At 36.4% G+C, this 57,671-nt stretch carries 52 protein-coding genes (1 of these 52 running past the window's edge); 34 read left to right on the top strand and 18 right to left on the bottom strand.

Annotation, left to right across the window (positions count from 1 at the left end; genetic code table 11):
- Together J0N78_RS06360 and J0N78_RS06355 are read left to right on the top strand one after the other, a co-directional pair.
- Nucleotides 1-769, top strand: the 3' end of a protein-coding gene (locus tag J0N78_RS06360) for an AMP-binding protein (protein WP_247747169.1). The gene continues 1,301 nt to the left of window position 1, outside the view; only the last 769 of its 2,070 coding nucleotides appear in the window; its start codon lies beyond the left edge, outside the window; it ends in the stop codon at nt 767-769.
- A 5-nt stretch (nt 770-774) separates the two neighbouring features.
- Nucleotides 775-1,179, top strand: coding sequence for a (deoxy)nucleoside triphosphate pyrophosphohydrolase (locus J0N78_RS06355; RefSeq protein WP_209122198.1), 405 nt, complete (start codon nt 775-777; stop codon nt 1,177-1,179).
- Between the two features lie 40 nt (nt 1,180-1,219).
- Here the strand turns inward: J0N78_RS06355 and J0N78_RS06350 are convergent, their stop codons facing one another.
- Nucleotides 1,220-1,744, bottom strand: coding sequence for an arsinothricin resistance N-acetyltransferase ArsN1 family A (locus J0N78_RS06350; protein ID WP_209122197.1), 525 nt, complete (start codon nt 1,742-1,744; stop codon nt 1,220-1,222).
- Between the two features lie 203 nt (nt 1,745-1,947).
- On the opposite strand from J0N78_RS06350, the gene J0N78_RS06345 reads away from it, so the two are divergent.
- A complete protein-coding gene (locus J0N78_RS06345; RefSeq protein ID WP_209122196.1) occupies nt 1,948-2,310 on the top strand; it encodes a hypothetical protein in 363 nt (120 codons plus the stop codon).
- Nucleotides 2,311-2,531: 221 nt separating this feature from the next.
- Here the strand turns inward: J0N78_RS06345 and J0N78_RS06340 are convergent, their stop codons facing one another.
- The gene (locus J0N78_RS06340; protein ID WP_209122195.1) at nt 2,532-3,392 is read right to left on the bottom strand and encodes a sulfite exporter TauE/SafE family protein; all 861 of its coding nucleotides are present in this window, start codon (nt 3,390-3,392) and stop codon (nt 2,532-2,534) included.
- A gap of 608 nt (nt 3,393-4,000) precedes the next feature.
- Nucleotides 4,001-4,384 (bottom strand): DUF2512 family protein, encoded by a 384-nt coding sequence (locus tag J0N78_RS06335; protein WP_209122194.1) that lies wholly within the window; start codon nt 4,382-4,384, stop codon nt 4,001-4,003.
- Between J0N78_RS06335 and J0N78_RS06330 the strand changes: the two genes are divergently transcribed.
- The 4 genes from J0N78_RS06330 (at nt 4,364) to J0N78_RS06315 (ending at nt 9,256) form a co-directional block, all read left to right on the top strand.
- Nucleotides 4,364-4,546 (top strand): hypothetical protein, encoded by a 183-nt coding sequence (locus tag J0N78_RS06330; protein ID WP_209122193.1) that lies wholly within the window; start codon nt 4,364-4,366, stop codon nt 4,544-4,546. The two genes, J0N78_RS06335 and J0N78_RS06330, sit on opposite strands and share 21 nt — an antisense overlap.
- A gap of 393 nt (nt 4,547-4,939) precedes the next feature.
- Nucleotides 4,940-7,426, top strand: coding sequence for a U32 family peptidase (locus J0N78_RS06325; protein ID WP_209122192.1), 2,487 nt, complete (start codon nt 4,940-4,942; stop codon nt 7,424-7,426).
- A 261-nt stretch (nt 7,427-7,687) separates the two neighbouring features.
- On the top strand, nt 7,688-8,488 hold the full coding sequence (locus tag J0N78_RS06320; RefSeq protein WP_209122191.1) for a S1C family serine protease: 801 nt from the start codon (nt 7,688-7,690) through the stop codon (nt 8,486-8,488).
- A gap of 27 nt (nt 8,489-8,515) precedes the next feature.
- Entirely contained in the window at nt 8,516-9,256 is a 741-nt protein-coding gene (locus tag J0N78_RS06315) for a metallophosphoesterase family protein (protein WP_209122190.1), read from the top strand.
- Between the two features lie 577 nt (nt 9,257-9,833).
- On the opposite strand, the gene J0N78_RS06310 is transcribed toward J0N78_RS06315, so the two are convergent.
- Nucleotides 9,834-11,429: an ABC-F family ATP-binding cassette domain-containing protein gene (locus J0N78_RS06310; RefSeq protein ID WP_209122189.1), complete on the bottom strand. Its 1,596-nt coding sequence runs from the start codon at nt 11,427-11,429 to the stop codon at nt 9,834-9,836.
- A 299-nt stretch (nt 11,430-11,728) separates the two neighbouring features.
- Between J0N78_RS06310 and J0N78_RS06305 the strand changes: the two genes are divergently transcribed.
- The gene (locus J0N78_RS06305) at nt 11,729-12,040 is read left to right on the top strand and encodes a hypothetical protein (RefSeq protein ID WP_209122188.1); all 312 of its coding nucleotides are present in this window, start codon (nt 11,729-11,731) and stop codon (nt 12,038-12,040) included.
- 25 nt (nt 12,041-12,065) lie between these two features.
- Here the strand turns inward: J0N78_RS06305 and J0N78_RS06300 are convergent, their stop codons facing one another.
- The 3 genes from J0N78_RS06300 to J0N78_RS06290 all read right to left on the bottom strand — a co-directional run bounded on the left by J0N78_RS06300 (nt 12,066) and on the right by J0N78_RS06290 (nt 16,212).
- Nucleotides 12,066-13,244, bottom strand: a complete 1,179-nt coding sequence (locus J0N78_RS06300) for an acyl-CoA dehydrogenase family protein (protein ID WP_374193881.1) — start codon at nt 13,242-13,244, stop codon at nt 12,066-12,068.
- A 183-nt stretch (nt 13,245-13,427) separates the two neighbouring features.
- Nucleotides 13,428-14,354 (bottom strand): ectoine hydroxylase, encoded by a 927-nt coding sequence (thpD, locus tag J0N78_RS06295; RefSeq protein WP_209122186.1) that lies wholly within the window; start codon nt 14,352-14,354, stop codon nt 13,428-13,430.
- A gap of 301 nt (nt 14,355-14,655) precedes the next feature.
- Nucleotides 14,656-16,212: an ABC-F family ATP-binding cassette domain-containing protein gene (locus J0N78_RS06290; protein WP_209122185.1), complete on the bottom strand. Its 1,557-nt coding sequence runs from the start codon at nt 16,210-16,212 to the stop codon at nt 14,656-14,658.
- A 191-nt stretch (nt 16,213-16,403) separates the two neighbouring features.
- Between J0N78_RS06290 and recQ the strand changes: the two genes are divergently transcribed.
- Nucleotides 16,404-18,512 carry a DNA helicase RecQ gene (gene recQ, locus J0N78_RS06285; protein ID WP_209122184.1) on the top strand — a complete coding sequence of 703 codons (2,109 nt, stop codon included), beginning with the start codon at nt 16,404-16,406 and terminating at the stop codon, nt 18,510-18,512.
- Nucleotides 18,513-18,776: 264 nt separating this feature from the next.
- Here recQ and J0N78_RS06280 read toward each other — a convergent pair whose 3' ends face one another.
- Complete coding sequence (locus J0N78_RS06280; protein ID WP_209122183.1) at nt 18,777-19,256, bottom strand: CarD family transcriptional regulator; 480 nt, start codon at nt 19,254-19,256, stop codon at nt 18,777-18,779.
- 145 nt (nt 19,257-19,401) lie between these two features.
- Here J0N78_RS06280 and J0N78_RS06275 point away from each other — a divergent pair, with 145 nt between their 5' ends.
- The 4 genes from J0N78_RS06275 to J0N78_RS06260 all read left to right on the top strand — a co-directional run bounded on the left by J0N78_RS06275 (nt 19,402) and on the right by J0N78_RS06260 (nt 23,851).
- The gene (locus tag J0N78_RS06275; RefSeq protein ID WP_209122182.1) at nt 19,402-21,585 is read left to right on the top strand and encodes a DNA topoisomerase III; all 2,184 of its coding nucleotides are present in this window, start codon (nt 19,402-19,404) and stop codon (nt 21,583-21,585) included.
- Between the two features lie 471 nt (nt 21,586-22,056).
- Nucleotides 22,057-22,824 (top strand): thiazole synthase, encoded by a 768-nt coding sequence (locus tag J0N78_RS06270; protein ID WP_209122181.1) that lies wholly within the window; start codon nt 22,057-22,059, stop codon nt 22,822-22,824.
- An 11-nt stretch (nt 22,825-22,835) separates the two neighbouring features.
- Nucleotides 22,836-23,204: a hypothetical protein gene (locus J0N78_RS06265; protein ID WP_209122180.1), complete on the top strand. Its 369-nt coding sequence runs from the start codon at nt 22,836-22,838 to the stop codon at nt 23,202-23,204.
- 176 nt (nt 23,205-23,380) lie between these two features.
- Nucleotides 23,381-23,851, top strand: a complete 471-nt coding sequence (locus J0N78_RS06260; protein WP_209122179.1) for a hypothetical protein — start codon at nt 23,381-23,383, stop codon at nt 23,849-23,851.
- Nucleotides 23,852-23,942: 91 nt separating this feature from the next.
- On the opposite strand, the gene J0N78_RS06255 is transcribed toward J0N78_RS06260, so the two are convergent.
- Nucleotides 23,943-24,203 (bottom strand): DUF2524 family protein, encoded by a 261-nt coding sequence (locus J0N78_RS06255; protein ID WP_209122178.1) that lies wholly within the window; start codon nt 24,201-24,203, stop codon nt 23,943-23,945.
- Between the two features lie 130 nt (nt 24,204-24,333).
- On the opposite strand from J0N78_RS06255, the gene J0N78_RS06250 reads away from it, so the two are divergent.
- From J0N78_RS06250 to J0N78_RS06240, 3 genes are all read left to right on the top strand, one after another.
- Nucleotides 24,334-25,632: a DHH family phosphoesterase gene (locus J0N78_RS06250; protein WP_280637181.1), complete on the top strand. Its 1,299-nt coding sequence runs from the start codon at nt 24,334-24,336 to the stop codon at nt 25,630-25,632.
- 153 nt (nt 25,633-25,785) lie between these two features.
- On the top strand, nt 25,786-26,715 hold the full coding sequence (locus tag J0N78_RS06245) for a DUF4349 domain-containing protein (protein ID WP_209122177.1): 930 nt from the start codon (nt 25,786-25,788) through the stop codon (nt 26,713-26,715).
- A 300-nt stretch (nt 26,716-27,015) separates the two neighbouring features.
- Nucleotides 27,016-27,879, top strand: a complete 864-nt coding sequence (locus tag J0N78_RS06240) for a CvfB family protein (protein ID WP_209122176.1) — start codon at nt 27,016-27,018, stop codon at nt 27,877-27,879.
- 157 nt (nt 27,880-28,036) lie between these two features.
- Here J0N78_RS06240 and J0N78_RS06235 read toward each other — a convergent pair whose 3' ends face one another.
- On the bottom strand, nt 28,037-29,269 hold the full coding sequence (locus tag J0N78_RS06235) for an MFS transporter (RefSeq protein WP_374193889.1): 1,233 nt from the start codon (nt 29,267-29,269) through the stop codon (nt 28,037-28,039).
- A gap of 237 nt (nt 29,270-29,506) precedes the next feature.
- On the opposite strand from J0N78_RS06235, the gene cobA reads away from it, so the two are divergent.
- From cobA to nirD, 3 genes are all read left to right on the top strand, one after another.
- Nucleotides 29,507-31,009, top strand: a complete 1,503-nt coding sequence (cobA, locus tag J0N78_RS06230) for a uroporphyrinogen-III C-methyltransferase (RefSeq protein ID WP_209122174.1) — start codon at nt 29,507-29,509, stop codon at nt 31,007-31,009.
- 116 nt (nt 31,010-31,125) lie between these two features.
- On the top strand, nt 31,126-33,558 hold the full coding sequence (gene nirB / locus J0N78_RS06225; RefSeq protein WP_209122173.1) for a nitrite reductase large subunit NirB: 2,433 nt from the start codon (nt 31,126-31,128) through the stop codon (nt 33,556-33,558).
- Between the two features lie 13 nt (nt 33,559-33,571).
- Nucleotides 33,572-33,895, top strand: coding sequence for a nitrite reductase small subunit NirD (gene nirD, locus J0N78_RS06220; protein WP_209122172.1), 324 nt, complete (start codon nt 33,572-33,574; stop codon nt 33,893-33,895).
- 433 nt (nt 33,896-34,328) lie between these two features.
- Here nirD and J0N78_RS06215 read toward each other — a convergent pair whose 3' ends face one another.
- Nucleotides 34,329-34,571: a hypothetical protein gene (locus J0N78_RS06215; RefSeq protein WP_209122171.1), complete on the bottom strand. Its 243-nt coding sequence runs from the start codon at nt 34,569-34,571 to the stop codon at nt 34,329-34,331.
- Nucleotides 34,572-34,778: 207 nt separating this feature from the next.
- Here J0N78_RS06215 and J0N78_RS06210 point away from each other — a divergent pair, with 207 nt between their 5' ends.
- Both J0N78_RS06210 and J0N78_RS06205 read left to right on the top strand, forming a co-directional pair.
- The gene (locus J0N78_RS06210) at nt 34,779-35,633 is read left to right on the top strand and encodes a 5'-3' exonuclease (protein WP_280637187.1); all 855 of its coding nucleotides are present in this window, start codon (nt 34,779-34,781) and stop codon (nt 35,631-35,633) included.
- A 97-nt stretch (nt 35,634-35,730) separates the two neighbouring features.
- Nucleotides 35,731-37,020, top strand: coding sequence for a glycoside hydrolase family 18 protein (locus tag J0N78_RS06205; protein ID WP_209122169.1), 1,290 nt, complete (start codon nt 35,731-35,733; stop codon nt 37,018-37,020).
- Between the two features lie 66 nt (nt 37,021-37,086).
- Here J0N78_RS06205 and J0N78_RS06200 read toward each other — a convergent pair whose 3' ends face one another.
- Nucleotides 37,087-37,614, bottom strand: a complete 528-nt coding sequence (locus J0N78_RS06200) for a hypothetical protein (RefSeq protein ID WP_209122168.1) — start codon at nt 37,612-37,614, stop codon at nt 37,087-37,089.
- A 73-nt stretch (nt 37,615-37,687) separates the two neighbouring features.
- On the opposite strand from J0N78_RS06200, the gene J0N78_RS06195 reads away from it, so the two are divergent.
- From J0N78_RS06195 to J0N78_RS06180, 4 genes are all read left to right on the top strand, one after another.
- Complete coding sequence (locus J0N78_RS06195; protein WP_209122167.1) at nt 37,688-38,536, top strand: patatin-like phospholipase family protein; 849 nt, start codon at nt 37,688-37,690, stop codon at nt 38,534-38,536.
- A 101-nt stretch (nt 38,537-38,637) separates the two neighbouring features.
- Entirely contained in the window at nt 38,638-39,315 is a 678-nt protein-coding gene (locus J0N78_RS06190) for a hypothetical protein (RefSeq protein WP_209122166.1), read from the top strand.
- A gap of 90 nt (nt 39,316-39,405) precedes the next feature.
- Nucleotides 39,406-39,585, top strand: coding sequence for a hypothetical protein (locus J0N78_RS06185; RefSeq protein WP_209122472.1), 180 nt, complete (start codon nt 39,406-39,408; stop codon nt 39,583-39,585).
- A 22-nt stretch (nt 39,586-39,607) separates the two neighbouring features.
- The gene (locus J0N78_RS06180; protein ID WP_209122165.1) at nt 39,608-40,258 is read left to right on the top strand and encodes an HD domain-containing protein; all 651 of its coding nucleotides are present in this window, start codon (nt 39,608-39,610) and stop codon (nt 40,256-40,258) included.
- Here the strand turns inward: J0N78_RS06180 and J0N78_RS06175 are convergent.
- The 6 genes from J0N78_RS06175 to J0N78_RS06150 all read right to left on the bottom strand — a co-directional run bounded on the left by J0N78_RS06175 (nt 40,255) and on the right by J0N78_RS06150 (nt 47,249).
- Nucleotides 40,255-41,256, bottom strand: a complete 1,002-nt coding sequence (locus J0N78_RS06175) for an FUSC family protein (RefSeq protein WP_209122164.1) — start codon at nt 41,254-41,256, stop codon at nt 40,255-40,257. The two genes, J0N78_RS06180 and J0N78_RS06175, sit on opposite strands and share 4 nt — an antisense overlap.
- A gap of 45 nt (nt 41,257-41,301) precedes the next feature.
- Nucleotides 41,302-42,144, bottom strand: a complete 843-nt coding sequence (locus J0N78_RS06170) for a deoxyribonuclease IV (RefSeq protein ID WP_209122163.1) — start codon at nt 42,142-42,144, stop codon at nt 41,302-41,304.
- Between the two features lie 146 nt (nt 42,145-42,290).
- Nucleotides 42,291-43,253: an ABC transporter permease gene (locus tag J0N78_RS06165; RefSeq protein WP_209122162.1), complete on the bottom strand. Its 963-nt coding sequence runs from the start codon at nt 43,251-43,253 to the stop codon at nt 42,291-42,293.
- A complete protein-coding gene (locus J0N78_RS06160) occupies nt 43,254-44,309 on the bottom strand; it encodes an ABC transporter permease (protein ID WP_307794908.1) in 1,056 nt (351 codons plus the stop codon).
- Nucleotides 44,306-45,835, bottom strand: a complete 1,530-nt coding sequence (locus J0N78_RS06155) for an ABC transporter ATP-binding protein (RefSeq protein WP_209122161.1) — start codon at nt 45,833-45,835, stop codon at nt 44,306-44,308. The genes J0N78_RS06160 and J0N78_RS06155 overlap by 4 nt, the downstream gene beginning before the upstream one ends.
- A 301-nt stretch (nt 45,836-46,136) precedes the next feature.
- Nucleotides 46,137-47,249 carry a BMP family lipoprotein gene (locus tag J0N78_RS06150; RefSeq protein WP_209122160.1) on the bottom strand — a complete coding sequence of 371 codons (1,113 nt, stop codon included), beginning with the start codon at nt 47,247-47,249 and terminating at the stop codon, nt 46,137-46,139.
- Nucleotides 47,250-48,034: 785 nt separating this feature from the next.
- Between J0N78_RS06150 and J0N78_RS06145 the strand changes: the two genes are divergently transcribed.
- From J0N78_RS06145 to J0N78_RS06105, 9 genes are all read left to right on the top strand, one after another.
- Nucleotides 48,035-48,442 (top strand): VWA-like domain-containing protein, encoded by a 408-nt coding sequence (locus J0N78_RS06145; RefSeq protein WP_209122159.1) that lies wholly within the window; start codon nt 48,035-48,037, stop codon nt 48,440-48,442.
- Nucleotides 48,443-48,614: 172 nt separating this feature from the next.
- Nucleotides 48,615-49,058 (top strand): MarR family winged helix-turn-helix transcriptional regulator, encoded by a 444-nt coding sequence (locus J0N78_RS06140; protein ID WP_209122158.1) that lies wholly within the window; start codon nt 48,615-48,617, stop codon nt 49,056-49,058.
- A gap of 263 nt (nt 49,059-49,321) precedes the next feature.
- Nucleotides 49,322-49,933 carry an NAD(P)H:quinone oxidoreductase gene (gene wrbA / locus J0N78_RS06135; protein WP_209122157.1) on the top strand — a complete coding sequence of 204 codons (612 nt, stop codon included), beginning with the start codon at nt 49,322-49,324 and terminating at the stop codon, nt 49,931-49,933.
- Between the two features lie 263 nt (nt 49,934-50,196).
- Nucleotides 50,197-50,523 (top strand): YckD family protein, encoded by a 327-nt coding sequence (locus J0N78_RS06130; RefSeq protein WP_209122156.1) that lies wholly within the window; start codon nt 50,197-50,199, stop codon nt 50,521-50,523.
- A gap of 219 nt (nt 50,524-50,742) precedes the next feature.
- Nucleotides 50,743-51,189 carry a MarR family winged helix-turn-helix transcriptional regulator gene (locus J0N78_RS06125; protein ID WP_209122155.1) on the top strand — a complete coding sequence of 149 codons (447 nt, stop codon included), beginning with the start codon at nt 50,743-50,745 and terminating at the stop codon, nt 51,187-51,189.
- Nucleotides 51,190-51,205: 16 nt separating this feature from the next.
- Nucleotides 51,206-52,774: an MDR family MFS transporter gene (locus tag J0N78_RS06120; RefSeq protein ID WP_209122154.1), complete on the top strand. Its 1,569-nt coding sequence runs from the start codon at nt 51,206-51,208 to the stop codon at nt 52,772-52,774.
- A gap of 58 nt (nt 52,775-52,832) precedes the next feature.
- Entirely contained in the window at nt 52,833-54,575 is a 1,743-nt protein-coding gene (locus J0N78_RS06115; RefSeq protein WP_209122153.1) for an ABC transporter ATP-binding protein, read from the top strand.
- On the top strand, nt 54,556-56,382 hold the full coding sequence (locus J0N78_RS06110) for an ABC transporter ATP-binding protein (RefSeq protein WP_209122152.1): 1,827 nt from the start codon (nt 54,556-54,558) through the stop codon (nt 56,380-56,382). The genes J0N78_RS06115 and J0N78_RS06110 overlap by 20 nt, the downstream gene beginning before the upstream one ends.
- A gap of 80 nt (nt 56,383-56,462) precedes the next feature.
- Nucleotides 56,463-57,293 carry an aldo/keto reductase gene (locus tag J0N78_RS06105; protein WP_209122151.1) on the top strand — a complete coding sequence of 277 codons (831 nt, stop codon included), beginning with the start codon at nt 56,463-56,465 and terminating at the stop codon, nt 57,291-57,293.
- Nucleotides 57,294-57,671: the final 378 nt, after the last annotated feature.

Here is a 57,671-nt window from a genome sequence, read left to right as displayed (position 1 = left end):
ACCAGAGATTATTTATAATGAAGATATTACGATTTTACTAAGTACACCAACGTTTTTAAATGGGTATGGGAAAAATGCCCACCCATTTGACTTTCAAACGGTTCGGTATGCAATTGCTGGTGCTGAAAGTGTTAAAGAGGAAATCAAGGAGTTATTCCAACAAAAGTTTGGAATCCGAATTTTAGAAGGCTACGGTGCCACAGAAGCAGCTCCACTTTTGTCAGTCAATACGCCAATGCATACTAAAGAGCATTCAGTTGGAAAAATGGTTCCAGGAGTTCAGTACAAAGTACAAAAGGTCGAAGGTATTGAAAAAGGTGGAAGCTTATTAATCAAAGGACCTAACTTAATGAAAGGATATTTAATTCACGGGAAAGGATTTGTACCATTTAACGATTGGTATGATACTGGGGATGTCGTTGAAATTGATGATTATGGGTACATCACAATTAAATCACGATTAAAACGGTTTGCGAAAATTGGTGGGGAGATGGTTTCCTTAAATTTAGTAGAAGAAATTGTAGCTCAGTGCTTTGATGATATTGGATTTGCTGCGGTCAGTATTGGTGATAAACGAAAAGGTGAAAAAATCGTTTTATTTACGAATCATGAAGAATTTAATATGCGTGAATTAAAGCGATTTGTCAAAGCTCAAAAACATTCGGCATTACTGATTCCACAAGAGGTAATGCAGATTGAGGAGATACCTCTATTAGGTAGTGGGAAAACAGATTATGTTAAACTCGAGCAATTAGCAAAAAGTGAGTGATATATTTGAAGACAATCGAAGTAGTTGGAGCAGTGATCATTAATGAAAGCAATCAAATTCTTTGTGCTTTAAGATCTAAGACGATGTCTATGCCAAATCACTGGGAGTTTCCTGGAGGGAAAATAGAAAAAGGAGAAAATAAAGAAGAAGCATTAATACGAGAAATTGATGAGGAGCTGGGTTGCTCGATACACGTGAAAGAAAAAATAGCAGATACACATTATCAAAATGAGTCTTTAGTCGTTCATTTACATACATATATCGCTAACATTATTGACAGGATACCAGTGGCCCGGGAGCATGCGCAGTTAAAGTGGGTAAGTGTTGCTGAGCTTAATAAATTGAACTGGGCACCTGCGGATCTTCCAACAGTTCAATGGCTCCAACAAAACGTGGGAATCAGGGATTAGCGGTCGGAATCATAGTAATGTATGAAGAAAACGGCATCTCTTATTGAGCTACCGTTTTACCTTGTAAATTGAAGCATTTTTCCATTGCCATAATATCTACAAAATGACCGTCTAATTTCCCTTGATTATAAAAAATACCGACTTCGCGGTAGCCATTTTTTCGATAGAGAGCTTGTGCTAGCGCGTTATGTGGAAAAGTAAATAAGATTATTTTATAAAAATGATTGGCCCTTGCAATTTGATCTAAGCTCTTCAATAGTTTGCTACCAACACCTTGGCCGCGATATTCACGATGAATGTAAATTGACAAATCGGCAACTCCATCATACGCAGAACGAGTTGAATACGGATTGAGAGAAGCCCACCCGACAACCTTACCATTTATTTCAGCGACGATAACAGAATATCTCCCTTGGTGTTTGGTAAACCATTCTTTCATATATGTAATGTCTTTAGTGTCTGTTTCTAATGTAGCAATTCGGTCTTCTATTCCTTGATTATAAATGATACGTATTACTTCTAAGTCTCCTTCGATAGCTAGTCGTGTCAAAATCTGCTTTTCCATAGCCTTTATGTCCTTTCAGTTTATTTTTAATCAATTATGTATGTTAACAATAACATAACTTAGGAAATAGTTTGAATATATGATTAGTAGTCGTTAAAATAGAGGTTGACTGTATAATCGTATCATAATATTTTTTTCCTTACGTTTATAGGCTAAAGTTATACATAATAGGAACCGCATATCAACCAGGGGAGGAACATTTATTGAGTGTAATGAGAACCATCGTCGGAATTTGGAAAAGCTCAGAAGAAACAAGTGAACAACCCAAAGTACCCGAATTAAAAACACGATATTATCGAAAAAGTCGAGAAGCGATGATTGAGCACGTTACAAGGTCAATCAACCAAAAGTTCACAGGATGGAAAATAAAAAAAGTAGATACTGAACGTGGAGAATTGATTATTGAAAAAGTACAAGGAACTCCATTCTTAATGGTCGTTTCTATTTTCAAGATTGATCCGGTCAATTGTGCGATCGATGTACATTGTTCAAAACAAGGTACTTTAGGTGATTTTGGACAAAGCTATAGATACATTCAACATTTTTTTAACACTTTATCTTTATAAAAAGCTGTTTTCGTAAACTTTGTTGCTATTGGACCGTTTTTTGAACATAAATCAGCCCTAATGGACAAATTCATTTGTCCATCTGGCTGATTTATGTTCAAAGGCTTCACGCCAAAGCGTGAAGAACCAAGCTTTCCTTTGGTTAACGGTCCAATAGCTAAAAGCAACAACCTTTTAGAAAAGAGCCTTATAAAATGAAGAAAACCCCTTTTAACATTCGTTTATTGTGTTAAAGGGGTTTTCCACTTATAAAAGAGAAAAATAATAAAACATAGGAAGTAAATCAATAATGTGACAATACCAAATTCAGAAGGAAGGAATAACCGAATTATCATACTTAAAGCTAACGCTAAGTAAAGAAAGCTAAGGAGCTTTTTCATTTCATCATTATTAAAGAAATTGGTTAATTTGGCTCCTAATGGACTGCCGAAAAAGGTTCCTGCAATTAACACAAGCCCTACCATGTATTCGATTGATGTTGTTAACGAGTACTTAACAAAACCGACAAGAACTATGAGTACAACTGATGCAAGACTTGTCCCGACCGCAACACTTACAGGAAATTTCAGTAATCCAATTAAAAGAGGTACAATAATAAACCCTCCGCTTACTCCTAGCATAACAGAAAACATACCTGCGATTAATCCAATTCCTATAAAATATATGTATGCTGGCAAAAATGGTTTACGTTGCTCTGATAAATTTTTTATTACAGGGCGTTTGATCCACAAAAAAGAAGCAAAGGTAAGTAAAAGTATAATAAAAACGAATGGAATAATGACTTCGGCCAGACGGTGCCTTTCTAGAAAAAGGACAAATGGTTGAGTGATTTGAACAGCAATGATCCCTGCTATAGAAATCATACTCGCTTCTTTCCAGCGAATATTTTTTAACCGTAAATGAGCAAAAGTCCCGAATAAAGATGTGGATAATGATAGCATTAAGCTCGTTCCGATGGCTACTGTCGGTGGGGTTCCTAAAATAAGTAATAAGGGTGCTAATATGACACCTCCGCCAATACCAAACAAACCGGAAAATGTTCCAATAATAAGACCTATAATAGCAAATATGACTAGCTCCATAAAACCCTCCTCTCCTATTTAAAAAAATAACTTCAAAACATGAACTGAATATTAAGCTAGCATGAAATTATGGCAAATTTTATTTAGCGAGACAAGCGAGAAGAAAATCACACATAAATTATCCCAGTAGTAATATCTTCATTGTACCTGTTTACTATTTTCTAATGCAAGAATCTTTCTAGTGCAAGAATCGGGAAGTGAAAAGTGGATCATACTCTTATTTGGGAATCTACTTTTCATAATATGTAGTATGGTCTGATTCAATCGAATTTTCAGATGAAGCAAGTAATAAAGCAGAAGAGGATGAAATTTGTCAGGTCATTAGAGACTCTCAAGTTAGTGCAGAATAGTATAGTGCAATTATATGTATTTTGCTGCACTCATAAAAAGAAAGAAAGCGATAGATAAAGACATCCCTAAAACTAAGGTTTTTTCTTGTCGGTCTAGGCCTTTCCATTTCGCAATCATGAGATTACCTCCTAAATGGTTTGTTCTAGCCTATGTAGAAATCTAGTAATTTATTACACACTTAAGATAAGAAAAAATATTAATAGAGTAGTGTCAGGCACCTTTCACAAAGTACTGTGCGATAGGTCCCTGACACCGTTTTAGTTTGGATACTTAGGGTTATGATGGATATTTTTTCTATAGTTCACCATGTATTTGTGGAAGAACCATTCTCCTCCCGTAATGAGCAAAGCAGAAATAAAGGCGACGAAAAACGGAATTCTCAGGCCTTGTAATAGTGGTCCGATGATCCAAATGAGCCAAGTAGCAATGAATAAATCAGCTAAAGTGGCAACTACATTGTTTGAAATTTTTAAAATATACAAATCCCCAACAGCATAGCTTACTGCTGCAACTAAAATTCCGATACCTATCGGTGTCCAAACGGGGTAGTTATAGGCGACGGACATAACAAGAAGTAGTACAATGAGTGTCATAGCCATTTTGATTAAAATAGGGTTTAAATGTTTAAAAATAATAACCACTCCTTAATTTTTTCATTATCGTTAGTATGTACAATGGTTAGCGAACTTATTGAAAAAATGATTGAAGTGTTTTTAAAGGAACAATATTCGACCATACTAGTAGCAGAAAAGGACGGACGGCTAATTGGACACATCTTAGCCAAAGGTGGAGTATGTGAATGAGTATTACATGTCAAAATTATTGGATAAAATAAAAAGCTCTTTTCTCAAAGATTGTTGCTTTTAAGCTTTTGGACCGTAAGCCAAGCGGATGCTTGGCTCTTCACGCATAGCGTGAAGGTTTTGAAAATAAAATAGCCGTTCAGACAAATGAATTTGTCTTGAAAAGGCTATTTTATTTTCAAAAAATGGTCCAAAAGCAACAAAGTTTACGAAAACAGCCAAATAAAAAGCTTACACATACGGTTATTATCGTATAAAATAGATAAGTCTTTGTTTATTCTTTATTAATGTTAAATTTTACAGAAGGATTAAAGACATTCAATTTTCACGGTACTTAAATCATGTTTTACAAAATTAAAAATACTGTTTTAAAAATGAAAGGATGGTTCACTCTTGAATCCTTTTTCACATAAGATCGTTGAATTATTAGCACCTGTTGGTAATTGGAATTGTTTACGTGCAGCAGTCGCTAACGGGGCAGATGCTGTTTTTTTTGGTATTGGTAAATATAATGCCAGAGTCCGAGCCGATAATTTTCAAATCGAAGAGCTTCCTCATATTATGGCGTATTTACACAAATATAATGTACGTGGTTATGTAACGTTTAACATTTTAGTATTTGAAAATGAGTTAGAAGATGCAAGACAATTAGTAACTGCATGTATGGAAGCGGGAGTAGATGCGTTGATCGTCCAAGATATGGGGCTCATGCATATGATCCGTGAAATGTCTCCTGACTTCCCGATTCATGGCTCGACACAAATGACAGTTACTTCAGCGGAGGCTGTTGAGTTTCTTGCTCCTTATAACATTGAAGTTGTTGTTTTAGGACGTGAAAATAACTTAAAACAAATTAAATCGATTTCGAATAAGACTGAAACACCGCTCGAAGTATTTGTTCACGGAGCCCTCTGTGTTTCCTACTCAGGACAATGTTTAACGTCAGAAATGTGGGGCGGACGTTCTGCAAACCGTGGGGAATGTGCACAAGCCTGTCGATTGCCGTATGACTTGATGGTTGATGGAGAAAGAAAAGAAATGGGCAACATCGCTTATGTTTTATCACCAAAGGATCTCGCAGCGATTGACTTAGTACCGGAGCTTATTGAAGCTGGGGTTTCTTCATTTAAAATTGAAGGTCGTCTCAAATCACCAGAATATGTGGCGAATGTCGTTAGTAAATATCGTAAAGCGATTGATGAATATATGGCTGGAAGTGATTACCGTCCATCCGTTGAAGAAATTCGTGAATTAGAGCAAAGCTTTAGCCGCGGATTTACACATGGATTTTTAGAAGGGACGAATCATAAAAAACTTCTTGATGGCACATTCCCGAAAAAACGTGGCGTTTATTTAGGTACGGTTAAAAAAGTATTAAAAGATGCCGTTCTTTGTAATCTTGAAGCACCGCTAAAACGTGGTGATGGGCTCGTATTTGATGCGGGGCGCCCAGAAGAAAAAGAAGAAGGCGGCCGAGTGTATGATCTTCGGAAACGTGGAGAAAAAATACCGGGAGAAGTGCCTTTTGGCTTAATCGAAATTGTTCCTGGACGTCACGATGTGAACTTAACAAAGGTTAAAGTTGGCGATAAAATTTGGAAAACGAGTGACCAAGAGCTTGAAAATCGTCTCCGCAAAACGTATGAAGGTGAAATGACATTTAAGCTTTTCCCTGTAAGCATTGAAGCTAGCGGCGAAATAGGCAAACCTTTAGTGACGAAATGGACAGATCTTGTTAACAGTAATTCTGTCATTGTCCGTTCAGAAGTTGAGCTTGATAAAGCAATGAAACGTCCACTAACAAAAGAGTATTTAGCAGACCAATGGGGTCGTTTAGGCGGAACAATCTATGAATTGAATCAATTAGTGCTTCAATTAGAAGGTGAATTAATTGTTCCCGTAAAAGAGCTTAATCGCATGCGTCGTGTGGCGGCTGAGCAATTACTACAACTTCGAGAACAGCCTCGCCAATATAAAATTAATGATAAAGACAATATTGTTTCAGCAAAAAGAAATCGATCACGAAAAGTTGCAAATAGTGAGCTAATCGCTTTATGTCGTACGATGGAACAAGTGGAAGCGGCTTGTCAGACAGATGTTCATTATGTATATGCCGACTTCGAGTTTACGACCGATTATCCTGATGCAGTTAAAGTAGCAAGAAAATATAATAAAGCAATTGCTTTAGCGACACCAAGGATCCACATGCCTGGAGAGAATGGGATCTTGAATGGAATTTTAAAAGCGAATCCAGATGCCATCCTTGTACGCAGCCTAGGAGCGGTGCAGTATTATACTTCTCAACAGTTAGACATCCCACTGTTTGGAGATTTTTCATTAAATATTGCGAACCACAAGGCAGCAGAGCTGTTTATACATCGTGGTTTGGATCGAGTAACTCCTTCGTACGACTTAAATGTACAACAAATGGTTGATATGCTTGAAGTATCCCCGACTGATCAAATGGAGCTTGTTATTCATCAGCATTTACCGATGTTCCATACTGAGCATTGTGTATATTGTACATTTTTAAGTGAAGGTACTGACTTTACAAACTGTGGACGTCCTTGTGAAGAACATCGAATTTCGCTTCAAGACCGAGTTGGCTTTTCTCATCCCGTCCGTGTTGATATCGGATGTCGTAATACCGTTTATAATGCGATTGAACAATCAGGAGCCGAGTATTTGCCACAATTTTTACAATTAGGCATCCAACATTATCGCGTCGAGTTTCTTGAGGAAACAGGTGAAAAAGTAAAAGAAGTTCTTTCACTATACCGTGAAGCATTAGACGGGAAACGTTCTGGAAGTAGTGTTTGGAGAGAGTTAAAAGCAACGAATCAATTAGGAGTAACCCGTGGACAACTGATTAAAAAGTAATATGTAGCCGATGAGTTTTCTCATCGGTTTTTTTCTTTGGCTGTTTTCGTAAACTTTGTTGCTTTTGGACCATTTTTTACGCTATGCGTGAAGAGCCAAGCATCCGCTTGGTTTACGGTCCAAAAGCTAAAACCAACAATCTTTGAGAAAAGAGCCTTTTTTTGACATATGGAGATATAAATTTGAGTTTCATCGATAAATCGTGTTTTTAAAATAAAAATGGTATGATATGAATAGTATTTATAGAGGGTGGAGGAACGAATGAAAGATAATGAAAATGGTAATATAGAAGAACATGAATATGAGGAACCACGACCAGAGGACTTCCTATTTGATGAAGAGGATGAAGATTCTGAAGGCGTTGAGAAACAAAAAAGACGCAAAGCATTTATGATAAAAACGGGTGCTATCGTTATATCTTTTTTTCTAGTGATCAATGTGTTAGGTGTTTGGTTCAATATGTTTAGTTTAGATGCACTTCAATTTTTGCGAAAGTCAAATGAACTATCAGAGCAAGAAGATATTCAATTGTATAAAGAAGCAGTAGTTACGATTCAAGCTGACCATGCAAAAGGGACAGGTTTTGCTGTCTCACCTGATGGATTGATTATTACGAACCACCATGTTATCGATGGAAAAGGAAAATTTATAGTTAGTTTTCCGAATGGTGATTTATATGAAGGAACTGTTATTGATTCAAATGAAGAACTAGACTTAGCGTTTGTGCATGTTTCAGCAAATGATGTTCCATATCTTACATTGGAAGATAAAAGTGGCAAGATTGGCGATGAAATTTATGTAATTGGCAACCCATTGATGCACTCACAAATCGTAACAAACGGACAAATTATTGAAAATGAAGATCGATTACAAGTATTAAAAATATCAGCACCGATCTATAGCGGTAATAGTGGTAGTCCTGTTATCAATGAAAATGGAAAGGTAATTGGGGTAGTTTATGCACGAACAGTTCCAAGTTTACTGGATGAAGAAAGCTCTGTCGGCCTAGCAGTACCTATTCAATATGTTAATGAAGAATTAGAACGACTTGTATTTGAATAGATAGATAAAAAGGAGAGAGGGGATTAGATGGATAAAATCGCAGTTATATCAGATATACATGGAAATACTCCTGCATTACATGCTGTGTTAAAGGATATTGAAAAACGGCATATCACACATATTATTTGTCTAGGGGATTTAGTTGGAAAAGGGCCGCATTCGAGTCTGTCCATTGATATAATTAAAGAAAATTGTGAGAAAGTTGTAATGGGGAACTGGGATGATATTATTACGAAGGAACCAAAGTTTGAAGCATTACGTTGGCATCAACAGCAATTACGTAATGATCAAGTGAATTATCTAAAAAAGCTACCTTTCTCGGTAGATTTTTATATGAGTGGAAGGCTCATTCGTTTATTTCATGCATCACCGAGAAGTGTTTTTGAACGAGTTCAGCCATGGGATTCTCTAGAAAAACGCTTATCGCTTTTCACAAATTCGGAATTAACTGAAAACCTTGCTGATGAAAAAGAACCAGACGTAGTCGGCTATGGCGATGTTCATAATGCATATGTGCAAAATCTCCAAGGTAAAACTTTATTCAATTGTGGTAGTGTCGGAAACCCGTTAGAAATTACGCAAGCTTCTTATGCGATTTTAGAGGGAGAATATCAGTCAGAACAATTAAGGAGCTTTTCGATTCAATTTGTACGAGTTCCCTACGATATTGATTTAGCTATACAGCAAGCAAAGGATGTAAATATGCCAGAACTAGAAGATTACATCAAAGAGTTAACGACTGCAAGATATCGCGGTCTAAAAGATTAATAAGGATTGAATTACGCTTATTGCTTTTATAACCGGTGTGGGTATACATTTTAAAGTGAACCGTGATTATGAAAGGAGGTGATTACTATGAAAGTAGATTCTAACGAATTTGAACGGTGCATGCAAATATTGATGGATGCAGAGGAGGAAGGAGAGTTTATTTTAAATAAAGAGATAATAAACACTAATACAGAACACTAGAATATATCCTTATTACAATGCTATAAGGATTCATTTTTATCTCATATATGTAAATTACATATATGAGTTGTATTCTAATTTGGTTTCCTTTAAAGGAAAAGGGAACTAAAGAAAAGCTAAAGAGGATAGAAAAAGCATTTTTAGCTTTATTCTATCCTCCTTTTTTAAGAAATTATAACTCTTCAAATGATGTCTAGCTTCAGCGTCCAGCGTCCAGCGTCTAGTGGACTTCGCTGCTCCTCCTTACGATAAGTCAACATCGCCTCGTTAGCACTCGCCGTGTTTCCTTTATCTCATACGGGGGAGCTCCAGTCCATACACCGCTAAACGGGCGCTTGTGCTTTTCATGTCTAGCTTCAGCGCCTGCGACAGGCGATTATGCACTTGCAGCTTCTAGATACTCATCATAAGTCATCAGTTTGTCAATAATTGTACCTTCTGGAGTAATATCAATAATACGATTTGCAATCGTTTGAATAAATTGATGGTCATGAGAAGTGAAAATCATGGAACCTTTATAGTTTATCAAGCCATTATTTACGGCTGTAATGGATTCTAGGTCTAAGTGGTTCGTTGGCTCGTCTAATAATAGAACGTTAGCGCCACTTAACATCATTTTCGAAAGCATACAACGAACTTTTTCACCCCCAGATAATACGCTCGCTTTTTTCATAACTTCTTCACCAGAGAAGAGCATTCTTCCAAGGAACCCTCTTAAGAAGCTTTCACTTTGGTCATTCGGTGAAAATTGCCGTAACCAATCGACTAGGTTCAAGTCGCAGCCTTCAAAGTATTTAGAGTTATCTTTAGGGAAGTACGCTTGAGATGTCGTTAACCCCCATTTATACGTTCCACTATCAGCTTCCATTTCACCCATTAAAATTTTAAATAAAGTCGTTTTCGCAATTTCGTTCGTTCCTACTAATGCAACTTTATCGTCTTTATTCATTGTAAAGCTTACATTATCTAATACCTTTACGCCGTCAATCGTTTTTGTTAAACCTTCAACACGGAGTAAGTCATTTCCGATTTCACGTTCTGGTGTAAAGTGAACGTATGGGTAGCGACGGGATGACGGCTTGATGTCATCTAAGGATATCTTTTCTAATGACTTTTTACGAGAAGTTGCTTGTTTTGATTTGGACGCATTTGCTGAGAATCGAGCAATAAAGTTTTGTAGCTCTTTAATTTTTTCTTCTTTTTTCTTATTTTGATCTTGTGCCATTTTCAGTGCTAGTTGGCTTGACTCGTACCAAAAGTCATAGTTTCCAACGTAGATTTGAATTTTTCCAAAGTCTAAGTCAGCAATATGCGTACATACTTTATTTAAGAAGTGTCGATCATGGGATACAACAATAACAGTGTTTTCAAAATTGATTAAAAACTCTTCTAGCCATTGAATCGCTTGAATGTCTAAATGGTTCGTCGGCTCGTCAAGTAATAGAACATCAGGCTTACCGAATAAAGTTTGAGCTAATAATACCTTTACTTTATCGCCACCTGTTAACTCTGCCATTTTTTTATAGTGAAGATCTTCACCGATTCCTAACCCTTTTAAAAGGATAGCAGCTTCAGATTCGGCTTCCCACCCATTCATTTCAGCGAATTCACCTTCAAGTTCAGCGGCTTTAATACCATCTTCATCACTGAAATCTTCTTTCATGTAAATGGCATCTTTTTCTTGCATGACTTCGTAAAGTCGAGCATGTCCCATAATAACCACTTTTAAAACTTCAAAATCTTCATACTCAAAGTGATTCTGTTTAAGTACCGCTAGCCGTTCACCTGGGTTCATATGAACTTCACCTTGCTGTGGTTCAATTTCACCTGACAGTATTTTTATAAACGTTGATTTACCAGCGCCATTTGCACCAATTAAACCGTAACAGTTGCCAGGCGTAAATTTAATATTTACTTCTTCAAATAGTTTTCTATCTCCATAACGTAAACCTACATTTTGTACTGTAATCATTTATATAAAACCCTCCAAAAACAATATCTATGAAATTATACCATTAATTAAAGTGATAAAAAACTAAAGAACATTATGACCGTCAATTAAATACACTATAAGAAATAAGAGTAACAGTAAAAATAATTATTTTTTTTCAAAAAAACAAATACAAGTTGACAGGTAGGAATTGTTTGAATAATATATAATTAAGTAAAAAAAGATTAATAGTCTTCAATATATATCTGATTTAAAGAGATTAGAAATACAGCTATAATAAAACGAATAAGAATAGTATGATTTAAAAGGGGATGAGTGGTATGTTAAAAGCAGTATTTACAAATTTTAAGAAAATGTTTGTTGAACACTATACTTCAACAATTGCACCATATCACCTCTTATTTAATGAACGATTTATGGAACGCTATACGTCTTTTTATTCTTGGCATCAATTTATTCGGAATAGTTACTTAGATACTACAAACTTCCAAGATATGATTGAAGCTCATAAAGAAGAATGGGATCAATTTATTGCAAGAACGACACATTTTAACTCATGGAGTGAAATGTTAAATAAAGCTGAGGAACAATACGTTCTAGAACGACCTCATGGACCTTATCTATTTATGTAATGACGAACAAGGCTGACATTTTAAGTCAGCCTTGTTTCTTTTCAACCTTATCAGTAAAGGATGTTATAGCACTTTGAGCTAATAGGTGGAGTGTGGCATCGTCCATAGGTGGATTATGAAGACCCGCTCGGACGTCTCGGTAATAGCGCTGCAATGGACTGTTTTCGGATAGACTTCTCGCTCCTACAATGCGCATGGCCTTATCGACTATTTTTATGGTCGTGTTGGTAACGACGTGCTTCACTGCTGCAAGATCAGGTATCGTTATCGTTTTGTCTTCAAGCTGATCCCATTTGTCTGCGACTGATAACAAAAAGTGTCGCGCGTGCTTTAACTCTAGTTCCATTTCACCGATTTGTCTTTGCACATTCGGTAATTCGATAATCGTATGGTTGAGACTATTTGGTTGATAAGAGCTTGCAAACTTAATCGCATAATGGCTTGCTGCTTGTGCAATTCCTAAATAGCAGGCCGGTATATGAAGTAACCAACCATTTGCTTTTTGTTTCGGCCTTGCAGAGACAATTTCTAAGAGGTGATCTTCGTCAATTTTTACATCTTCAAGAATAAGATCATGACTTTCTGTTGCTCGCATGGCGATACTATTCCACGTTTCCTCAATACGCACTCCTTGTGTATCACGAGGAATTAAAAATTCTCCAATTTTATCATCACCATCTATGGCTGCAGACACGAGAAAAAAATCGAGGACAGGGGCCATCGTTGTAAATATTTTTCTTCCGCTAATTCTCCAATAGTTATGTTCTTTAATAACAGTGGTTTGCGGTTTGCCACCTCGAGTAGGTGAACCAGTTTGTGCTTCTGTTGCAGCACGATTCAATAAGGCATGCTCATTTACTTTCGCCATGACAGCTGCGTACTTATCTTTAGGCCACGGCCGAGTGGTAGCAAGGTCTAAAATGATTCCGACATGCCAACCAATCGAGAGCGCAGTCGATCCGCAGCCTTGGGCTAAACGTTCATGTAATAACACAAATTCGTAAAGAGTAGCCCCTTTTCCGCCAAATTCCGTTGGCAATGTAAGAGTTGTATATCCAGCTTGTTTTAATTCATTAATATTTTCAACTGGAAATGAACCTTCTTGATCATATTTTTGAGCTCTTTTGGCAAATTTGTCTGCTAATTGACCAATTTCATTGTATCGTTGTTCTTGTTCAACTGTTTTAAAAAACATTTTTTGCACCGCCTCTTAGTTCCTTACCTATTAACTACCATGAGTACAGGAAGAATGCAAATTTTATGGCTTTAAGTAATGAATTTTCTCTTGCGAATTAATGGAGTGTTTACAAATTAATACTTAATACGGGTTAGGGGAGGATGAGCAGTGTGACTATCCAACGGACAGTCACACTGTTCAAAAATAATCTTATAAGACTAATGGAGATTTTGACAGGTCAAAAGAGTGTGCTTGAATAGGTTTTATATTTTCTCGATTTGCAAGAAACTCAGGGCGCGGAGAAAGTTGTGAATATGGCGTCTCTAATTGATTTTTAATACTATTAAATACAAAAAACACATTACTGCGAGGGTATGGTGAAATATTTCCATTCGAACCGTGCATGATATTACATTCGAAAAATAAAACGGAACCTGCAGGACCCGTTGCTCGATCAATTTTTCCTCCTTTTTCAAGCAACCACTTTAGACTTTGTTGGTCGGGAACGCCGAACTCTTGTTTTTTCAAGGATTGTTGATAATGATTTCCAGGTGTCCCGCTAGAACATTGAACATAATATTGATGTGAACCCGGTATTAACATGAGTGGACCGTTAAATTCATAGTTATCGGTTAGAATGATTGAACAACTAACAGCACGCATACGAGGCATCCCGTCTTCAACATGCCATGTTTCGAAGTCAGAGTGCCAGTAAAACTCCTTCCCTTTGAATCCAGGTTTAAAGTTAATTCTCGATTGAGTTATGTACACCTTGCTACCGAGTAGCTGTTGAGCAATGTTGACTAATCGTTCATGTGAAGATAACCTTTGAAAGAACTCTGTATTTTTGTGTACATCAAAGACGGATCGTATTTCTTCACTACCTAGCTCGCGAATAATATGTGATTCATCGACTGTCCTATAATCGTCCATTGTTTGTTTCAGTTCTTTGCGTAATATATCTACTTCTTCATCTGAAAACATTTTTTCGCAAAGTAAGTAACCATTTTTCTCATAAAAGTTTAAGTCTTCCTGCTTTAATGGACCACTGTCCTGATGAATGTTATAAAGGACTGGATCTTTTCTTTTAATAATCGATGGAGTTTCGCTTATTCTTGAAGGATATAAATCAGTCATACGTATCAAGCTCCTTTTTAGAAAATTTTTCAGACAAAACTGCACCTTAAAGGTTTTTCCACGAACTATTATATTGACTTAGCATCACTTACTCAAACCTGCTATTAATGAATGTCACTTTTCTACAGCGGCTATAATGTTAATATTCAGAAAAAATAAATTACTAAGTAAATTTTACTCTCGTTATCACGATGTATCTCTACCAATTGGTTCCATTATGCGATTTTAAATGTCGGTACTACTTGATAATAAACAAAGCAAAAAACGCTCAAGATCATTGATCTGAGCGCTTGGAATTAGGTTAAATTACTTTTGTCGTCCACGATTCACAATTCCATTTTTCTGTCACGATATCATTGTAAAACTCAGGTTCGTGGCTAATCAACAGAATGCTTCCTTTATAGGCTTTCAATGCACGTTTTAGTTCTTCTTTTGCATCGACATCAAGGTGGTTCGTTGGCTCATCAAGTACGAGTAAGTTCGTTTCGTTGTTAATCAGTTTACATAGTCGTACTTTTGCTTTTTCTCCACCACTTAAAACCATAATTTTACTTTCGATATGCTTTGTCGTTAAACCGCATTTCGCCAGCGCTGCACGAACTTCCGCTTGGTTGTAAGATGGGAACTCACTCCACACTTCGTCGATGCAAGTATTGTGGTTATCACTTTTTACTTCTTGTTCAAAATAACCGATGTGGAGATAGTCTCCACGTTCAACCGTTCCAGACACCGGTTTAATTTCACCTAAAATACTACGTAATAACGTCGTTTTCCCGATACCATTTGCTCCGTATAAAGCGATTTTTTGCCCACGTTCCATACGAAGGTTTAATGGTCTTGATAGTGGTTCATCGTATCCAATGACAAGGTCCTTCGTTTCAAAAATCACCTTTCCAGACGCACGCGATTCTTTAAAGTTAAACTCTGGTTTTGGTTTTTCTTTTGCAAGTTCAATCACTTCCATTTTGTCAAGTTTTTTCTGGCGTGACATCGCCATATTACGTGTTGATACACGAGCTTTGTTTCTTGCGACAAAATCTTTAAGCTCAGAAATCTCTTGTTGCTGCTTTTTATAAGCTGCTTCTAATTGTTGCTTTTTCATTTCGTGGACTTCAAGGAAGTGGTCGTAATCACCGACATAGCGGTTTAATTCTTGGTTTTCCATATGATAAATAAGATTGATGACACTATTTAAAAACGGAATATCATGCGAGATTAAGATAAAGGCATTTTCATACTCTTGTAAATAACGTTTTAACCATTCAATATGCTGCTCATCCAAATAGTTGGTCGGCTCGTCCAATAGTAGAATATCAGGCTTTTCTAGGAGTAGCTTAGCAAGTAGGACTTTCGTACGCTGGCCACCACTTAAATCATCGACATCACGGTCTAAGCCAATATCAGTAAGTCCAAGTCCTCTAGCGATTTCTTCTACCTTTGCATCGATAATATAAAAATCATTGTTTGTTAATATATCTTGGATTGTGCCCGTTTCTTCTAATAGTTTTTCTAGCTCTTCAGGAGATACTTCTCCCATCTTATTGAAAAGCTCATTCATTTGTGCTTCTAGATCAAATAAATATTGAAACGCACTTTTTAAGACATCGCGCATCGTCATCCCTTTTGAAAGGACGGTATGTTGATCTAAATAACCAACACGCACACGTTTCGACCATTCAACTTTACCAGCATCGGGTTGTAATTTACCCGTAATAATATTCATAAACGTCGATTTACCTTCGCCGTTTGCACCAATTAGACCGATATGTTCTCCCTTTAAAAGCCGGAAGGATACATCGTTAAAAATAGCACGGTCACCAAAGCCGTGACTCAAGTTTTTCACAGTTAATACACTCATGAATGACAACCTTTCTTTCTAAATGAATTATAGATTATGAATGATTTATTTTTACACCTTACCTATTATAAAACGAATGAAACTATTTTAACATACTTAGAAATTATCCATTTTTATTGAAGGTGGAAGTTTGGAAAAAAACAAATTTTCCTTTAAAATGAAATAAGCAGTTGTTGGGAAGGAGTTAGTTCATGAATGCAAAAGCAGTCCAGTTTTTAAAACAGTATTTTGGCTACGAAATGTTTCGTAAAGGCCAGAATGATATTGTTGAGAAGGTGTTAGAAGGTAAACACACACTAGGAATTATGCCGACAGGTGGCGGGAAATCCATTTGTTATCAGGTTCCAGCACTCATATATACAGGGATTACTATTGTGGTATCACCTCTCATTTCATTAATGAAAGATCAAGTAGATGGATTGAATCAGCTTGGGATCACGAGTACATATATTAATAGTTCTCTATCTATAAGTGAATTAAATGAACGACTTGATAATATGAGGAATGGGGAATATAAGTTAATTTATGTTGCGCCTGAACGACTAGAAGACGAGCGCTTTTTTCGCTTATTGAATGAGATGCCGATCTCACTTGTTGCAATCGATGAGGCACACTGCCTTTCGCAATGGGGACACGATTTTCGCCCAAGTTACTTAAAGATTTCATCACTTATCAGACGCTTGCAGACGAACCCAGTCGTTTTAGCATTAACAGCAACAGCTACTCCTCAAGTTAGGGAGGATATTTGCCGTCATTTACATATTGAAGACGAGAATACGATTGTAAATGGTGCAAGGAGAGAGAACTTATCCTTACAAGTTGTAAAAGGACAGGACAAACTTTCTTATGTTTTACAATACTTAAAAAAGCATCAGGCGAGCTCTGGAATTATTTACGCTTCAACTAGAAAAGTAGTTGATCAGTTATATGAAAAGTTAACGGAAAAGGGCATCGCTGTTGGAAGGTATCATGCAGGGTTAACGGATCAAGAGAGAGCAAAGTATCAGAATGACTTTATTCGTGACAATATTACTGTAATGGTTGCAACGAATGCGTTCGGGATGGGAATTGATAAAAGCAACGTGCGGTTTGTACTTCATTACAATTTACCGAGAAATATTGAAGCGTATTATCAAGAAGCAGGGAGAGCAGGAAGAGATGGTGAAGAAAGCGAATGTGTCCTCCTCTTTGCCCCTGATGATATTCGCATTCAAAAGTTTTTAATTGAACAGTCTGATATTGAAGAAACAAGAAGAACGAATGAATATAAAAAGCTACAACAAATGGTTGATTATTGTCATACCGAGTCATGTCTTCAACAATACATAGGACAATATTTTGCTGATGATGAATTCGAAAAATGTAATAAATGTACAAATTGCTTGGATGATGGTGAAACTACCGATGTAACAAGAGAAGCGCAAATGGTTTTTTCGACGATTAAAAGAATGAGAGAAAAATTCGGGAAAACGATCGTTGCTCAAGTGTTAGTTGGTTCCGAAAGTAAAAAAGTGAAAGATTTTAAACTCGATCAACTATCGACTTATGGTCTTCTTAAAACGTGGACAGGGAAAAACGTTTCACAGTTTATTGACTATCTGACAGCAGAACAATTTTTAAAGCCATCAGAAGGAAATTTTCCAACGTTGCGCTTAACAGAAAAAGCGGTAGCCGTTTTAAAAGGAGAATTACAAGTTTATCGAAAAGAAAAAGTCCAACACGTAACCATCGAAGAAAATAATGAAATTTTTGAGAGTTTACGCAAGTTGCGTAAAGAGATCGCGGATCAAGAAAAAGTACCACCATATTTAATTTTTTCAGATAAAACACTACGTGAAATGAGTCGGACGATTCCTGCAAGTACGGAAGAATTATTAGTAGTTAATGGGGTTGGACGGCAAAAGTTAGAGAAGTATGGTGCTAAGTTTTTAGACGCTTTAGTTCCTTTTCAAGACCAAAAAGGGGAAACACCGATCATAAAGACGAAAAAAACATCCTCAAAAGTACCAAGCCACCTCGTAACATACGAGATGTATGAGCAAGGAATTACCGTAAATGAGATGGCTGAGAAAAGGGAGTGTACTAGGGAAACAATTTTGTCTCACCTAGAAAAGTGTTATGATGAAGGAAAAGAGGTTGATCTCCGTCAATTTGTAAACGAACGACATGAACAATTGATTGAGGAAGTTATTGCTTCGATCGGTGCTGAACGCTTAAAACCGATCAAAGAAAACTTACCAGACGAAGTAACGTATTTTGAAATCCGGTATGTGATTAATAAAAGAATAGGACAAATTTAATAGAAAAAATTGGTGACATGAGGCTGTCTCATAAATATCTACGTTTCTCATTTTCTTGGTAGAGGTGAGGATACATAGAATTTAAGGTAGTCTCTATTTTTGTAGAATGAGAAAGTATAAATTACGAGAATGAATACGCTTTCTAAAATAGGAATGTTTTTCCTGTTACCGGGGGTTTCCTCATTAACTTTTCGGGTTTAAACAAGATACTATAACACAGGCAAATATAAAAAACCTCTTCGTTATGAAGAGGCTTTCGTTCGATTAACCGTTGATTGCATTGTCTAAAAATTCAATCGCTTGTTCTTCTTCAAATCCTTTGACAAGAATAAGTTCACTAATAAAAATGCGTCTTGCATTATCAAGCATAAACTTATCTTCAGTACCAAGCTTTTTATTTTTATTTAAATACATTAAATCTCTAATGACTTGAGCACTTTCACAAATATCACCCGTCTTCATTTTCTTCATGTTTAAATGATAACGTTGGTGACGATTAACCGAATCATCTGGCTCCCCTTCGTGAAGAATCAATAACGCCTTCTCTAATGTATCCTGGTCTACAACTTCACGGATACCGATACTCGATGTTTTCTCCATTGGAACCATTACTTGCATCGTACTATGAGACAAATTTAAGACATAGTATTGTTGGGTTTCCCCAAGAATTTCTCTTTCCTCGATATCTTCAATCACACCAGCACCGTGCATTGGGTAAACAATCTTGTCTCCAACTTGAAACATAGCTCGACCTCCTAAATTTGAGTTCAATTCATTATAACACACTTGTCTATAAATAGCAAAATTTATAATTTTAACATTCATCAATTTCACTGTCAATAAAAATTGTGTTATAGTGTTTTATAGTTGTTGTTGAAAGGATGTTACGATGAATAAAACAGTTGTATTAGCAGAAAAGCCATCAGTCGGTAGGGACATCGCAAAAATCTTAAAATGTACGAAAAAAAGTAATGGTTATTTCGAAGGTGACCGTTACATCGTTACTTGGGCATTAGGTCATTTAGTGACGTTAGCTGACCCTGAAACTTATGATGAAAAATATAAATCCTGGAACTTAGTCGACCTTCCTATGATACCCAAAAAATTGAATATTATTGTAATAAAAAAGACAAATAAGCAATTTCAGGCAGTAAAATCGCAATTGCTAAGAAAGGATGTTAGTGAAATTGTGATTGCAACTGACGCTGGTCGTGAAGGTGAGCTTGTCGCTAGGTGGATTATTGAAAAAGCAAATGTAAAAAAGCCGATAAAACGTTTATGGATATCCTCTGTTACGGATAAAGCAATCCGTGATGGATTTAAAAAATTGCGTCCTGGAAAAGATTATGAAAATCTGTATGCTGCAGCGGTTGCTCGTTCTGAAGCAGATTGGATCGTTGGTTTGAATGGGACGAGAGCACTTACTTCTAAATATAACGCTCAATTATCATGCGGTAGAGTTCAAACTCCAACTCTTGCGATTATTCATCAAAGAGAGCTGGAAATTGCCGATTTTCGACCGAGAAAATTTTACGGCATTACTGTTGAAGCCGACAAGAAGTTGAAGCTTACATGGCAGGATTCGAAGACGGGTGACTCAAAAACGTTTGATTTAAATCGAATAAAAAAAGTCCAAGATACATTAAAAAATCAAGTGATCCAAATTGTTGACATAGAGAAAAAATCAAAAAAAACTTTCTCACCACAATTATATGATTTGACCGAACTACAACGTGAAGCCAATCGCTTATTTGGTTTCAGCGCTAAAGAAACATTAAATACTATGCAAAAGTTATACGAACAGCATAAAGTATTAACATATCCACGAACGGACTCACGATATTTGTCCGAAGATATTGTTGGGACTTTAAAGGATCGATTAGAAGCATGTGGTGTAGGTCCTTATGCAAAGAATGCTTTTAAACTTTTACAGAGACCTATTAGGGGAAATCGCCATTTTGTTGATAATGAAAAGGTTTCTGATCACCATGCAATTATCCCAACAGAAGTAGCTCCTGGACTTTCGTCATTAAGTGAGAGAGAACGAAAAATATATGATTTAGTCGTGAAGCGATTTATAGCAGTTCTATCTCCTCCATATGAGTATGAACAAACTACGATTTTCGCCAAGATTGGAAGTGAAACGTTTGTTGCGAAAGGAAAAGTCGTACAGTCAATCGGTTGGAAAGAGGTTTATGGAAACGATGAGAATGAGGAGAATTCGCTAAAAAGTGAAATTATCCAGTTAAAAAAAGGAGATACTTTATCGATAATGTCTATTTCACAAACCGAAGGAGAGACACAACCTCCTGCTCTATTTAACGAAGGAACTTTACTGTCAGCAATGGAAAACCCGGCGAAGTTTATGTCTGAAACAAATAACGACCTCGTTAAAGCACTTGGTAAAACAGGTGGTCTCGGTACGGTAGCAACTAGAGCAGATATTATTGAAAAGCTTTTTAATAGTTTTCTTATTGAAAAGAAAGGAAAGGACATTATTACGACCTCAAAGGGAAGACAGCTGCTAGAGATGGTACCAAAAGATTTGAAGTCACCAGCATTAACAGCTGAATGGGAGCAAAAGCTAGAAGCGATTGCAAAAGGAAAGTTGGCGAAACAAGTGTTTCTTGCTGAAATGAAAGAATATACAAAAGAGCTTATCCGTGATATTAAATTCAGTGAACGAAAATACAAGCATGATAATATATCAGGACGAACTTGTCCAGAATGTGGAAAACATCTGTTGCAAGTAAACGGGAAAAAAGGAAAAATGCTCATATGTGAGGACCGAGAATGTGGACATAAAAAGGCAGTCGCGAAAAAGACGAATGCTCGTTGCCCGAAATGTTTCAAAAAGCTAGAGTTACGTGGACAAGGTGAGGGACAAGTATTTGCTTGTAGCTGCGGTCATAAAGAAAAACTCTCAACATTTAATGAAAGAAAGAAAAAAGAGAAAAATACAAAAGTCTCTAAAAAAGAAGTCAATCAATATTTAAAGAAACAAAATAAACAGGAAGAACCTTTTAACCCAGCTCTAGCAGAAGCCCTAGCAAAGCTAAACTTAAAAAAATAATTGTGCGGTGCCAGGCACCTTTACCTATTTAAAGTGGTAAAGGTGCCTGGCACTATTTAAACGAATAAATAAGTATAAATTTCGAGGATGTCTAGCTGCAGCGCCCAGCGTCTAGTGGACTTCGCTCCTCCTCCTTACGATAAGTCAACATCGCCTCGTTAGCACTCGCCGTGTTTCCTTTATCTCATACGGTGGGGCTCCAGTCCATACACCGCTAAACGGGCGCTTGCGCTTTTCTATGTCTAGCTGCAGGTGTCATCGGTTCGAGGTCGCTTCGGTCCATCAAACGTGTCCAAAAGTCAGGACACTAATTGCTGGCCCTCCAGCGCTTGTCGCCGATAAGCAGACACCTTGCGCTTTTCTTATTTGTGGCATGAGCTCATTGGCGATGTGATGAGAATCACTGATCATTTAGGTTCGGAGGAGTAAGATGGCTGTGGTATTCATTATATTTTATGAGGAGTGATCACTATGAGCGATCCGCTTATTATAGCAGGACATGAGTTGAAAAGCCGTTTATTGATTGGGACTGGGAAATTTTCCAATCACTCTATCATCTCGCATGTATGTCAAGTATCTGAAGCTGAATTAATTACTGTTGCCTTAAGCCGAGTTAACTTAGATGAGCAACAGGATAATATTCTATCATATATTCCTGAACATATGCGCTTGCTACCTAATACATCAGGGGCAAGGACAGCTGAAGAAGCGATTAGAATAGCTAAATTAGCTAAAGCGGCTGGAATGGGTCGTTGGATTAAAATTGAAGTGAGCAAGGATCATAAATACCTCCTACCCGATAACTACGAAACGATCAAAGCAACAGAAAAGCTAGCTCAAGAAGGATTTATCGTTTTACCGTATATGTCTCCTGACTTAATGGTCGCAAAACAGCTAAGAGAAGTGGGGGCTGCAGCGATCATGCCTTTAGGAGCTCCTATTGGCTCTAATCGTGGGCTGCAGACGAAGGAATTAATTCAAATAATGATCAACGAAATGGAAGTTCCGATCATTGTTGATGCAGGGATTGGTAAACCCTCACAGGCTACCGAAGCGATGGAAATGGGGGTAGACGCTGTCTTAGTGAATACAGCGATTGCCACAGCAGACGACCCAGTTCAACTGGCAGATGCTTTTAAACTTAGTGTGAAAGCAGGTCAAAAAGCATATTTGTCAGGCATGCAATCATCAAAAACTAAAGCAATGGCGTCTTCCCCATTAACAGGATTTTTATCATAGGAGTGAAAAAAATGAGTTTTTACGATCACTACCAAAACTTAAAAAGTTATCCATTTCAGGAGGTTTGGGAAGCTGTTACAGAACAAGAGGTTAAACGAGTGCTTGAGAAAGACCAACTACAAGAAAATGACCTACTTGTACTCCTTTCCCCGACTGCTGAACATTATCTTGAAGAGATGGCACAAAAGGCTCATGAACTAACGGTTCGTCACAATGGAAAAACCATGTTACTGTTTACACCGATGTATATTTCTGATTATTGTGTAAATCATTGTACATATTGTAGTTTTAGTATAACCAATCAGTTTCCTAGAAAAAAACTAAGTCTAACAGAGGTTGAAGAAGAAGCAAAAATGATCGCGATATCAGCCACATTTTAAAGAGTGGCAGTCGATGGAAGTAATCACGTGATTTTTTTTAATCATTTCCCGACAGAAGACTCCCTCTTCAAGCTCGTGAAGGGCATTCCCAGCGGTAAGGGGGAGATGAATGTCGGTTGTAGTTCAATTCTATTCTTCTAAATTTTCGTGCTTTGAATAGATTAATAGAAAAGAGGATGAAACGAGGTGTAAAGATGGTTGTCGTTCTACCATTCATATTCATTATTTTTGGATTTGTATTTGCTTTTATTGGCGGTTCTATATCTAGTGATATGAATCATGTCCCGCTATATCGAATGATTGATGAAATGATTTTCTATATACAATCAAAACTAAATGGAGCGGGACAAGCCTCTAACGTATTGAGTTTTGATCTTATCCATGATTTTTTGATTCCTGGCTCTCTTTATTTCTTAGCTATTGCTTGTATGATTGGGGCATGTAAAATGATCTATCAACAAATTGAGACGGAAAAACTTGAAGAATCGTTCCTGCGAATCGCAATTATGACTGTTATCGCTTTGATGACGATTATGTTGTGTATTAAAGGTGGAGCAACTCTTTTGATCATTACAATCGGTATTGTCTTTTTTGTTAATGTTTATCAGTGGGTGAAATATTTGTGCTTTAAAGGAATCCTTCAATAGTAAAGTAGTGCTAAAAATGGTAATTTTATTCGATTAGTGGTGCTCCAGGACGGTTTGTTTTAATGTACTATAGTTCATTTATATCGCTCCCTTAGTAAATGCCTTTTACCATAACTTCTTGTATCTCTTTAATTTTCTCTTGGAATTCACTAAGTTTTTCATGTTGATCAGGAAATTTTTTCATTAATTCTTCAGCTTCAACTACTAGTTCATATAGTTGATGTTGAATATAAGCGTAGTCAGAAGGATCATTTTCCCGAATAATCTTTGTATCTAAAAGTTCATCTAAACCCCGATCTACGATTTCTTGTGCTTTATTTAAAAAGTGATCTAATTCATCGTGTATTCCCATTTGAAACCCTCCTAGACTTTTGTTTTTTTAACATGTGAAAAATTCACGATTATTATTCTCTGAAAAAGCTGATGGATAATCCGTTTTTGTCACATAATAATTTCACACCTAAGACGGAGGAGTGATATGGATGTTTTATTTATTTACCCATAATGACTTGGACGGTGTTGGTTGTGGGATTCTTGCAAAGTTAGCATTTAAAGATCAAGTACGAATTCGGTATAATTCCGTAGGTGGGTTAGACTTTCAAGTGGAGCGATTTTTAGAACGGGCAAAAAATGACGATTTTATTATTGTTACGGATTTATCAGTAAGTGAAAAAAATACTGAAAAATTAAATGAATTTTACAAAAACAGTAGTAAAGTCAAGCTAATTGATCATCACAAAACCGCACTGCATTTTAATGAATATGATTGGGGGTTAGTACAAGTTGAATATGATAATGGTAGGCTTACAGCTGCGACGTCGTTGTTTTATGAGTATTTAATTAAAAATAAACAATTAGAGCCTACATCCTCTATTGAACAGTTTGTTGAACTTGTTCGGCAATATGATACGTGGGAGTGGGAGAAAAATAACAATGAAGCCGCCAAACGACTAAATGATCTTTTCTTTATGATTTCAATCGATGACTTTGAAGAACGGATGGTTCAAAGACTACAACAAAGTGACAGCTTTTCCTTTGATGAATTTGAAACGAAAATTTTGGACATGGAAGAAAATAAAATTGAACGATATGTCCGTAGAAAACGTAGGGAAATGGTCCAAACGTTCATTGATGGAAAATGTGTAGGGATTGTTCATGCTGAAAGCTACCATTCAGAATTAGGGAATGAACTTGGTAAAGAAAATCCCCATTTAGATTACATAGCTATTTTAAATGTTGGTAGTAAAAAAATGAGTTTTCGGACGATACAAGAAGATATTGATGTATCGGAAGTTGCAGGTCAATTTGGTGGGGGTGGGCATGCAAAAGCATCGGGGTGTCCGTTAACAGAGCATGCATATCAGCTGTTTGTTGCTGAGCCGTTCCAAATTGAGCCGATGCGACCAGATGCGTTTCGAAATCAATATAATCTAAAAGCGGCTGAAAAAGGCTGTTTGTATCAAAACCACTATGAAGATTATATTTTTGTTTATCCAATCAAAGAAGACCTATGGAACATCGATCGAAATGGAAAGGCAATTGCTCGTTCATTTCAGTCATTTTCGGAAGCGGAGTTTTATATAAAAAGATATCATTCTGCATGGCTAGCAAGAGATGAACAGTATATCGAATATCTATCTGATACATTAATCCGGACGATAAAAGAGCAACAATTGCTTGGTCGTAAGAATGATGAAACATTAGAAATAGATCATCGTTTTATTTCATACGATCCAGTTATCCATCCAACAGGACAAGAAGAACGACCGTTCTCACATTAAAAACAAAATTTATCAAGTTTAACTGGCGCTAAGACTCCCGCTTCAAGGTATCGAGAAGCAAGGAAGGCTAAGTGAGGTGTAAAGTAATTGTAACCTTCTCTCTCTTAAGGTCGTCTAAATTAGTAAAGTAGACGATTGGGGTGTTGGTATACAATGTTAAAATTACACGGGGGAAAATTAATTGTATTAACAATAGTTATATTTGGACTATTTCTTTCAGCTTGTAGTAGTAATGAACATCAATCTGATATGAGTGAAGAAGCTGGAGAAATGATGGTGTCAGATGACGTTGGTTACGCTGGAGTAGCTAGTCGTGGTGCAACTACCGAAAAAGAAATGGTCAATGAGGCTCCAGCTAGCGATGAATCTTACAATGTGGATACTTCTGAGCGGATGGTTATATACCATGCAAATTTATCGCTTGAAGTAAATGATTATCATCAATCAGAAGCAGATATTCAAAAGAGAGTTAATGAGCTCGGAGGTTTTGTCATTGAATCATCAATTTACCGAGCAGGAGAACAGCAAATTCACGGAAACCTTGTCGTAAAAGTTCCACAAAAAGAGTTCCATGCATTTATTAATGAAATGGAATCAAATAGTGTAAAAGTCCATGAACGCTTTGTTAGTGGGAATGATGTGACAGAAGAATATGTAGACCTCGATTCACGCATACGCTCAAAGCGGGTTGTTGAAAAGCGACTGCTAGCATTTATGGAAGAAGCTACGAATACAGAAGATTTACTTAAAATATCAGCTGATTTAGCGAAAGTGCAAGAAGAGATTGAACAAATTCTCGGTCGGATGGATTACTTAGAAAAGAATGTAGAGTTTTCTACAGTTACGATCCATTTACAAGAAAATAAAGTCAGTGTACCATCGATTCAAGGTAGTGAAGAATTAAACACTTGGGAGAAATCAAAAAGTCTATTTATGGCATCCATCAATAATACAATTGCTTTATTTTCAGGTGTAGTCGTCTTACTTATAGGATTATCACCTGTTTTTATACCAATTGTTATTATTGTTCTAGTCGTTGTTTATAAACTAAGAAAAAAGAGAAAAAACACCGAGACGTTGTAAGACGTACACTGACACTTCTGCTATGTGCTCAAACTCCAGTATCAATTCTAATATAAAGTATTTGCATGTATTTTTTGCAATATTTTATCAATAAAAGCTATGACTTTGTAAAAAGGTCATAGCTTTTATTATTGGATAAATGGCTGATAAAAAATCTTAGTTGTATTTATTCATGAAGTAAAAAGGCAAACTCATTGGTATGCACGTTCTATTCTTTTGGTATAATAGGTAAGACATTGGTCATCTATACCAATGGTTAGAATGTTTGTCGGATTATTAGAATAAGGGGTTTTTAAAGAAATGGAAAAATTAAGAGCTGGCTCCGTTGCCGAATTACGTGTTGAGCGAAAAGCAGAATTCGGTTATTTTTTAACGGACGGGGAACAAGATTATTTATTACATACAAATGAAATCACAGGTGAAATAACAGAAGGAGATAACGTTAAAGTATTCTTATATAACGATAAAGAAGGCCGTCTTGCTGCAACGATGACGCTTCCGAAGATTCAACTTGGGGAGTACGACTGGGTTGAAGTCGTAGATATTAATCCACGATTAGGTGTGTTTATTAATATTGGTATACAAAAAGATATTCTCGTTTCAGTCGATGATTTGCCTGCTTTTAAAACGGTATGGCCAAAAGTGGGAGATCAACTCCTTATTACACTAAAAACAGACTATAAAGGCAGATTACTTGGGCAACTCGTCACTGAAGATGTGATTGAAGAAATTGCGAAGGAAGCGACCTTTGACATGAACAAACAGCAAATTTCTGGCCGCATTTACCGTGCGTTAAAAGTAGGTTCTTTTATGATGTCAGAGGAAGGGTACCGTTGTTTTATTCATGAAAGTCAAAGACGACAAGAACCGCGCCTCGGGGAATTAGTCACAGGGCGTGTTATTGATGTTAAAGAGGATGGAAGCTTGAATGTTTCTTTACTTCCGTTAAAACAAGAAAGCTTAGGTGAAGATGCAGAGTTGATTTATGCTTACTTAGAGCGAAATGGCGGGAAAATGCCATATACCGATAAAAGCGACCCAGGAGACATTCGTTTAGATTTCGGGATGAGTAAGGCTGCCTTTAAACGAGCATTAGGTAGATTAATGAAAGAAAACAAAGTAGAGCAAAAAGGAAACTGGACATACATCAATAAAGGTGAATAGTACAGGGTTTAGACACATAAACAATCTTTCACAGCATAAAGAAACGGGCTTGAATATTCAACTCCAAAAAGATATAAAAAAACACCTTCTCTTTTCGTTCATGTTAACTAAAGAGGAGGTGTTTTTAGCTGTGTACGTATTCAACTGGATTAACGACCTAATCATTCATCTCGTCTATTTTTTGGTCAGAAGGTAGGAGGAACGTTAAGATCCCAATAAGCGGGAGCGCAACTGTGAATAGCATCGTGTTTGTTAGCCCGAAGAGGTCAGCAAACCATCCTAATGCCACAGAGCCGATTGCTCCCATACCAAAAGCAAGACCGACGATCAAGCCTGAAACGGTTCCAATTTTTCCAGGAACTAATACCTGTGCGTAAACAACAGTAACGGAAAAGCTAGATAAAATAATAAATCCGATGACACCGAGTAAAACGTAAGTAGTAAGTGGACCTGCATAAGGTAATACTAGCGCTAGCGGAGCTGATGCAAGCATCGATAACATAATCATGTTTCGCTTACCAAAGTGATCTGCAAGTGGTCCGCCTGCAAAGGTGCCAATTGCTCCAGCTAAAAGAAAGATAAAAATATAACCTTGTGATTGAGCAATAGTTAATCCAAACTTTTCAATGAGATAAAATGCAAAAAAGTTTGTGATCCCAGCATGGAACCAGGATCTTGCAAATACTAGAAAGATTAATAGACTAATAGCAAAAATGATCATTTTTCGGTGAGCAGGGCTCATTTTTATAGAAGACTTTTGTTTTTTTGGCATTTTTGCAATTGTGGTGATTTGATTAGCATACCATCTTGCTATGTAGACGAGAAGCCCGACTGCAAGAGCTGCAATGATCGTAAACCAAATGGCACCAAATTGACCGAGAGGAACTAAAATTAATGCTGTAATAAGTGGAGCCATTGCCTGGCCGGCATTTCCACCCACTTGATAAATGGATTGGGCAAAGCCACGTCGTTTTCCTGCTGCCATGTACGCCACACGAGAGCCTTCAGGATGAAAGGTCGCTGAACCTACTCCGATAAAGATGACCGAAAGAACAACAAACCAAAATGAAGGTGCAAAAGCGAGCCCGAGCACGCCAAAAAATGTAAAACAAAGTCCGATCGGTAAAGCATAAGGTGATGGCCTTTTGTCAGTATACATGCCAACGACAGGCTGTATAAGTGACGATGTAATATTAAGGGCAAAGGCGATAATTCCGAGTTGAGTAAAAGTCAACCCCATCGATCGTTCAAGTATTGGAAACATTGCAGGTACTAAAGCTTGAATAGCATCGTTCAGTAAGTGAACAAATCCAATAATTAATAAAATACTGTACATTGTTTTTTCTTGTGATTGAACAGCTTGTTGTTGAGCCTGAGCTTGCATATTAATTTCCCCTTTCGTGTTACGAAATTATATTAACATCAATAGGAGAAATTCGCTAAGCAAAAATAATATTTTAAATGTTTTGAAATTAAACAATTGAAAAATTACTATGTGAGGATTCTTAACAAGCGTGTTGAAACCCTTATTCTACTTCGTTAGAATTTATATCAACAAGAAAGACGTTAAGACTAAATACTATGAAATTAAAAAAATATAGTTGCCACAATTTAGGGGTGAGAACATATGGGGTTAGGAAAAGTCTACTTTGTTGGAGCAGGTCCTGGAGACGATCAATTAATTACTCTTAAAGGGCTGGCATGTATTAAATCAGCTGATATTATCCTGTATGACCGACTCGTTAATCCTAAATTGCTAGAAAATGCTAGAGATGAAGCGAAGTTAGTCTACTGTGGGAAGCTCCCGCACCAACATTTGAAAAACCAAGAAACAATAAATCAACTTCTAATTCAATACGCAAAACAAGGAAAGGTTGTTGTTCGACTTAAAGGTGGAGATCCAGGAGTTTTCGGGAGAGTAGGTGAAGAAGCTAGTAGTCTATCACCTTATAAGATTCCTTATGAAATCATACCCGGAATTACTTCAGGTATGGCTGCTCCTTTATATGCGGGTATTCCAGTTACACACCGTGATTTTGGTACATCATTTGCAGTTGTTACAGGACATGATAAGTCAGCAGATGGTAAACCAAAGATAAATTGGAAGTCTTTAGCAACTGGAATCGATACATTGGCATTTTATATGGGAGTGTCAAACCTTCCATACATTTGTAAAAGTCTAATGGATCATGGTCGTGATAAAGCCACTCCCGTTATCATCATTCAATGGGGAACTTATTCAAGACAAAAAGTAGTTGAAGGGACATTAGAAACGATCGTGGAGAAGGCTGCGGAAAGAAATATTACGAATCCGGCCATCACATTAATAGGTGACATAATAAAAATTAGGGATAAAGTAAAGTGGTTTGAAAATAGAAGGTTAGCAGGTAGAAGTATAGCTATAGCAGGCGATATTGATAATAATGAAAAATTATTTATGAATCTAAAATCAGAAGGTGCAGATGTATTCAATGTATTAACTACTAAAATACACTCGAGAATTACTGAGCAAGGATTTACTACAGAAATAGAAAATATTGCTCAATATAAGCAAGTAATATTTTCTTCTCCAATCGCTGTCGATTATTTTTTCAAAGCATTATTTGATTTAGAGATTGATATTCGTTCAATTCATTCGAAGTTCTTTCATACAAATGAAAAAACGAAAGAAGCATTAAAAAGGCACGGATGCTTTGTTAGTACAGAGAAGATGAATAAGTTAGAGCCAACATTATTTATTACAGGATGTCACTCTAAATTATTTAACGAGTATAAAAAACAGTTTATTAATCTCGTACCTTTATTCACACATGAACAGCGTTTGTGCAATCATACATTAGAGATATTCCAACGAATAATAGAAAATAAACATGTAAGTGAGATTATTTTTACAGAAAGCTCAATTGAACCATTAAAAAACCTTATTCAAACAGGTAAAATTAATCCTTTTGAAATATGTAAGTTAACAGTTACTTCCATTGGAAAAGGTACATCACTTCGTTTACAACAGCTAGGAATTAAAGTAAGTAAACAAATTGATAAACCAACATCGATTACATTAGAAGAAGCTATATTTAATTCAATAGTTGGAGAAAGTGAAATGGTGCACCATTCAGAATTTGTAAGGTAGCAAAACCATTGGAAAAGTTCGACTTTAATTGGTTAATAAAACCGAGTTAACTTATAAAAAAAGTAGATATTGGATAGTTTCAATATAGTAGAACTTATAAATCACTGGGGGTAGGAATGATGAAAGAGAAATTAGTGCTAATTGGTAATGGAATGGCAGGAGTACGATGTATTGAGGAAGTTTTGAAAGCAGATCCTAACAAATTTGAAATTACAATTTTTGGTGGAGAGCCTCACCCAAACTATAATCGAATCATGCTCTCTTCTGTCCTCCAAGGAGATACAACAGTAGATGATATTATTTTAAACGATTATGCATGGTATGAAAAAAATAATATTACTCTTCATGTAGGTGATCCAATTGTAAAAGTAGACACTGATCACCAAATTGTGTATAGCTCAAATGGATTGGAATGTAAGTATGATAAGTTAATCTTTGCAACTGGATCTGATCCTTTTATGCTTCCTCTACCAGGAGCAGATAAAAAAGGAGTTATTGCCTTTCGAGATATTAAAGATTGCGAAACGATGGTGGAATATTCTAAAAAGTATAAAAAAGCAGTCGTTATTGGTGGTGGATTACTAGGTTTAGAGGCTGCTAGAGGATTACTAAACTTGTCCATGGATGTAAAAGTAGTTCATATTTTTGACTATTTAATGGAAAGACAACTAGATGAACCAGCAGCAAAAATGCTACAAAAAGAATTAGAAGCACAAGGTATGAAATTCTTAATGAATAAACATACCGAAAAAATATTAGGTCGTGATAGAGTTGAAGGCCTTCGCTTTAAAGATGGTACAACCGTTGATGCTGATTTATTAGTAATGGCTGTAGGTATACGACCGAATGTAACACTTGCAAAGGAATCAGGATTAGAAATTAACCGTGCCATTGTCGTAAATGACTATATGGAAACTAACGTAAAGAATGTGTATGCTGTCGGTGAATGTGCTGAACACCGTGGTATAGCTTACGGATTAGTAGCTCCTCTTTATGAGCAAGGAAAAGCACTAGCTCACTATATATGTACGGAAGAAAAGCAGGAGAGTAGAAGCTACAAAGGTTCTCTTATCTATACACAGCTTAAAGTATCTGGAGTAGATGTATTTTCAGCAGGTGATTTCAGAGATACTGAAGAAACGAGAGCTATTCGTGTTCACGATGAGTTTGAAGGGGTATATAAAAAAGTAGTTGTAAAGGAAAATAAAGTGATTGGGGCAGTATTATTCGGTAATACAGCTGATTCACCGAGATTGCTAGATTTAATGAAAAAGCAAGTAGATATTACAGAAATGAATAAGGTTAGTATTCTCCCAAGTGAGGATAAAGCTGACAGTGAAAGTCCAGTCATTTCGATGGATGCTAACGAAATTGTTTGTGGATGTAACGGGGTATCCAAAGGTGCTATTGTTAGAGCGATTAGTGAAAATGGGTTAACTTCAGTTGAAGAAGTGAAAAAATGTACTAATGCAGCAAGATCTTGTGGTGGATGTAAACCGTTAGTTGCTGATCTGTTAGAGCATACATTAGGTGACGGATTTAGTGGAGCTAACCAAAAAGAGGCGATGTGTGGTTGTACTGATTTAACGCATGAAGAAGTAGTTGCGGAAATTAAAGAAAAAGGACTTTCACATACTAAAGAAGTAATGAACGTATTAGGATGGACCAGCGATGAAGGATGTTCCAAATGTCGACCAGCTCTTAACTACTATTTAGGAATGGTTAACCCATTAGATTATGAGGATGAACAAGAATCTAGATTTGTTAATGAAAGACTGCATGCTAACATCAATCACGACGGTACACATACAGTAGTACCAAGAATGTATGGTGGAGTTACAAATCCAGAACAACTTCGTAAAATTGCCGATGTGGCAGAAAAATACAATGTACCTCTTGTAAAAGTAACAGGAGGTCAGCGAATTGACTTGTTTGGTGTCAAAAGAGAAGACTTACCTAGTGTATGGGAAGATTTAGATATGCCTTCTGGATATGCATATGGTAAAGCACTTCGTACAGTAAAAACATGTGTAGGTAAAGACTTCTGCCGATTTGGTACACAAGACTCCATTGGATTGGGAGTTAAATTAGAAGAAAGATTCCAAGGCTTACAAGCTCCTCACAAAATTAAGATGGCGGTATCTGCTTGTCCAAGAAACTGTGCAGAGTCTGGTATAAAAGATGTTGGGATTGTCGGCTTAGAAGGTGCTTATGAACTTTATGTCGGTGGAAATGGCGGCGTTGATTTAAGAGCTGGGGATTTATTCTGTCGAGCTGAAACAGATGAAGAAGTGATAGATATCGTAAGTGCATATCTCCAATACTACCGTGAAACAGCTCGTTATTTAGAAAGAACATCTCATTGGATTGCACGTGTCGGCTTAGACCATGTAAAGTCAGTAGTTATTGATGACTTAGAAAAGAGAAAAGAATTAATTGAACGAATGGATATTGCGTTAAGCACATACAAAGATCCTTGGAAAGAAATTATTAATGACAAGGAAAAACGTAAAGTATTATTTGAAAATATAGAAGTAGGATCTAAATAGGGGGGAGAAGTCCATGAACAAAACAAAAGATGGGACGAAAATCAATATTGGTAATGTTCAAGAGTTTGGTGAAAAAGTAGGTAAAGAAATCACTGTAAATGGCGAAACGGTTGCTGTATTTAAATTATCAAATGGGAAATTTAAAGCAATTGAAAATCGTTGCCCACATAAAGGTGGTCCATTATCCCGCGGAATAGTAAGTGGTGAACACGTATTTTGTCCGCTTCACGATTGGAAAGTGTGTTTATCAAGTGGAAACGTGGAAGAACCAGATGAAGGCTGTGTTAAAACATATAAAGTTGAAAGTGAAGATGACGTAGTTTATATATATATCTAAAAACAAAGGTGACTCATGTATCGGATCGATGCATGAGTCACCTTCTATTTTTCTATATGAATAGTAAAGGTTAAAAGATTTTCATTCATCCTTCGTAATAAAAAGGGAGCTGATGATTTTGCTTACGGAACCGAATGGGGAATATTGTAATTACAAGAAAGATAGCGGAAGAAAAAATATGAGTAAACTAAAAAGTTCTTTGTTATATAACCTTACTACAAGCCACACTGTATTAATAACATAGATTATAATAGAACAAAGAACAAAAGGAGTGGTAACCATGGGGGAAAATAAATTTGACTTATATACTGAAGAAGAATTGTATTGGGCAATATATCAAGAAGAGCAAATGGAACAGAAACATTAAGGAATGAAATCTAATATATACTTAGCATAGCTACTAAGTCCCTTAGCATGATTGTAAATTACAAAATTAAGTAGGGTGCAGCTTTAATATAAGTTGCACTCTTTTTGCTTTTCTAATAATAAGGCTCTTTTCTGAAAGATTGTTGTTTTTAGCTTTTGGACCGTAAGCCAAGCGGATGCTTGGCTCTTCACGCATAGCGTGAAGGTTTTGAAAATAAAATAGCCGTTCAGACAAATGAATTTGTCTTGAAAAGCCTATTTTATTTTCAAAAAACGGTCCAAAAGCAACAAAGTTTACGAAGACAGCCAATAATAAATAAACCTACAGAGCCTGTACTAGGACATACTTCTAATTGTTAGTTCCTGATAATAAATATAATCTTAAAGTGATGTAATAGCAAAAGAGGGATAAATTGGTCTCTTCCTCTTTTCCCTATCCAATTTTCAAAAGGTTTGATAGGATAGATAAGTATGTTTTAATTAGTCAGGAGTGAGTTAATTGGAAAATAATAAATTAATGCTAGTAGACGGAATGGCACTACTTTTTAGAGGATATTACGCGACAGCGTATAGAGGATATATAATGAAGACAAGTGCAGGCGTACCTACAAATGCGATCTATGGATTTGTTAAATACATGTGGGATGCGATTAAGACATTTGAGCCGAGTCACGTCATTTGCTGTTGGGATATGGGGAGCAAAACGTTTCGGACTGAGCTCTACGATCAGTATAAAGCAAATCGAGGCGCACCACCTGAAGAATTAGTTCCACAATTTGATCTTGTTAAAGAAGTTGTCTCGAGTTTTGACATTCCGAATATTGGTATAGATCAATTCGAGGCAGATGATTGTATCGGTTCATTAGCAAAGAAATATAGTACGGATATGCACGTGCAAATCTTGACAGGAGACCATGATAGTTTACAGCTAATTAATGATCGAATCCACTCGATTATTATGAAAAAGGGAATGTCAAACTATGAAGTCTTTACTCCTGAAAAGTTACTTGAAGATAAAGGATTATCTCCTGCACAAATGATCGATTTAAAAGGGCTAATGGGTGATACGAGCGATAATTTCCCTGGGGTAAAAGGGATCGGTGAAAAAACAGCAATTAAGTTACTCAAAGAATACGAAACAATTGAGGCGATTATAGAAAACTTAGAGAAGCTTCCAAAAGGTATGAGGACGAAGATAGAAAATGAATTGGACATGCTTCATCTTTCGCGTAAGCTCGCAGAAATTCGTTGCGATGTTACGATCGATTTAAACTTCGAAGACGCATTATTAACGGTAGACAAAGAAAAAGTACGAAACCAATTTGAAATACTTGAATTTACACGTCTGATAAAAGAAATGGGACTTGCATAAAAAGATTGTTAAAATAAAACTTCTAATGTCCAGGCATTTAATTGAACCTTTTGAATAAAGTGGTAAGGGTAAATATTGGGCATTAGGAGGATGAACTGTGCAAATACATCTTGTTTCACCAGGGGAATCACTGTTTGGGATTGCTCAAGCATACAATACTACGTCAGATGCAATTGCTCAAGCAAACCAATTGCCAAACCCTGACCAACTCGTAAGCGGTCAAGCATTAATCATTCCGATTATCGGAAGGTTTCATTGGATCCAGCCTGGAGAAAGCTTATGGCAAATTAGTCAACGTTATCAAATACCAGTGGAAACATTGTTAGAAGTAAATCAAATTCAAAATACTCAAAATATACCTGTTGGCTTTAGAATTTATATTCCTACTCAATTTCTTCAAAATCCAGCTGTTGATATTGGCGCATATGTCGATTTACAAATTACAAGAGAAGAGTCGCCAGCAGTTGTCGATGCGGTAGGTGAGTACTTAACATTTATTCAGACCTTTAGTTATGAGTTAAATGAGGATGGAACTCTATCCCCAATAGATGACCAAGCAATTATAAATACGGCCTATGAAAATCAAGTCGTTCCATTAATGGTTATTACGAATATTGAAGACGGTGGTTTTAGCACTGAACTCGTAACAACAGTTTTGCAAAGTGAAGAATTACAAAATCGGTTATTAGATGAAGCGATCGCGCTTATGGACCAGAAAGGATATCTAGGACTTGATTTTGATTTGGAATATCTAGGTGCACAAAACCGCGAGCAATATAATCAACTCATGCGTAAAGCGAAGACAAGGTTAGATGAAAAAGGGTATTTTCTTTCAAGTGCACTCGCTCCTCAAGTAGAACCAGGAATGACTGGAGTCCTTTATGAAGGTCATGACTATGCTACACACGGGGAAATTGCAGATTTTGTTTTCTTAATGACATATGAATGGGGGTGGACTGGAGGACCACCGATGGCTGTTGCACCTATTGATCAAGTAAGGCGTGTGATTGAATATGCGGCATCAGTTATGCCAAATGATAAAATTATGATGGGTATTCCTCTTTATGGTTATGATTGGACATTGCCTTTTATTGAAGGTGAAACGAGAGCTCGGGCCATTGATCACCAAGAAGCGATTGAATTAGCAGCAACTTATAATGCAGCAATAGAATACGATCCAGTTGCCCAATCTCCATTTTTTAATTATATAGACGAAAGTGGAGTAAAGCACGAAGTTTGGTTTGAAGATGCTCGAAGCATACAAGCAAAATTTGATCTTGTTAAGGAACTTGGCCTACGAGGGTTTTATTATTGGGTATTAGGGTGGGATTTCCCGCAGAACTGGTTATTAATTGATGAAAACTTTAATGTGAGAAAGCGTGTATAACATAAAGAGGCTGACGACTACAGGAACCCCTAAAAGGTATAAACCTAAGGATACTCCTGTTCTGTGTCAGTCTCTCTTTATTATGTTTTCTAAAAACTGAAGAGATTTTAAAGTGAAATTAAGGATCTGTTCAAAGTCATCAATCTGGTCTTCATTTATTTTTCTGCCAAAGCTTATATTAATTTTATTTTCTAAAACATGTTCAATACCATATGAAAAAGTAATGTTTTGTGATATTATTGGGCGACTTTTCCAAATTTGATTAAGAACCGTTTCGATATCAAAGCAATCCTTCGTTACATCAATTATTTTTGTAAATAAATTAACTTCAAGTACACAGCCTGCTGTTTTCTCGTTACTTGTAATCTTTTCAGTAGCAAAATCTTGAAGACCTGAAAGAAGACGGACTTCAGCAATCGGGTAATTGCTATTTGTTGTGCAAGTTTGGAACTGCATTTTAAACTCTCTTGCCATCTTAGCTAAATCGACGAGATCTGCCCGGTCGATTACTATTATTTCGTTTGCAAAGTCTAAGTCATAAATGGCACCTTCTAGGACAACCTTTAAATTTTCATAAATGGTCGGGTCGAACAATTGGACCACTCCTTAATGATAGATTAATATTAGTGTAGCACTTTACATTCATTGGTGGAATTGAGGTAACGGTATGAAAACAACTGGATTAGTTTTAGAAGGGGGAGGAATGCGAGGGCTTTATACAGCTGGCGTTTTAGAATTCTTTTTAGAGCAGAAGCTATTTTTTCCTTATGTTATCGGTGTTTCAGCAGGTGCTTGCATGGGAGCATCTTATTTGTCTAAGCAGAAGGGACGAAATAAGGAAGTAAATGTCAGGCTTGTAAGTGATCATCGGTTCTTATCATTTCGTAATTTGTTATTCAAACGGCAACTTTTTGGCATGGACTTTCTCTTTGATGAAATCCCTAACAATATTATTCCATTTGATTATAATACATTTAAAATGGGGAGGGAACAATTTATCATCGGAGTGACAGATTGCGAGACGGGAGAACCGGTTTATTTCAATAAAGCTCAACATGGCGATGATATTTTAACGATTATTCGGGCATCAAGTTCATTACCATTTATTGCTCCTACTGTGCAATACAACGGAAGGATTTTATTGGATGGAGGAATTATAGATCCAATACCGATAAAAAAAGCACAACGGGACGGCTTTGAAAAAAATGTAGTTATTATGACGAAAACAGAAGATTTCAAAAGGAAGCCAAGTAAAACAGCAACATTAGCAAAGCTCATCTATAGACAATATCCTAAAATTGGTGAGCTTCTTGTTAAACGACATTTAGTATATAATGAAACATTGTCATTACTTGAGTCGCAAGAAAAGGCAGGAAACATTTTTGTCATAAAACCAAGTATAAAAGTGCCTGTTAGCAGAATTGAAAGAAATCAAGATCGATTATTAGCATTATATGAGCTTGGTTATAATGATGCAAAAAAACAATATAATCAGTTAATCCATTGGTTGAATTAGAAATTAGGTTACTACTAATTTGTTGGGATAAAGTTCCATGAACAAAAAATGGCATGAAAGGAATAATAAAAAGGATATCTCAAGAAGGGAAGTGTTTCTTCATGTCATTAGAGTGGTTTGATCGAGTCTGTGGAGAGTTACAGGATTATATGGAGTCTATTTGTGAGGAATATGATGAGATGGGACATATTACTGTTGATCGAGCTGCTAAACACCCAAGGATTGAGTGTTTTGTTGAAATGGAAGACGATGAGCGAGAGTTTTTTTGTACTTTATTTTTTGATCCGCATAACGAAGAATTTTACATCGAAGAGTTTGATATAGATATGGAACAGACGTCAAGAACGATCCTTCCTGATATCGAGGATATTATTGAAGCTGTTCATGAATCATTTCATGCCTATTTAGATGAATTTGAGTTTGTGGATGAAATAGAAGGTTCAGATGAAGATGAGGACGAGATGATCCTACTTGACGAAGACGGAGAGATAGTCGACGATGAGGATGACTATGAATATGATGAAATAGTAGTCGATGTAGAGTGGACGACTCCTGAAGTGATGGCGTATACGTACATGGATGAAGTCGAAGTTTCCTATCAATTCGGTGTAATCCACGATACAGGAGATGGCATTCTTCGTCGTGTAAATCGAATTAAAACGGAAGATAACGAACTTTTAGAGGATGAAAGTAACTTTATATTCAGTAAGGAAGAAGCGGGAACAATTATTGAATTGATTGAAAATAATATGGAAGCGATGGACGGTTTCGATATGTAACCATGTACTAGCACCTTCTCTAAAATTGGAAGCTCAGAGAGGGTGTTTTTTTATGAAAGCTATAGGAACTATTAACGGATCTTTTCATAAGTGATATATTTATTAATACGACGATTATTTTTTGATTATCCAACTTTGTTTAAGAAGGAGCTTCAACCTGTTGTATATGCAATTTGTGAAGAATTAGTCAATCGACTTGTAGGCTATGCTAACACCTTATTAGCTGTCCAAGCAGGTGAAAACTCTTATGAAGCAGAATATGTGAGATAAATTTCTTGTTAAAGGTGATGACATGAACTCAAATATTGAAAAGTTAAGAAAAACAGAAACGTACGTACATAATGAATTAACCGGAGAACCGAGCGGACATGATTGGTGGCATATTAAACGAGTAACAAAGCTTGCCAAACAGATTGCTAGTGTGGAAGGAGCAGATGCCTTTATTTGTGAAATGGCCGCCCTTCTTCACGATATTGCGGATGAAAAGTTAAATGAGACCGAAGAAACAGGTTTAAAGAAAGTAGAAAATTGGTTACATAACATGGAACTAAGCGAGCAGGATGTAACTCATATTATGGAAATTATTTCTACGATGTCATTTAAAGGTGGTGGAGGGCCACCAATGAAAACTTTAGAAGGAAGAGTAGTTCAAGATGCGGACCGCCTCGATGCACTTGGAGCAATTGGGATAGCAAGAACGTTTGCTTTTGGAGGGGCTAGAGGAAATATTATGTATGACCCTTCCATCAAACCGAGAGCTGCTATAAGCAAAGAAGAATATCAAAAGCGTGATAATACAGCGATTAATCACTTCTATGAAAAGTTGTTAAAGCTAAAGGATTTAATGAATACACTGTATGGCAAAAAATTAGCAGAAGAACGTCATCATTATATGGAACAATTTCTTGAACAATTTTATAAAGAGTGGGAAGGCGAGCGTTAATTTTGACGCTTACGCCGGCCTTCGTATTCAATTAATAAGTGATACATAGCTAGTATTTCATAGGCAATTGCTGTACCTTTTGATAATAGTTCTTTTTCATCGCGATGATCATAAATAAGAGAATAGAGCAACGATCTTACAGTTTTTTCATTTTCCTGATCGATAATTCTTTTCTCATACGAATCTTTTATTAATTTCCAAGCCGTTTGTAAGATCGCCTTATCTTCTTTTGGTAATGTTTGTTGATCGGAAACGGCTAAAATGTCTCCAATATGAAATGAAACTTTATGTAATAAGTCAATTTGTAATTCTATGTCATTGAGAAGTTTTGTATGTGCAATGTTTTTCTTTCGATATCTTAAGTCCTCACGCTGAAAACGAATGGTTTCATTAGCACGTTCGATTCCTTTACTTAATCGATCAAACCTTATATTCAAGAGCTGTCGATTGCGATCTTTTTTAAATTGATAATTTAGCGTATCTTCAATCAGATCGATTGTTTCTGAAAATAGCTCATGACTCACTTCTTGTATTTCTTTCATAAAATTAGGGGGCCATATAATTAAATTAACGACAGTCGAAACAACAATACCTATCGATGTCGTAGCAATCCGAATTAAAAATGCTAATAAAAAATTTTCAGAAGTCAATGGTATCATTGCTATAGCAGTTAATGTTGCAACTAATATTGCATCATCCCAACGGAGTTTGTGACATATATAAATAGTTAAAAACGCTGATAATGCAAATGTTATCGGCTCTTGCCCAAATAAAAAATCAAATGTCATCGCAATAGCTGCTCCTATTGCAGCAGCAGGTAAACGAACTTTGCCTTTTTGAATCGATGCATGGACTGTCGGTTCGACGGTGACAATTGCAGCGATAACTGCAAAGACAACTGGCCATTCTAGCCACTGACATATAACTGCTGTTAAGAAGACGGCAAGTCCTGTTTTTAATAAGCGCTTTCCTAAAAAAGATTGAATCCAACTGATCATATGTATACTCCAAATCCGACGTTTATATAATTGTATAATGATTCTTTACTTTTTTACAGTACTAAACCACTTTTTAATGAGTTGAATTTCTAATTCATGTATGTTTGGCGCATCATGAGGAGTTTCAAGAATAAGCGGAATATCTTTTATAAAGTCGGCAGATAAGAAAGTGAGCCACTGTTCTTTAGAAATATGACCAGACTCTAAATTGGCATGGCGGTCTTTTCTCGAACCATAGGGATATTTAGAGTTGTTAAAATGGATCGCTTTCAAGTGGGTAAAATATTCAAGCTCTATCCCTTTTTCTTCTAACGCGCTCCAGTTATCTCCATCCCAAATACCACTTGCATAAGCATGACATGTATCAAAACAAAATCCGATTTTTTCTGGATAGTCCGAAAGCTTACGTACTTGTACCATTTCTTCAAAAGTCAGCCCCATGTCAGTCCCTGCACCTGCGTTATTTTCAATGAGAAGGATTGTATTTCCATCCCAATTTGATATGACGCGATTTAACATTTCGATCATTTTTTGATATCCTTCAAGCGGTTCAAGTTTTTTTGTTGTACCAAAATGAACAACAATCCCAACCGCCCCACAAGCTTTAGCAATTTCTAAATCATTCTTAATCGACGCTAGAATCTGATTGTCATCATTTTGATTATCAGGAATTAATTTTGTTGGATACGGGGTATGTGCGATCGTTCGTATGTTATGTGTTTTGCAATATTGTGCACAACGTTCAGCGTCATTTACATCGAAATCCTTTACTTTAAGACTTCGTGGGTTTTTAGGGAAAAATTGAAAAGCAGAAGCCCCTATGCTATGGGCCATTTTTGCAGCTGCAAAATATCCATTCTTAATACTAATATGACTTCCAACATACATGTTTAACACCTTCTTTATACCTGACTGATTGACTTAGTATTTGATAGGATATCGCAATTTATCCCGTTTAACAGGTGCTAAGGAACTAACTTCCCAAAAGAAAAAGCATTCATGGGGGTTCTGCCCTTGAATGCTTTTTAATGGCTTTATCTTGAGCCTTTTTCGTATGGTTTTCCGATCGCTTTAGGAGCATCTGCTCTACCTACAAGGCCGGCAAGTGCTAAAATCGTTAATACATATGGTGCAATAAGTAAAAATACTTGCGGAATGTCTTGTAAGACAGGAATTTGTTGACCAACGATACTTATTGATTGAGCTAGACCAAAAAATAGAGCTGCTCCCAAAGCACCAAGTGGATGCCATTTACCAAAAATCAATGCGGCTAGTGCCATAAATCCTTGACCTGCAATCGTACCACCAGCAAAGTTTCCTGAAATGGTAAGTGCATAAACAGCGCCCCCCATTGCTGCAAAAGCACCACTGAGCATTACACCGACATAGCGGGTTTTAATTACATTAATACCCATAGTATCAGCAGCCATTGGGTGTTCACCTACTGAACGAAGGCGAAGACCAAAAGGAGTAAAGAATACAATGTACCAAACGATTACAGCGGCAACAATGGCAATATATGACGTTACATAGGCGTTTGAGAAGAATAGTCTACCTATAATGGGAATGTCGCTTAATACAGGAACATTAATACGATAAATTAAATTTTGTACAAAGTCAGTTTGCCCTTTTTGATAGATGTTTTTAACAAGAAATACGGCTAAACCTATCGCTAAAAAGTTAAGAGCAACTCCACTTACAATTTGATCGGCTTTTAATGTAATTGAGGCGACCGCATGAAATAAGGAGAATACAATCCCAGCAATAATAGCAATTAAAAAGGCAATCCAAGGAGATACTGCTCCGAGCCCCATACTTTCAAGAGTTAATGTCGCTACAACTCCAACAAAGGCTCCGATTACCATTAAACCTTCTAAGCCAATATTTACAACTCCAGAGCGTTCACTAAAAAGTCCACCGATTGCAGTAAAAATGAGAGGAGCAGCAGAGAAAATGGCAGCTGGAATGATTAATGCTAATATTTGAAGAAAATCCATCTAAATGCCCTCCTTTTTCAATCGGCTAATAATCCAACGAACCAAGTAACTTGATGCAACAAAGAAGATAATTAGAGCAATAACGATATCGACCAGTTCAGTAGGTACACCTGCTTGAGATTGCATATTTAAAGCCCCAATTTTTAAGCCACCAAACAAGCCAGCAGCTAACACAACCCCAATCGCAGTGTTTGCCCCTAAAAGTGCAACAGCGATACCATCAAACCCAACTCCGGTGAATCCAGACATGACGGTCATATATTGATACGTCCCTAATCCTTCCATTGCTCCACCAACTCCTGCGAAAGCGCCGGAGATAACCATGGACAATACGATATTTGTCTTAACATTCATCCCTGCATATTCTGAGGCATTTTGGTTAAATCCGACTGAACGTAGTTCGAAACCTTTGGTAGTTTTCCAAAGCAAGAACCAAAGGACAAAACACGCAAGAATGGCTACGATAAATCCATAATGCAATCTTGAGAAGTCTGTAATTGATTGTAAGAATGCTGAAGCTAGGGAAGCAGAGGGACTTATTGTACCTGTTCGTTCACCTGGTTCAAGTAAATAACTTCGAATAATATAATTAACTACATGAAGCGCTATATAGTTCATCATAATCGTCACAATTACTTCATGGACGTGAAAACGAGCTTTTAATACTCCAGGAATTAATCCCCATAGAGCGCCTGCAAGTGCACCTGCACCTATAGCTAATGGGAGGTGAATAATTGCGGGTAGATCAAAGGCTAAGCCAACGTAAACCGAAGCTAACCAGCCGACAATGAGTTGACCTTCAACCCCAATGTTAAATAATCCTGTCCGAAATGCAAAAGCAACGGCTAAACCTGCTAGGATCAAGGGTGTCATCGTTCTTAATGTCTCACCAATAAAGTACGAATCACCGAAAATACCACGAATTAATGCTGAATAACCTGTAACGGGATTATGCCCACTAAATAGCATAATAATAGCTCCGATTAAAATTCCAAATAAGACAGCAATTAGAGGAAAGAGAATAGGTGAGATTTTTAAATGTAATGCTTTTTTCACGATGTTTCACCTACCTTTTTTGATGAGCCGCCAGCCATTAATAAGCCAAGTTCATTTTCATTCGTCTCATTGGCATTGACAATTGCAACAATCTTTCCTTCATATATAACGGCAATACGGTCACTTACATTCAATACTTCATCTAATTCTAAAGAAATGAGAAGAACAGCTTTGCCTTTATCTCTTTCTTTTATTATTCGGCTATGAACTGATTCGATTGCACCTACATCCAAGCCACGAGTAGGTTGAGCTGCAATTAGTAAGTCAGGCGAGCGGTCAACTTCTCGAGCGATAATTGCTTTTTGCTGATTACCACCAGAAAGTGCTCTCGCTAACGTGAATTCACTTGGTGTACGAACATCATAGTCTTTGATTAGGTCATTAGCTTTTTTATAAATTTCTTTAAAATTTAAAACGCCAGACTTTGAATATGGCTTTTGATAATATGTTTGTAGAACTATATTTTCACCGATTGTAAAGTCAAGGACGAGTCCATGCTTATGACGGTCTTGAGGTATATGTCCAACACCAGATTCTGTTATTTTACGTGGAGGTTGCCCGGAGATGTCATTGCCATTTAGACTTATTTTCCCACTATCTGGTTTCTTCAATCCAGTAATAGCTTCAATCAGTTCGGTTTGACCGTTACCATCAACGCCAGCCACGCCAAGGATTTCACCGGCTTTAACTTCTAAGCTTAAATCGTTTACAGCGGCTACCTCTCTAGCATCTTTTACAACTAAATTCTGAATGTAAAGAACAGTGTCTTTCGGTTGGGCAGGTTCTTTTTCAACAGAGAAATTAACTTCTCGTCCAACCATCATTGCTGCAAGACTATCAGGTGTAGATTCGGAAACATCAACAGTCCCAATCCCTTTGCCACGACGAATAACAGTACAACGATCGCACACTTCCATAATTTCCTTTAATTTATGTGTAATTAAGATGATTGATTTACCTTCAGATACGAGCTTTTTCATAATTTGAATAAGTTCAGTTATTTCTTGTGGTGTAAGTGCTGCTGTTGGCTCATCAAAAATTAATATTTCTGCACCACGATAAAGAGTTTTTAAAATTTCTACCCTCTGCTGCATCCCAACGGAGATGTCCTGGATTTTTGCATAAGGATCAACAGCAAGACCATACTGCTTTGAAATTTTTTCGACGTCTTTTGCCGCTTTTTTAATATTAATTTTTCCACCTGCAGTTGGTTCTTTTCCTAGAATGATATTTTCAGTAACAGTAAACTTGTCGACTAGCATAAAATGTTGGTGAACCATACCAATCCCTAAACGGTTGGCGACATTTGGATCAGTTATTTTTACAGGCTTTCCTTTGACAAGGATTTCACCTCTTTCAGGTTGATACAAGCCGAAAAGAACATTCATAAGTGTCGATTTTCCTGCTCCATTTTCACCTAAAAGCGCATGAATTTCACCTTGTTTGACTTGAAGAGTTACATTATCATTTGCAACAATGCCTGGAAACTCTTTACGAATATTTTTCATTTCAATGACGTAACTCAAAATTTACCACCTCCAATAAAATACAACTTAAATTAATAAAATGCTCTTTTCTAAAAGGTTGTTGCTTTTAGCTATTGGACCGTTAACCAAGCGAAAGCTTGGTTCTTCACGCTTTGGCGTGAAGCCTTTGAACATAAATCAGCCAGATGGACAAATGAATTTGTCCATTAGGGCTGATTTATGTTCAAAAAACGGTCCAATAGCAACAAAGTTTACGAAAACAGCTTAATAAAAAGAGGAAAGAACTAGTTCATAGCTAAAAGAAAGGCTAGTTACGCTTTAACTAGCCTTTTCTAAATGTCTATAGGTTTTTAAGGAATTCTTCGTACTCCTCGTCATTTTGTGGTACGTTAATTTCACCCGCTTGGATTTGTTGAATGTAATCTTCAACAGCTGAGAGTGCTTCCTCAGTTACATTTTCAGTTGTAGGAGCAATACCAACAGCTTCTTCTTCTAATCCAAACTCTAGAACTTCACCACCAGGAAAATCACCGTTCATTGTTTGTTCATTTACAAGGTATAACGCAGTATCTACACGTTTGATCATTGAAGTTAACGTTACGTTTTCAGGTAAACCTTCTTCGTGTTGGTCACGGTCAACTCCGATCGCCCAAACGTTTTCATTATTACGTTTACGGTTTTTTGCCTCAGTAAACAGTCCGTTTCCAGTACCACCTGCAGCATGGTATATAATGTCTGCGCCTTGAGCATACATACCATTTGCAATTTGTTGTCCTTTTGATGCGTCGTTAAATGATTCAGCATATTGAACAATAATTTCAGCATCAGGATTTGCCATTTTCACACCAGCTTTAAAACCACTTTCAAACTTTTTAATTAGCGATCCTTCGACACCACCGATAAAACCAACTTTATTGCTTTCTGTTTGCATTCCAGCAATTACACCTACTAAAAAAGAACCTTGGTGCTCTTTAAACGTAACATTCGCTATGTTTGGAATAAGTTGATCGTTATCATCTGTAACGACCATATCAACAATTGCAAGTTGAGCTTCAGGGCGTTGAGTTGCTACTGTTTTAATATCACTTGCCATTAGGAATCCGATCCCCCAAACAAGGTCAAAGTCTTCACGAATAAGTGAATTTAAGTTCGGCGCATAATCAGCATCTGTTGATGATTGAAGGTACTTATAGTTTGTGCCTTCCGTTAAGCCATATTCTTGTCCAAACTGAGTCATGCCTTCCCAAGCAGATTGGTTAAACGACTTGTCATCAATACCACCAACGTCAGTAACCATGGCTACTTTAAAATCTTCTGCTGCCTCTTCTGTAGGTGCAGCGCCTTGACCGTCAGTTTCTGGAGTAGGTTCAGTATCTCCACCTGTACCACAAGCTCCTAAGAATGTTCCACCTGCAAAAAGCATGGATAACAGAAGTGCTTTACTCTTTTTCATTTTCATACCCCCATAAAAGTTAAGTGTAAGGATTGTCGTACAACAGGAACAGGCTATTTGTATGATGTATATATTCATTATGTAAATGCTTACAAAAAGTCTCTTTTCTCAGAGATTGTTGCTTTTAGCTTTTGGACCGTAAGCCAAGCGGATGCTTGGCTCTTCACGCATAGCGTGAAGGTTTTGAAAAGAAAACAGCCTTATAACAACATTTTTTCTAGTATATGACATCTGTCCTCTGATGTTCGACATGTTTCGACTGATAATATATCATTAAACCGGCAAATAAACAATTAAAAAATTAATTTTTTATTAATAATTTCTTTATTAATAATTTCTTTGTTAAACCATTACTTAAAATTCACAAAAATTGAATAGAGTATGCACTGAATTTTTTTAGTCTTTTTATTTAGGCTATGTTTAATGTTGAGTGTTAATTTTGGGCTCATTATTCAACTTTTCAATACATAAAGGCGTGTGTCATTAACATTTCACACGATGAGCTTAAAACCAACGATTTTCAACAATGTGCTATAACACAGCCTTTATTAAAAGATTGTTATTGTCAGTAGCTTCACAAAAAGTTAGACTATATAAATAGATAGAGCATTTCACATATAAGTATCAAAAATAGTCAAAGATTTTTTATACAATAATTTACATAAAACAATAGAATAGTAAAGTGTGAAAATTTAGCGAAAAATATACTTCTAGAATTAACATATTTATTGAGCTTTTATGTAAAATTAATGATGTTTGGTTTACACGAAGGGAGAGATATAACGATGAGGTGGCAAAAGGACTTATTAATCATTCTTTCTAAGCGTGAGGATAAAAAAATAGCGCTTGCTGTTGATACTTCTACAACAGATTATCCAACAGATACAATATCAAATATTGTTAAACTTGTTCAAGAATTAAAACCAGAAACACAAATGATATTGGCAGATTATAAAATTCGTGAAGTAACAACAACTGAGAAGAATGATATCCAATATTTCACACATGGAAAATCTTCTTACACAGAAGTGTTAGAGTGGGCAGATGAAAATAATATTGACACGCTATTTTACATAACTGATGTAACAGGTTATGTTCTCGATGATATGGAAATTAATTATGAACTTTTCTGGCTTATTCCTGGTGGCTTTTCTCCAAAAGTTCCATTTGGTAAGAAATTATTGATTAAATAAACTGTAGTGAGAGTGTGAACCGTATTCAGCTATTTTTAGGTTTATACTCTCGACTTTAACACTAGAAAGTTATAATAAAATTTTATTAATGCAGTTGACAGTTAAACATAATAAATATATAATTTATCTTGAATTCGAGGTAAATGAAATGACCGTTGAAGGATATGATTGTATGAAAAAAGAGATATCGATACAAGACGAAGACCTAGCATTAAAGTCATTTATCGTTTTATCCCGCGCGTATCGAGCTGTTTCTGATCGTGTGGAAGAAGATATTCGTCGATATGGATTAAATCCAACGGAATTTGCTGTGTTGGAACTATTGTTTCATAAAGGGGATCAAGCGATACAACAAATTGGTAAAAAAGTATTATTAGCAAGTGGCAGTATTACGTACGTTGTAGATAAATTAGAAAAGAAAAATCTACTTGAACGTAGAGCGTGTCCAAAAGATCGTCGTGTTACTTACGCTGCGATAACTGAAGAAGGTATGGATCTAATGTACAAAATCTTCCCAAGTCATAAGGCAGCCATTAATAAAATATTTTCAAGTTTGACTAGTGATGAAAAAGAGACGATGATTCATCTACTTAAAAAATTAGGGACAAATGCATAATAGCTCTAATTTTTTTGGGAAAATATCTCGAATTCAAGATTAATAGAAGTATGATATTTTAATTCAGAGGAGTTTGTTAACTCCTAATGCGATATAAGATTTATTTTTTAGACTAAATGCTCGCTCGGTCAAATTGTGACAATTTTGAATTTTGTAAATAGCTATATTATTTTTTGCTTAAATATCTTGGGTTAATAGTATATGAATCCAAGGTTTAAGATAAAATACTTTTGTTAATTTAAAAAGGAGAGTGTTATTAGATTATGTCAAACCTTAATTTAGCGATTATTTATTACAGTTCAACAGGTACCAACTATCAATTAGCAAAGTGGGCACAGGAAGCGGCTCAAGAAAATGGGGCAAACGTAAAAGTGCTAAAGGTACCTGAATTAGCTCCTCAACAAGCAATTGATTCAAATCCTGCATGGAAAGCTCATGTAGAGGCAACAAAAGATGTACCAGAAGTTACCCTGGATGAATTAGAATGGGCAGATGCAATCATCTTTAGCATCCCAACGCGATTTGGTAATATGCCAGCACAAATGAAGCAATTTCTAGATACAACAGGAGGGCTATGGTTCCAAGGCAAGTTAATAAATAAAGTAGTTAGTGCAATGAGTTCAGCTCAAAACCCGCATGGTGGTCAAGAGGCTACGATATTATCCCTTTACACATCAATGTATCATTGGGGTGCAATTGTTGCTGCACCTGGCTACACTGATCCAGTTTTATTCACAACTGGTGGAAATCCATACGGTGCTAGTGTAACAGTGGACCAAGACGGAAACTTGCAAGAAAATGTGCAACCAGCCGTTCAACATCAAGTAAAACGAACACTGGAAATTGCTCAAATGGTGAAGCAAGGAAATAAATAAGTAAAAAAAGAAGAAGCTTATTGTCTATTCATTTCAGACTAGAAAAGCAGACACAAAAACATACCCTCTAGAGACGGAAATAAATCGCAACGATTTTCGTCTCTCTTTTTATGTTTTATGGTAAAAGCGCACGAGGCAGTATATACATTGTACGGTTCCGTCAAAATATGAAACATGTTTTATAAGACCCTTTTTCTATCTTTTTAGAATAAATATGTAAATCAAGAGAATACTAACTTCGATGAAATGGAAAGGGTGGTTATTTGAAAAAGGTATCTATTGCTGTACTTTCAGCATTGTTTTTATCGATGGCGTCACTCAGCCCGATATCAGTTCAAGCTGAGTTTGACGAAAAACAAGCAGAAATGCAAAACGTTGAGTTAACACAAGAACAGAAGGATGAGATATCAGTTCTACATAAGGATGTACTTGAAAAGAAAAAAGAAGTGATCTTAAAGTATGTAGAATATGGTGTTTTTTCCGAGGAAAAAGGAAATGAAATTATTTCAAAATTTGAAAAGCGCTACGCTAAGCTCGAAGAAAATGGATTTATTCCTAAATGGGACCATAAGAAAAAAAGCATTAATTAAATGAAAGGAATGAAAAGGCATTTCAACATTTGTGTTGAGATGTCTTTTATTATGTTCTAGTTGCAGAGTATCCTTTATTGTATTGCTTAAAAATGCAATATCACAGAGATCAATACTAAGCAGTACCTATTTACGATTGACAATTTGTTTACATTCAAATATATTTAATTAATAAATATTTTAGTGATTGAACTAATTTTAAAATAGAGGTGGTATGTTTTGAATATATATGAACAATTAATCCTTTCCTTAAAAAGTGTTCATGAGGCGATGGTTGATTTAATGAAGCCATCAGAAAATGAAGGAATTTCTCATGGCCAATTGTTTCTACTTTTTACAATTCACAAAAAGGGAAGTATTAAAACGACGCAAATTTCAAATTATTTTGGTATTACTCCTGGTGCAGCGACTGCAATAGCAGATAAACTGGAAAAATTAGGACTTATTGAAAGAGAACGAGACAAAAATGATCGAAGGATCGTAATAATAAAGTTATCCGACGCAGGTATAAAGTATGTGAATAATAAACGAAGTAAAAATTTAGAACGAATAGAGTATGTTCTACAAGATTTTACAGAAGCTGAATTGCTATCAACAATCGAATCACTTCAAAAGCTTACAGAGACAATAAATAGTTCTAAGGAATTTATACCAGAAAAAGATTAGAAAAGGGGGCGGTCTAATGGAACATCTCGAATTGAGAAAAAAAATTACAATTATGATTGCTATTATGGCTGTCATGTTATTTGCTGCATTAAATATGACGATCGTCGGAACATCATTGCCGAAGATCGTTGCTGATATCGGTGGAATGGAACTTTTTAATTGGGCATTTACGATTTATATGCTATGTTCTAGTATTACTGCCATTTTAGTTGGAAAGCTTTCTGATATATACGGACGTAAAGTATTTATTCTAACTGGGATATGTGTTTTTATCATCGGTTCTATTTTATGTGGTTTTTCTACATCAATCATTCAATTAATTATCTTTCGAGGCATACAAGGCTTTGGGGGCGGAATGATTATGTCTTCAGCCTTTACTACGGTCGGTGATTTATTTTCACCGAGAGAAAGAGGACGTTGGCAAGGGTTAATGGGAGGTGTATTTGGGCTATCTAGTTTGTTTGGACCTACACTTGGTGGATTTATCGTCGATAATATGGATTGGTCTTGGGTATTTTGGATTTTTATTCCAGTTGGAATTGTTAGCTTTTTTATGATATTAAAATTGTATCCGCAAGCTGAGCGTAAAGTGAAAGAAAAAATTGATTATTTAGGTTCATTCGTTTTGTCCATAGTTATTATTTCATTACTATTAGCATTTAGTTGGGCTGGTGGAACATATGCCTGGAGTTCACTAGAAATCATCGGATTATTCACTGTATCATTTTTGTGTTTATTACTCTTCATTTATATTGAAAGGAAAGTTCAGAGTCCTGTCGTTCCACTTCATTTATTTAAAAATAAAATTGTTCTGGTTTCAAACGGCGCTTCGTTTTTAGCTGGGGTTGGGATGTTTGGAGTGATAATGTATGTCCCATTTTACGTTCAAGGGGTACTAGGAAGAACGGCAACAACATCTGGGTTAGTCGAAATGGTGATGACAATTTCGATGGTTTCAATTAGTGCACTAGCTGGTCAATTGATTACAAAAACGGGGAAATATAAAAAACTTGCCCTATTTGGGTTTATTATAATGATCATCGGATTTATGTTAAATGCTTTCTTAACTCCAGATGCATCACTTGCAAAGCTACTCATTAATTTAATTATTACTGGAATTGGTTTAGGAATGACAATGCCGGTGTTCACGTTAACGGTTCAAAATGCAGTGGATCATAAGTTTCTTGGCGTTGCTACTGCTACTTCGCAATTATGTCGTCAACTTGGTGGAACTGTAGGAGTTGCGATAATGGGGTACATAATGAGCTCCAAAATGACAGAAAAAATGGTATCAGGAGCTGAACAGCATCAGAATATGGATGTGGTATCTGAGCTGCAAACCCCCGAAATTTTAATGGACCCTTTTGTGATTGATCATATGAGGGCTGAAATGTCTGAGCAAATGAAACCGATCTTTGATCAATTTGTTGCGTCTTTAAGAGAAGCTCTTAATTTTGGATTAACACAAGTATTTTTATTTAGTAGCTTTGTCATATTATTAGCATTTGTTGTAACATTATTTTTAAAAGAAATACCATTACGTACTTCCAATGCTTCGACAGAAAAGGAGAAAGATTTGGCGTAAAAAGTCTTTTGATTTAATATGTGTTTACAATTCTGCTAGAAGTGTTTGGAGGATTGATATGGCTACATTACTTTCCTACTTGAAACGGTATCGATTATTTATGGTCATTGCTATTTTATTGACCTTAGTAGAGCTAGCGGTTGAACTGTTACAACCGTTATTTATGGCGAAAATAATAAATGATGGGATCTTACAGGAAGACCTTTCTGTTGTTGCGTATTGGGGCGCCATCATGATAGGTATGTCCTTTGTTGCTTTTGCTTCAGGGATTATTAATTCTTTTTATGCAGCACATAGTAGTCAAGGGTATGCACACGACTTACGACAAGGAATATTTGAAAAAATTCAATCTTTTTCATTTGCTAATTTAATTCAATTTCCGACCTCAACATTGATTACAAGGATGACAAATGATGTAAATATCCTTCAACTAACTTTATTTACGGGGCTACGGATTATGTTAAGAGCTCCTTTGTTAGTAATTGGCGGATTGGTTATGGCGCTCATCGTCAATGTGAAACTTGCACTTGTGTTAGCAGTGGCTGTTCCATTGAGTTTACTCTTTTTAGTATGGGTCTTTAAAATTGGACGTCCCTTATTTAAGGTTGTGCAGCAAAAGCTAGACGGTGTTAATCGAGTTATGCGAGAAAATCTATTAGGTATTAAACTAATTCGAGCACTGTTAAGAAAAAATACGGAGATCAATCGTTTTACTAAATTGAATGATGAGTTAATGGGCTCGACTGTATCAGCTTTACGCTTTATGGAAATTACGATGCCAGTAATTTTATTATTAATAAATTTAAGTATCTTAGGTGTACTTTGGTTTGGCAGTTTTCAAGTGAATGCAGGTAGTGCAAATGTAGGTGAAGTGGTAGCTGTCATTAACTATGCGACTCGAATTAGTGGAGCATTTTCTGTGTTTTCAATGATTATTATCTTTTTCTCACGTGCAAAGTCTTCATCGGAGCGAATTGCGGAAGTATTTAATACTAAAATCGATTTAGTTGATTCAAAAAATTTTGAAGAACTACCTCTCAGGTTTAAAGGAAACATTGAATTTAAAAATGTTTTTTTTCGTTATCCGAACTCCGATACCGACGTATTAAAAGATATCTCATTTGAAGCAAAGCCTGGAAGTACAGTTGCGATCTTAGGGTCAACTGGCTCAGGAAAATCATCGTTGTTTCATCTAATTCCTCGACTATATGATGTTACAGAAGGTGAAATTAAAGTTGATCATCAAGATATCAGTACGATAAAGTTAGAAAACCTTCGCAATCAAATCGGGTATGTTCCGCAAGAGACTTTATTATTTACAGGAACAATTAAAGACAATATTGCTTGGGGAAAAGAAGAGGCAACAATCGAAGAAATTGAGGAAGCTGCTATAAAAGCCCAGATCGCTGAAACGATCACTAAGTTTGCAAATGGGTATGATACGATACTTGGGCAAAAAGGTGTTAATTTATCAGGTGGGCAAAAACAACGACTAGCAATCGCCCGAGCGCTCGTTAGAAAACCGAGAATTTTGTTACTGGACGATAGTACGAGTGCATTAGATTTAAAAACGGAATCAAAGCTCCTTGATAGTTTACGAGAACTACGTTGTACAACATTGATTATTACTCAGAAAATTAGAACTGCTACCCGCGCAGATAAAATCATTATTTTAGATGAAGGGAAGCTCATCGCAGAAGGAACACACGAACATTTAATATCAAGTAATTCTCTTTACCAAAAAATTTATATATCTCAGTTTGGAGAGGAGGCGATGTTCGTTGCTAAAGGAAATCAGTAAACCTTTCCAACATAAAAAAATAGCTATTAAATCTACTGCTGATAAACAGGATGAAATGAAGAAAGTAAAAACGAAAAATTGGATTGGAACTTTGCAACGCATTTGGGGATATTTAACTCAAAATAAAAATCCATTGCTCCTTGTGTTTTTTTTAGTCATTATAAGTTCTGTTTTTGCTTTACTAGGACCGTATATTGTCGGAATGGCCATCGATCAATATATAGTTTCTCGTAATTTTGACGGACTCCTATATGTAATTTTTAGCTTGATTGTTATTTATGTCATTCAGTCTCTCTCCGTTTGGGGTCAAAATTTTGTCATGATTAGGGTTGCTCAAGAAACAGTCTTTTCAATGCGAAAAGATTTGTTTGAACGACTTCATCAATTACCAATCTCATTTTTTCAAAAGCGGCAACATGGTGAGTTAATGAGCCGTGTGACGAACGATATTGAAAATATTAGTTCAACTCTAAATAGTTCGGTGATTCAAGTTATTTCAAGTGTTCTTACCCTCGTTGGTATTCTTGTTGTCATGTTATGGCTCAGTCCACTATTAACGTTAATAACACTTGTTATCGTTCCATTAATGGTGTTTGGTATGAAATGGATAACGAAACGTACTGGGAAACTGTTTAAAGAGCAACAGCGAAATTTAGGTGAAGTTAATGGTTTTATTGAAGAAACTCTTTCTGGACAGTCGATTATAAAAACCTTTTCTCAAGAACAAAAAGTCATTGCTGAATTTATGAAGAAAAATGAACGACTTCGTGAAGCAGGCTTTTGGGCCCAAACGATATCAGGATTTATTCCAAAACTTATGAACGTGTTAAATAATTTAAGCTTTGCCATTATTGCACTTATTGGAGGTATTTTTGTTTTAAATGAAATGGTCTCTATCGGTGTAATCGTCATATTTACTGAGTATGCTAGACAATTCACACGACCATTAAATGATTTAGCGAATCAGTTTAATACAATTCTTTCAGCCATTGCAGGGGCCGAGCGAGTGTTTGAATTCATTGATGAAAAAGCAGAAAGTGCTGACGAGACTAATGCAATTGCTATAAAGGAAGTTAAGGGTGCAGTCCAGTTTAAAAGCGTTTCTTTCTCCTATGTAAGTGAAGAAAATATATTAAATGATGTTAGTTTTAATGTATCTTCAGGTGAAACGGTAGCATTAGTAGGGCCAACGGGGGCTGGAAAAACAACGATCATCAATCTACTCTCTCGCTTTTATGATGCAAACAAAGGAAAAATACTTATTGATGGATACGAAATGAAAAATATAAAGCGAGAAAGCCTTCGTCAAAATATGGGATTTGTATTCCAAGATTCTTTTTTATTTGAAGGGTCAATTAGAGAAAATATTCGGTACGGAAGGTTGCATGCTAGTGATGGTGAAGTAGAAGAAGCAGCAATCCTCGCTAATGCTCACTCTTTCATAATGAAGTTACCTGATCAATATGAGACGGTATTAAAGCAAGACGGTAGTGGAATTAGTCAAGGGCAAAGACAATTACTTTCAATTGCTAGGGCGATTTTAGCTGATCCGAAGATATTAATTTTAGATGAAGCAACGAGTAATATAGACACAGTTACAGAAGTGAAAATCCAAGAAGCATTGCAACGATTAATGAAAGGTCGAACGAGCTTTGTTATTGCTCACAGGTTAAATACAATACAGAAAGCGGACCAAATCATCGTATTGCAGGAGGGGGAAGTAATAGAACAAGGCAACCATGAGTCATTACTATTAAAGAAAGGGTTTTATTATGAATTAAACAGTCGTCAAATTAGCAAAATTTGAGAAAATCATTCATAATAGAAGTAGTTCCAAGAAGTTTTAAACGTATTCTTTTTATTAAAATTAAATTGGGAGGGTACTATATGGCGAAACATATTCAAGACACAACGACATTACATAATGGTGTGAAAATGCCTTGGTTAGGCTTAGGTGTTTGGAAAGTCGAAGATGGTTCTCAAGTCACCGATTCGGTTATAGCGGCAGTTCAAGCAGGTTATCGTAGCATTGACACAGCGGCTATTTATAAAAACGAAGAAGGTGTCGGACAAGGAATTAATGAATGTGGTATTCCTCGAGAAGAACTATTTATAACGACTAAAGTATGGAATTCTAATCAAGGGTATGATGAAACCTTACAAGCTTTTGATGAAAGTATGGAGAAGTTAGGGCTAGAGTATTTAGATTTGTATTTAGTCCACTGGCCGGTTGCTGGAAAATATAAGGATACTTGGCGTGCACTCGAAAAATTATATGCCGATAAGAAAGTTCGGGCAATTGGAGTTAGTAACTTTCATGTGCACCATCTAGAAGATTTAATGGAAAACGCAACGATCAAGCCAATGGTCAACCAAATTGAGTTTCATCCACAATTAGCACAGCATGAACTTCGAGCATTTTGTAAAAACCATCAAATTCAGCTTGAAGCTTGGTCCCCGCTAGCACAAGGGAAATTATTAGATCATCCGACGTTAACTGAAATTGGTCAAAAGTATGGGAAGTCAATAGCGCAAGTTATTTTACGCTGGGACTTACAGTGTGGAGTTGTGACCATTCCTAAATCTATTAATGCTGAACGAATTGCAGCAAATGGGGATATTTTTGACTTTGAACTAACAAGTGAAGATATGGATAAAATCAATGCACTAAATAAAGATGAGCGTGTTGGCCCAGACCCTGACAATTTTGATTTCTAAAAAAGTTCGTTTCTCCTCAAATTGCTTGATGTAAGAAGAAACCAAAAGCTGAGCTTACTCAGTTTTTGGCTTCTTTCTTATAGCATAAGAAAGTTTAAATTTCGAGGATGTCTAGCTACAGGTGTCATCGGCTCGAGGTCGCTTCGGTCCATCAAACGTGTCAAAAAGTCAGGACACTAATTGCTGGCCCTCCAGCGCTTGTCGCCGATAAGCAGACACCTTCCGCTTTTCTAGCTGTCTAGCTGCAGCGCCCACCGACTAGCGAGACTTCCCTCACCGCCGTACGATAAGTTATCATGAACGAAACTAGCCCCTTACTCGTAATATCGTAGATTATTTTGGCTAAGCTGTTTAATGAAAAAAACCAAACCAAAACAG

This window comes from Alkalihalobacillus sp. BA299 (genome assembly GCF_017745675.1).
GTDB lineage: Bacteria > Bacillota > Bacilli > Bacillales > Bacillaceae_F > Alkalihalobacterium.
This window is presented reverse-complemented; position numbering and strand designations above follow the sequence as displayed.

Excerpts from the sequence above, each read along its gene's own strand:
- J0N78_RS06350 (WP_209122197.1), bottom strand. The coding sequence starts at position 1,744 with ATGGAAAAGCAGATTTTGACACGACTAGCTATCGAAGGAGACTTAGAA.
- J0N78_RS06340 (WP_209122195.1), bottom strand. The coding sequence starts at position 3,392 with ATGGAGCTAGTCATATTTGCTATTATAGGTCTTATTATTGGAACATTT.
- J0N78_RS06330 (WP_209122193.1), top strand. The coding sequence starts at position 4,364 with ATGTTTAAAAATAATAACCACTCCTTAATTTTTTCATTATCGTTAGTA.
- J0N78_RS06320 (WP_209122191.1), top strand. The coding sequence starts at position 7,688 with ATGAAAGATAATGAAAATGGTAATATAGAAGAACATGAATATGAGGAA.
- J0N78_RS06315 (WP_209122190.1), top strand. The coding sequence starts at position 8,516 with ATGGATAAAATCGCAGTTATATCAGATATACATGGAAATACTCCTGCA.
- J0N78_RS06310 (WP_209122189.1), bottom strand. The coding sequence starts at position 11,429 with ATGATTACAGTACAAAATGTAGGTTTACGTTATGGAGATAGAAAACTA.
- J0N78_RS06305 (WP_209122188.1), top strand. The coding sequence starts at position 11,729 with ATGTTAAAAGCAGTATTTACAAATTTTAAGAAAATGTTTGTTGAACAC.
- thpD (WP_209122186.1), bottom strand. The coding sequence starts at position 14,354 with ATGACTGATTTATATCCTTCAAGAATAAGCGAAACTCCATCGATTATT.
- J0N78_RS06290 (WP_209122185.1), bottom strand. The coding sequence starts at position 16,212 with ATGAGTGTATTAACTGTGAAAAACTTGAGTCACGGCTTTGGTGACCGT.
- recQ (WP_209122184.1), top strand. The coding sequence starts at position 16,404 with ATGAATGCAAAAGCAGTCCAGTTTTTAAAACAGTATTTTGGCTACGAA.
- J0N78_RS06280 (WP_209122183.1), bottom strand. The coding sequence starts at position 19,256 with ATGTTTCAAGTTGGAGACAAGATTGTTTACCCAATGCACGGTGCTGGT.
- J0N78_RS06275 (WP_209122182.1), top strand. The coding sequence starts at position 19,402 with ATGAATAAAACAGTTGTATTAGCAGAAAAGCCATCAGTCGGTAGGGAC.
- J0N78_RS06270 (WP_209122181.1), top strand. The coding sequence starts at position 22,057 with ATGAGCGATCCGCTTATTATAGCAGGACATGAGTTGAAAAGCCGTTTA.
- J0N78_RS06265 (WP_209122180.1), top strand. The coding sequence starts at position 22,836 with ATGAGTTTTTACGATCACTACCAAAACTTAAAAAGTTATCCATTTCAG.
- J0N78_RS06260 (WP_209122179.1), top strand. The coding sequence starts at position 23,381 with ATGAAACGAGGTGTAAAGATGGTTGTCGTTCTACCATTCATATTCATT.
- J0N78_RS06255 (WP_209122178.1), bottom strand. The coding sequence starts at position 24,203 with ATGGGAATACACGATGAATTAGATCACTTTTTAAATAAAGCACAAGAA.
- J0N78_RS06250 (WP_280637181.1), top strand. The coding sequence starts at position 24,334 with ATGTTTTATTTATTTACCCATAATGACTTGGACGGTGTTGGTTGTGGG.
- J0N78_RS06245 (WP_209122177.1), top strand. The coding sequence starts at position 25,786 with ATGTTAAAATTACACGGGGGAAAATTAATTGTATTAACAATAGTTATA.
- J0N78_RS06240 (WP_209122176.1), top strand. The coding sequence starts at position 27,016 with ATGGAAAAATTAAGAGCTGGCTCCGTTGCCGAATTACGTGTTGAGCGA.
- cobA (WP_209122174.1), top strand. The coding sequence starts at position 29,507 with ATGGGGTTAGGAAAAGTCTACTTTGTTGGAGCAGGTCCTGGAGACGAT.
- nirB (WP_209122173.1), top strand. The coding sequence starts at position 31,126 with ATGATGAAAGAGAAATTAGTGCTAATTGGTAATGGAATGGCAGGAGTA.
- nirD (WP_209122172.1), top strand. The coding sequence starts at position 33,572 with ATGAACAAAACAAAAGATGGGACGAAAATCAATATTGGTAATGTTCAA.
- J0N78_RS06210 (WP_280637187.1), top strand. The coding sequence starts at position 34,779 with ATGCTAGTAGACGGAATGGCACTACTTTTTAGAGGATATTACGCGACA.
- J0N78_RS06195 (WP_209122167.1), top strand. The coding sequence starts at position 37,688 with ATGAAAACAACTGGATTAGTTTTAGAAGGGGGAGGAATGCGAGGGCTT.
- J0N78_RS06190 (WP_209122166.1), top strand. The coding sequence starts at position 38,638 with ATGTCATTAGAGTGGTTTGATCGAGTCTGTGGAGAGTTACAGGATTAT.
- J0N78_RS06180 (WP_209122165.1), top strand. The coding sequence starts at position 39,608 with ATGAACTCAAATATTGAAAAGTTAAGAAAAACAGAAACGTACGTACAT.
- J0N78_RS06175 (WP_209122164.1), bottom strand. The coding sequence starts at position 41,256 with ATGATCAGTTGGATTCAATCTTTTTTAGGAAAGCGCTTATTAAAAACA.
- J0N78_RS06170 (WP_209122163.1), bottom strand. The coding sequence starts at position 42,144 with ATGTATGTTGGAAGTCATATTAGTATTAAGAATGGATATTTTGCAGCT.
- J0N78_RS06165 (WP_209122162.1), bottom strand. The coding sequence starts at position 43,253 with ATGGATTTTCTTCAAATATTAGCATTAATCATTCCAGCTGCCATTTTC.
- J0N78_RS06150 (WP_209122160.1), bottom strand. The coding sequence starts at position 47,249 with ATGAAAAAGAGTAAAGCACTTCTGTTATCCATGCTTTTTGCAGGTGGA.
- J0N78_RS06145 (WP_209122159.1), top strand. The coding sequence starts at position 48,035 with ATGAGGTGGCAAAAGGACTTATTAATCATTCTTTCTAAGCGTGAGGAT.
- J0N78_RS06140 (WP_209122158.1), top strand. The coding sequence starts at position 48,615 with ATGAAAAAAGAGATATCGATACAAGACGAAGACCTAGCATTAAAGTCA.
- wrbA (WP_209122157.1), top strand. The coding sequence starts at position 49,322 with ATGTCAAACCTTAATTTAGCGATTATTTATTACAGTTCAACAGGTACC.
- J0N78_RS06120 (WP_209122154.1), top strand. The coding sequence starts at position 51,206 with ATGGAACATCTCGAATTGAGAAAAAAAATTACAATTATGATTGCTATT.
- J0N78_RS06115 (WP_209122153.1), top strand. The coding sequence starts at position 52,833 with ATGGCTACATTACTTTCCTACTTGAAACGGTATCGATTATTTATGGTC.
- J0N78_RS06105 (WP_209122151.1), top strand. The coding sequence starts at position 56,463 with ATGGCGAAACATATTCAAGACACAACGACATTACATAATGGTGTGAAA.